Raw genomic sequence first — 55,393 nt, 5'->3', positions numbered from 1 at the left:
GCGCCCGGATTTCGCTGCATTCCCCGCCGGTCCCGGCGTGGCGGGCATCGGCGGTATCGCGGCGTTTTGCGCCTTGTTTGCCGGTGTCTGCGGCGGTAGATCGTAGGAACACCTGACGAAGGAGATTGCGCCATGCCGAAACTGGTCACGATCTATGGCGGTTCGGGATTCATCGGCCGCTATATCGCGCGGCGGATGGCGCGGGATGGCTGGCGCGTGCGCGTCGCGGTCCGGCGTCCGAACGAGGCGATTTTCGTGCGCCCCTACGGGACGGTCGGTCAGGTCGAGCCGGTGCTGTGCAACATTCGCGACGACGCATCGGTTGCCGCCGCGATGGAGCATGCCGACGCGGTCGTGAACTGCGTGGGCATCCTGAACGAAACCGGCAAGAACACGTTCGAGGCGATCCATATCGACGGCGCGGCGCGGATTGCGCGGCTCGCGGCGCAGGCGGGCATCGGGCGTCTGGTCCATGTTTCGGCCATCGGCGCGGATGAAAACGGCGAGAGCGCCTATCTCCGCTCCAAGGGCGCGGGCGAGCAGCAGGTTCTCGCCGCGTTTCCCGATGCGGTCATCCTGCGGCCCTCGCTGGTGTTCGGTCCCGAGGACATGTTCTTCAACCGGCTCGGATCGATGGCGCGCACATCGCCGATCCTGCCGATCATCGGCGCCGGGACGCGGTTCCAGCCGGTGTTCGCGGACGATGTGTCCAGGGCGGCGGCGGCAGCTCTTGAGGGTGTGGCGGCGCTGGGGATCTACGAGCTTGGCGGTCCCGAAATACACAGCATGCGCGAACTGGCGCAGATGGTGGTGCAGGAGATCAACCGCAATCGTCCCGTCGTGAACATCCCGTTCTGGATCGCCCGCATCATGGCGTTCGGGCTGGACATGGTGCAGGCGGTGAGCTTCGGGCTGATTGCGAACGGGGTGGTCACCCGCGATCAGCTGCGCGGCCTGGGGCGTGACAGCGTCGTTGCCGATGGCGCGCGCGGTTTTGCCGACCTGGGTATCACGCCGGTCACTGCCGGTTCCGTGCTGCCCGAGTATCTCTGGCGGTTTCGCCCGTCCGGACAATACGACGCGATCCGCGAATCCGCCCGCAATATCCGGGCGTGATCCGACCCCGGCAGAGCACCGGGACGACCCGCCCGTGCCGCGGCGGGACCGGTTGGCAGTCATCGCAAGAGAACGGTGTTCGGGGCGCAGGGATGACCGGACCCCTCCGGGCCCGCTATTGCCAGTAATGGCGTATGTCGGTAAGCGACATTCCCAGGCGTAAGGCAGAGAAAACAGACCTTGAGGGCGGTGGAATGAAGCAGTTTTTTTCCGGCAAGCGGATCGTGGTCACCGGCGGCGTCGGCTCGGTGGGCAGCGAGATCGTCAAGCAATTGCTGGAATTCGATGTCGATTGCATCCGCGTCGTCGACAACAACGAAAGCGCGCTGTTCGAGATGGAAATGGCGCATGGCGCGCATCCGCAGGTCCGGTTCTACCATTGCGACATCACCGACGAACGCGAGATGATGCGCACGTTTTCGACCATGGACCTGTGTTTCCACACCGCGGCGCTGAAACATGTGCCGTCCTGCGAACGCAGCCCGTTCTCGGCGGTGAACGTCAACATACAGGGTTGCGAGGTCGTTGGCCGCGCGGCACTGGCCAACGGGTTGCAGAAGGTGATCTTTACCTCGTCCGACAAGGCGGTGAACCCCACCAACGTGATGGGCACCTCCAAGCTGATGGGCGAGCGGCTGTTCACGGCGATGAATTTCCTGCGCAGCGCCGATGCGCATACCGCCTTTGCCTGCACCCGGTTCGGCAATGTGCTGGGTTCGCGCGGGTCGGTGGTGCCGCTTTTCGTGCGGCAGATCGAAAATGGCGGCCCGGTCACGGTGACCGATGCCCGCATGACCCGGTTCGTGATGACCATGCCCCAGGCGGCGCGGCTGGTGATCGAGAGCATGGTCGTCGCCCATGGCGGCGAGGTGTTCATCACCAAGATGCCGGTGCTGCGGATCACCGATCTGGCCGAGGTGATGATCGACCGGTTGGCCCCGCATTACGGCACCAGCCCCGAGATCGCGATCACCACGCCCCGCCCCGGCGAAAAGCTGTGGGAGGAACTGAGCACCGACGAGGAAAGCGGCCGCATCCTTGAGGGGTCGGAGTTTCTGGTGGTGCTGCCATCGGGTATGACCCCCGAGGAACGCGAGCGTTACACCTACGATACGCTCGACCTGCAAAAGAGCGATGCGGTCTATCATTCGGACCGCGAGGAAAAGATCGACGCGCCGGCGATCCGCGCGTTGCTGGCCGAGCCGGGCGTGCTGCCCGACGATCTCGGCCCCCGGTTCGAAAACTGACGACAACGGATATTGAGGCGCGACATGAAAGTTCTGATCCTCGGCGGTGACGGTTACATCGGCTGGCCGACTGCGATGAATCTGTCCGGGGCCGGGCACGAGGTCTGCGTGGCCGACAATTATCTGCGCCGCCGCCTGATGCGGGAAACCGACAACGAAGCGCTGTTCGAGGTGCCCAATCTCGACCGCCGCGCCGCCCTGTGGGAAGAAAAATCGGGCCGCAAGGTGACGGTGCGTGTCGGCGATCTGCAGGACTGGACCTTCATGTCGGGCCTGTTCGAGGACTTCCAGCCCGACACGATCATCCACTATGCCGAACAGCCCTCGGCGCCCTATTCGATGATCGACCGGCCCGCCGCCGACCTGACGCTGAAAAACAACCTGGGCGTGACCTTCAACGTCATCCAGGCAATGAACGCATATACGCCCGACGCGCATCTGGTGAAACTGGGCACGATGGGCGAATACGGCACGCCCAATATCGACATCGAGGAAGGCTGGATCGAGATCGAGCACAAGGGCCGCAAGGACAAGTTCCTGTTTCCGCGCGCGGCCGGGTCGCTCTATCACACCACCAAGGTGCTCGATACCGACCTGCTGTGGTTCTATGTGCGGGTCTGGGGGCTGCGGGTGACCGACCTGATGCAGGGGCCGGTCTACGGGTTGGCGACCGACGAAAACCAGGGCGACGACCGGCTGTATTCCTTCCTGAACTATGACGAGGTGTTCGGCACCGTGCTGAACCGGTTCATGGTTCAGGCGGTGGCGGGCTATCCGCTGACCGTCTATGGCAAAGGCGGACAGACCCGCGGCTATCTGCACCTCAAGGACGCGCTGAAATGCGTCAGGCTGGCGGTGGAGACCCCCGCCGACAAAGGCGAGCTGCGCGTGTTCAACCAGTTCGTCGAGACCTTCAGCGTCAACGATCTCGCCGCGCGGGTGCAGGCGTCAGGCAAGCGGCTGGGCCTGGATGTCAGCGTCAAGAGCCTGCCCAACCCCCGCAAGGAAGCCGAGGAACATTACTACAATCCGACGCATACCGGGCTGATCGATCTCGGGCTCGAGCCGACCCCGCTCAGCGATGACATCATGGACGACATGATGAACCTCATCCTGCGCTATCGCGACCAGATCGAACATGACCGGATCTTCCGGGGAGTCGCATGGAAGAAATAGGCGGTGCCGACCACCACCCGGTCAGCTTTGCGGTCCGGCTCGGGCAGGTGATCGGGAACCGGTGAGCGGCGCGTTCATTTCACCGCGCCGGATGCCATGCCCTTGATGATATAGCGTTCCAGAAGGATGCCGATCACGATCAGCGGCAGGATGGCGCTGGCCGAGAGCGCCGCCATCGACCACCAGTTGATGCCCTGGCTCCCGGTCTGGCTGGCCACCATCACCGGCAGCGTCTTGGCGTCGGTCGATGTCAGCAGCGCGGCAAAGAAATACTCGTTCCACGTCAGCACCAGCGACAGGATGAAGCTGGCCACCATGCCGGGCAGCGCGATCGGCAGCACGATGGTCAGGAAGGCGCCCCAGATCGACAGCCCGTCGACCAGCGCGGCTTCTTCCAGTTCCACCGGGATCGACTGGAACTGGTCGCGCATGATCCAGATGACGATGGGCAGCACCGTGAGCGTATAGAGCAGGATCAGCCCGATCCGCGTATCCAGCAGGTCGAGCTGCTTGTAGAGCACCAGAAACGGCAGCGCCAGCACCACCGGCGGCAGGATCAGCTGGCTGAGGAAAAAGAACGAGATATCCGGGTTGCGCATGAAGCCGAAACGATAGCGGAACCGGCTGAGCCCGTAGGCGGTCATGCTGCCCAGGAGGACCGCAAGCGTCGAGGCGCCCACCGCCGAGACGGTGGAATTCGCGAACCGTTTCAGGAACTCGGCGCGCACCGTGCTTTCCGCCCCGATCGTGTCCGGTGACAGGCCCAGCGATTTCCAGCCGCGCCATTGCGGGACGTAATCCACCCAGGGGATCATGTTGCCCTTCATCACGTCGGGGGCGATCTTGAAGCTGGTGGTGATGGTCCAGTAGATCGGGAACAGGCAGACCAGCGTCCAGAACAGCAGGATGCCGTAGATCACCACGCGCCGCGTAAGCCAGCCGGCCTTGTGGGACAGGTCGCTTGCACTGTCGTGGAATATCTGTGTCTCGGCCATGTCAGTATCTCGGGTTCATCCAGCGATCCACCAGCTTCATGAAAACCGTGATCGCGATCACGATCACCACCAGGTAGACCAGCGCCAGCAGCGTGCCATAGCCCACGTTCGACCGGTCGCGGTATTCGCGGAAGATGAAGCTGGTCACGCTGTCGGTGGCCCCGCCGGGGCCGCCCGATGTCACGTTGATGATGATGTCGGCCAGTTTCAGCTTGAAGATGATGCGGATCAGGATCGCGGTGATCGACACCGGCAGCATCAGCGGAAAGGTAACCTCCCAGAAATTGCGCCAGGCATTGGCGCCGTCGACGCGGGCCGCTTCCTGCACCTCGCGCGGGATCGCCTGCAGCCCGGCCAGGATCATGATCATCATGAAGGGGATATAGGTCCAGGCATCCATCACCATGATCGTGGCGCGGGCGATCTCGGGGTTGCCGAAGAAACTGGGATCATCCCAGCCCAGCGCGCGGGCCAGCCGCGCCAGCGGGCCGAACCGGACCTCGAGCATCGACTTGCCGACCATCCAGCTGACCGCCACCGGCGACAGCATCAGCGGCATCAGGAACGCCACGCGAAAGAACTTGCGCGCCCGGATCTGGCTGGCGAGGATCAGCGCGAGGCCGAAGGCGATGGCATATTCGACCAGGATCGCCAGCGTGTACCAGACCATATTCCGCAGCGCGTTCCAGTAGAACGGGTCGCCCCACATCTGGCGGATGTTGTCGAGCCCGTTGAACTGCCGCCCGTCGGGGCTGGACAGGTTCCAGTCCGACAGCGCGATGACGATGGCATAAAGCAGCGGAAAGATGACCATCGCCACCACGAACAGCACGCTGGGCAGGATGAACAGGGTGCGTTTGCCATGTTCCCCGTGCAGGACGACCTGCGCGATGCACAGGCAGGTGGCCCAGAGCAGATAGCCATACAGCCCCGGCCGCCAGGTTTCGATGCCCAGCGGGTTGAACCCGTATCCGGCCAGCGCCACGGCGGCAAAGCTGAGCGCCATGACCGCGGCCGACCCCCAGATCAGCAGCCGGCCCAGGGCAACCCGGCGCGGGGTGATATCGTCAAGCGTGACAACGTGGAGGAGATCGCCTTGCGTCGTCATTGGCGGATCGGCCTTCCGTCTCTTGCGGCAAGGATTCGCGGGCGGCCCCCTCCCCCCGATGGGGCCGCCCTGGCGGCGCTGCGCACAGCCTCAGGGGCAACGCACGCTGCGCCTGCCATCTCACATCCCAAGGGACGCTTTGTAGAGTGCGATCTGGCTGTCGCGGCCGATCTGGTCGGTGATCTTTTCCCAGGCGGCGGCGATGGCGTCGGCGGTTTCCTGCGCCGATCCGTATTGCCCGGCCAGGCCCTTCACCAGCTCGTCCTCGGCAATCGAATAATACTGGAATATGCCGGGGATGCGCGGTTCGATCGCCGCGTTCGGGTGGTTGTAGCTGTCCGCGTTCGAGCCGAGGTAATCCTCGACAAAGGCGCGGTCATAGCCCGCCACTTCCCATTCCTCGAACTGGAAATGCGAATTGCGGTAGGGCTGGAACCCGGACGGATAGGCCGAACACCACAGCGACAGGTCGCGCCCGCCCAGATGCGCCGCCGCCGACCAGGCGGCCTTGCGTTTCTTTTCGTCGCCCTGCACCAGCTTGGTCACATAGACGCCCCAGCCGATATAGGCGTTGTTGGGCGCCTCGTTGGCGGTCATGTCCCATTCGCCGGTCTGGCTGTTCCAGACCTTTTCGGACCCCGGAATGGTCGAGAACCCGATCACGTCCCCGACCACCGAGGTGTCCGAGGTGCGCGCGTTCGATCCCACGTCGCCCCACCAGGTCAGCCCGGCGCCGGTGCCGGCCAGGAATTGCTGGAACGCGGTCACGTTCGGGTCGGCATTGACCTGGTCGGTGGGATAGGCCCCGTCGACGGCGAGCAGGTCCATCACGTCCTGGATCGCCTGCACGAAGGCGGGGTTGTTCACCCGCGGCTTCATCGTGTCGGGGTCGAACAGCCAGGCCGGATCGTCGGGATGCTTGGCATAGGCGGTGGCGCGGTCCTCGAGGAAATAGAAGCCGAACCCGCCCCAGGTGTATTTCAGCGGGTCGAGGAACCCGTGCGCCGGCAGCCCGGTCAGCGGGTCGGTCTTGCCGGCGAGGAATTTCGAATGCGCGTTGACCTGTGCCCAGGTGGTCGGCGGCACCCAGTCGCCTTCGCCGCCGGCTTCCTTCCAGGCGGCGGCAAATTCCTCGTTCTCGTAGTAATCCTTGCGGTAGGCGTAGGTGTGGCAATCGCCGTCGATCGAGACGCGATAGGTCTTGCCGTCCCAGGTGCCGACCGGCGCCTTGAGGTAGTCGACGTAATCATCCATGTCGATCACGTCCTTGACCCAGTCGGGCATCTCGTCCAGCAGCCCGCGCCCGGCGGTGTCGCCTTCGAACGGGGCGCCCATCTGCAGGATGTCGAAATCCACCGTCCCGGTGGCGATGCTCTGCTGCAGGCGCGGGTTGTAATCGGCCTGCGCCAGGTCGATCCAGTTGATTTTCGCGCCGGTATAGGCCTCCCACGGTTTGAGAAAGCCGCGGAACAGGAAATTGTGCAGGTTCTGGTTGTTCAGCCCCATGAAGGTCAGCTCGACCCCTGCAAACTCGCCTTCGGCGACCACGTCCCGGGTCGGGCCGAGGCACAGTTCGCCGACCTTCTGCCAATCGGCATCGGTGGGCGAGCCCATGCCGACACCGGGGATCTTCAGGATTTCTTGGCGCAGCGCGGCGTTGTCGGCGGCCCAGGCCGGGCGCAGGCCGATACCGGTGCTGACCCCGCCCGCCGCGACGGCCAGCCCGCTGGCGGCGGCGCCTTTCAGGACGCTGCGGCGGCTCAGGCCACGGCGCAGCATATAGTCGTAGATCTCGGTTTTCATGGTCGGTCCTCCCTCTGTCGGCCGGCCGGCCGCAGGACCCGTGGCGCCGCTGCGCGTTTTTTATTCTGTTGCGAAACACGCGGCGCCAAGCCCTGCCGCGCCCCCTCCCCGGTTCGCGGATGACCTGACCTGCCGGGACTTTTCCAGCCGGAACACCATCTGTCAAGCCACTAACATGCTAGCATATCTGGACAATGGACAGGTGGCCGCCGCTCGTCTAAGTCTGGGTCGGGGCAGCGGAACGGGGAGGAATATGGCCGGCGTCACCATTCGCGATTTGCGCAAGAACTACGGCGCGCTCGAGGTCATCCACGGCGTTGACGTGGATATCGAGGATGGGGAATTCGTGGTTCTGGTCGGCCCGTCCGGGTGCGGAAAATCGACTCTGCTGCGGATGATCGCCGGGCTCGAGGCGGTCACCGGGGGCACCATCCGCATCGGTGAACGGGTGGTAAACAACCTGCCGCCCTCGGAACGCGACATTGCCATGGTGTTCCAGAATTACGCGCTCTACCCGCACAAGACGGTGGCGGCGAACATGGCGTTCTCGTTGCGGATGCGCCGGATGGGCAAGACCGAGATCGACACCCGCGTGCGCCATGCCGCCGAGATCCTTGGCCTGACCGAGTATCTGGGCCGTTATCCCCGCGCCCTGTCCGGCGGGCAGCGGCAGCGGGTGGCGATGGGCCGGGCCATCGTGCGCGATCCGCAGGTGTTCCTGTTCGACGAACCGCTGTCCAATCTCGACGCCAAGCTGCGGGTTCAGATGCGGGCCGAGATCCGCGAGCTGCACCAGCGGCTGCGCACCACCACCATCTATGTCACCCACGACCAGATCGAGGCGATGACCATGGCCGACAAGATCGTGGTCATGCAGGGCGGCAACATCGAACAGATCGGGGCGCCGCTGGACCTCTATGACCGCCCGGCCAATACCTTCGTGGCCGGGTTCATCGGGTCGCCGTCGATGAATTTCTTTGCCGCGCATGCGCGTGGGCAGGTGCTGGAGGTAAACGGGGCCAGCCTGCCCGCGCCCGGCGGCGTCTCGCTGGCCGATGGCCGGCCCCTGACCGTCGGTATCCGGCCCGAGCATCTTGAACTGCGGGATAGCGGCCTGACCTGCGAGGTCGCGGTGGTCGAGCCGACCGGATCGGAAACCCATGTGGTGGCGCGCCACGGCGACGGCGAGATCACGGCCGTGTTCCGGGAACGCCATGCCTTCGCGGCGGGTCAGACCATCACCCTGGGCACGGCGCCCGGAACCATACATCTGTTCGACGCGGAAACCGGGCAGCGCGTCGCGTAAAAACGGGGAGGATCATACATGCTCAAGGGGATCGACAACCGGCTGAACGCCGAGGTGCTGGGCGCCTTGCGTGCCATGGGCCACGGCGACGTGGTGATCTTGTCCGACACCAATTTTCCGTCCGATTCCATCGCGCGGCAGACCACGCTGGGCCGGCTGCTGCGCATGGACAACCTGACCTCGGCCGAGGCGGCCGCGGCGATCCTGTCGGTGCTGCCGCTGGATACTTTCGTCGATGACTTTGCCGGTCGCATGGAAATCGTCGATGCACCGGGCGAGATCCCGCCGGTGCAGGCCGAGGTTCAGGACGCGATCGACGCCGCCGAGGGCCGCCCGCGCCCGATGGTCGGCATCGAACGCTTTGCCTTTTACGATATGGCGAAACAGGCCTATGCGGTGATCCAGACCGGCGAACGCCGTTTCTATGGCTGTTTCATGTTCCGCAAGGGCGTGATCCCGCCGCAGGACTAGGACTAAGGGGGCCGCGCCATGCGTGATGACATCGTGATCCTCGGGGTGTTCGTGGCGGACACCTCCTATCGTGCCGACCGGGCGCCGCGGATGGGTGAAACCATCATGGGCAACAGCTTTGCGCTGGGGCCGGGTGGCAAGGGCTCGAACCAGGCGGTCGCGGCGGCGATGGCCGGCGGGCGGGTGCATTTCATCACCCGGCTCGGGCGCGATCCCTTTGCCGACATGGCGTTGGCGACATGGGACAGGGCCGGGGTGATCCCGGCGATCACCCAGCATGACGATGGCTATACCGGCGCGGCCTATATCTTTGTCGAGGAAGCCAGCGGCGACAACGCGATCATCGTCTGCCCCGGCGTGGCGCGCAGCATATCGCCCGCCGATATCGACGCCCGCGCCGATCTGATCGGCAAGGCCGCGGTGTTCATGACCCAGCTCGAACAGCCGCTGGATGCGGCGATGCGGGCGCTGGAGATTGCGCGGGCCGGCGGGGCGACCACCATCCTCAATCCCGCGCCCGCCGCCGCGCTGCCCGAGGGCATGCTGGCGCTGTGCGACTATGCCACGCCCAACGAATCCGAGGCCGAGGGGCTGACGGGCATCGCGGTGCGGACCGTTGCCGATGCCACCCGCGCCGCCGAGGCGCTGATCGCCGCCGGTGTCGGTAGCGCGATCATCACCCTTGGCGAAAACGGGGCGCTGTTCCACGATGGCCGCGCGGCGGTGCATGTGCCCGCCTTCGATGCCGGACCGGTGGCGGAAACCACGGGTGCGGGTGATGCGTTCAACGGCGGGTTCGCCGCGGCGCTGCAACGCGGCGCGGCACCGATCGACGCGGTGCGTTTCGGTTGCGCCACCGCGGCGATTTCGGTGACCCGCCCCGGCACCGCGCCCTCGATGCCCGCGCGGTCCGAGGTCGAGGCGCTGCTGGCGGGATAGGCCGCCGGACCCCGGTGTGCGGGCGATTTCGGATTTGCCGGCCCCTGCCGGTATGCGATAGGGCGTTCTGCATGCAGTCCTTTGTCATCCACATGAAAGGCAGCGATGCCCGGCGCCCCAATGCGGAACGCCTGTGCGCCGAACTGCCGGACGCGCAGCTGGTCGATGCGGTGAACGGGCGCGATCCCGACGCGATCGCGGACATGCGCACCGCGCCCGGAACCCTGCACGCGCCCCGCTATCCGTTCCCGCTGCGGCCCGCCGAAATCGGCGTGTTTCTCAGCCACCGGAAATGCTGGCAGCGGATCGTCGACGGCGGGGTTGATTTCGCCCTGATCGCCGAGGACGACCTGGCGGTGGACCCGGAGCGTTTCGCCCGCGCGCTGGAGTTGATCGGCGCCTATGCCACCCCCGGGATGTATGTGCGCCTGCCCGTCAAGCAGCGCGAAAAACCCGCCCGCGTGATCGCGGAAACCGGCGGGATGCGGTTCATCCTGCCCCGGGTCATCGGTCTGCAGACCGTCTGTCAGGTTGTCGGGCGCGAGGTGGCGCGGCGCCTGCTCGCAGCCACGGAGACCATCGACCGCCCGGTGGATACGCTGTTGCAGATGCACTGGGTGACCGGCCAGCCGGTGCATGCGATCCTGCCCAATGGCAACCGCGAAATCACCGGAGAGATCGGCGGGTCGACCATCCAGACCAGAACGCCAGCCGCCGGCAAATTCGCCCGCGAAGTCAAACGCGCCGCCTATCGCGCGCAGGTGGCGCTGCGGCCGCAGCGTGCCTGATCCGCGCATCGGCGTGAATGCGGATGACCCTGCCCGACGCCGGCCCGCAGGTCAGGGGAAGGGGGGCAAGCCGCCCCCCTTGCCGGTGGTGTCTACTGCGGCGCCTTGGTCCAGCGCAGATAGGGCAGCTGGGCGTCGAACTCGCCGAACATCGTCTTGGCGTCATCGTCGCTGACGCTGGGCGGGATGATCACGTCCTGGCCCTGCTGCCAGTCCGCCGGGGTGGCGACGCCCTTGGCCGCGGTCTGCAGCCCGTCCAGCGCGCGCAGCACTTCGGCAAAGTTGCGGCCCACGTTCATCGGATAGGTCATCGACAGCTTGAGCTGCTTGTCCGGCCCGATGATGAACACCGAGCGAACGGTGGCGCTGTCGGCGGGGGTGCGCCCGTCGGGCAGGTAGGCCTCGGCGGGCAGCATGTCGAAGGCCTTGGAGACTTCGAGCCCCTCATCGGCGATGATCGGGAACCCTGCCTTGGACCCGGCGACCTGTTCGATGTCGCCTTTCCAGCGGCGGTGATCCTCGACCCCGTCCACCGATACGCCGATCACCTTGGTGCCGCGCTTTTCCCATTCCTCGGCCAGCCGTGCCACGGCGCCGAATTCGGTGGTGCAGACCGGGGTGAAATCCTTGGGGTGCGAAAACAGGATCGCCCAGCTGTCACCGATCCAGTCATGGAAACTGACGGTGCCCTGATCGGTTTCGGCGGTGAAATCGGGAACGGTATCGTTGATTCTCAAACCCATGTTCGGTCTCCTTCGCAGACTGTGGTTTCGACTCGGATGGCATGACCTTAGACCCATGGGGAACCGCCTGCATCCCCTCTCTTGCTCCGGGTCGCAGGCAGTGACAGAGTAGCGCCGAATCCCCGACCGAATGGTCGGGAAACTGCTGTCATGGGAGCTTCAGCGATGATCGAGAAACGCGATTTCTACATAAACGGCGCCTGGGTCGCGCCGGCCGAGCCGAACGATTTCGAGGTGATCGATCCGTCGACCGAAGACCCCTGCGCCATCATCTCGCTGGGTGGCAAGGCCGATACCGATGCCGCGGTCGCGGCGGCCCGGGCCGCGCTGCCGGGCTGGATGGCCACACCGCCCGAAGAACGGTTCGCGCTGGTCGAAAAGCTGGTCGAGATCTACGCGGCCCGCGGCGAGGACCTGGCCCAGGCGATGTCGGCAGAAATGGGGGCGCCGATCGACATGTCGCGCAGCCAGCAGGTCGGCGCCGGCATCTGGCATCTCAAGAATTTCCTGAAGGCGGCCAAGGATTTCAAGTTCGACGAACCGCTGGGCGATCATGCCCCCGAGGACCGGATCATTCACGAGGCGGTGGGTGTCGCGGCGCTGATCACACCGTGGAACTGGCCGATGAACCAGATCACGCTCAAGGTGGGCGCGGCCGCGATCGCCGGGTGCACGATGGTGCTCAAGCCGTCGGAACAGAGCCCGCTGAACGCGATGATCTTTGCCGAGATGATGGACGAGGCCGGGTTCCCGCCGGGCGTGTTCAACCTCGTGAACGGCGACGGCGCCGGCGTCGGAAGCCAGCTGTCCGGTCATCCCGATGTCGACATGGTCAGCTTTACCGGGTCGACCCGCGCCGGGACCGCGATTTCCAAGAATGCGGCCGACACGCTGAAGAAGGTGCATCTGGAACTGGGCGGCAAGGGCGCCAACCTGATCTTTGCCGATGCCGACGAAAAGGCGGTCAAGCGCGGCGTGCTGCACATGATGAACAACACCGGCCAGTCCTGCAACGCGCCGTCGCGGATGATGGTGCAGGCCGAAATCTACGACCAGGCCGTGGAAACCGCCGCCGAGGTCGCCAATTCGGTGACCGTGGGCAATGCCCATGACGAGGGCCGCCATATCGGCCCGGTCGTCAACGAGGTTCAGTTCAACAAGATCCAGGGGCTGATCCAGCAGGGCATCGACGAGGGTGCGCGTCTGGTGGCGGGCGGTCCCGGGCGGCCGGACGGGCTGAACCGCGGGTTCTACGTCAAGCCGACCGTCTTTGCCGATGTCACCAACGACATGACCATCGCGCGCGAAGAGATCTTTGGTCCGGTGCTGTCTATCATGAAATTCGACACCGAGGAAGAAGCCGTCGCCGTGGCCAATGACACGCCTTACGGGCTGACCAACTATGTCCAGACCTCGGACAGCACCCGCGCCAACCGGCTGGCCCGCCAGCTGCGCTCCGGCATGGTCGAGATGAACGGCAAGTCGCGCAGCGCGGGCTCGCCCTTTGGCGGCATGAAACAGTCGGGCAATGGCCGCGAAGGCGGCAGCTGGGGCATCGAGGATTTCTGCGAGGTCAAATCCGTGAGCGGCTGGACCGCCGAATAGGCATCCCCGGAACGGAACAGGCAAAAGCCGCCCCTCGGGGCGGCTTTTCGTTTCTCAGGCCGGCATCACCACGAGCTGCGGTTCGCCGGTCGAGATGCGTTGCGGCGACGTGCCGTCGGGGCCGATATCGGCGCTGACCCGCTGGCGGTAGGCCGAGAAGCTGTCGAAGGTGACGACATCGACCGGCGCGTCGAATTGCAGCGTCACCCGCTGGCGGGTGCCATCGCCCCGCACCGACAGGCCGCGCAATTCGCCGGTAAAGGGCTGGCCCAGGTAGCGGCCCTTCACCCGGTCGCCGACCCTGAGCGTCAGCCGGTTTCCCGCCAGCGCATGCAGGGTGTTCCAGTCGCGCGCGCCATGCTGGCGGGCGATCTGCTCCAGCGCCGCGCCGTGGGACAGCTCGACCCCGCTGGCGCGCAGGCTGTCGCGCAGGCGCCGGGCCTGGGTTTTCAGTTCGGTGACCGTGGGAAGCATCCGGGTATCGGTCATGATTTGCCTCGCTTTCATATCGGGCACATCGGTGGACGGGGCTCGCATTGCCATCGCCGTGCCGTGAAAGGGGCAGGGATGCCGTCAAACCGGGTTTCACCAGAGCCCTTGCGGGGCCGCGAGCGGCAGGGAACCCGAACCTGACCCCGCAGATAGGTGCGGCCGGGCCCCGGGTCAACCCGTCTGGCCATGCCCGGCGATTGTGCCTAGACAGGAACGGCAACGACCGGAGCCCGCCCGTGATCACCGCCCGCCTGCATGGCCGCCTCGGCAACCAGATGTTCCAATATGCCGCCGCCGCTGGCCTGGCGGCGCGTCTGGATGTGCCGGTTGCCATCGACGGCCGTGGCGCCGAACGGCGCGGCGAAGGCGTGCTGACCCGCGTGTTCGACTTGCCGCTGGTCGATCCCGACCCCCTGCCGCCACTGCGCCAGGACGCGGTGTCGCGCTACCTGCTGTGGCGTTACTCGGGCGCCGCGCCGCGATTCCGCCGCGAACGCGGGCTGGGCTACAACCCGGCGGTCGAAAGCTGGGAGGATGGCTGCTACCTGCACGGCTACTGGCAGTCGGAACGCTATTTCGCCCATGCCGCCGACCGGATCCGGCGCGATTTTGCCTTTCCGGCCTTTTCGAATGCGCAGAATGCCGAGATGGCGGCGCGGATCGGCGAGAGCCTGTCGGTCTCGCTGCATGTGCGGCGCGGCGATTACCTGACGCTGGGGGCGCATGTCCTGTGCGACCAGGCCTATTACGATGCGGCGCTGGCGCGGGTGCTCGACGGTCTGGACGGCGAGCCCACCGTTTTCGTCTTTTCCGACGATCCCGGCTGGGCGCGGGACAACCTGCCGCTGCCCTGCCCCAGGGTGGTGGTGGATTTCAACGGGCCGGACACCGATTTCGAGGACATGCGCCTGATGAGCCTGTGCGATCACAACATCATCGGCAATTCGTCGTTTTCGTGGTGGGCGGCATGGCTGAACGCCAACGCAGCCAAACGCGTCACCGGTCCGGGCCGCTGGTTCGGCAACCCGAAACTGTCCAATCCCGACATCCTGCCCGACGGCTGGATGCGCATCGACGTCCAGGGCGGGCGCTAGAACGCCGCCGCGGCACGGAACCGCATCATCCTGCCCCCGTCGGGGTGCCGGATCCGCAATTCCTCGGAATGCAGCATCAGGCGCGGATGATCCCGCGCCGCGCCGGTGGCATAGAGCGGATCGCCCAGGATCGGGTGGCCCAGCGCCAGCATATGCACCCGCAGCTGGTGGCTGCGCCCGGTTTTCGGCATCAGCCGGACGCGGGTTTCATCCTCGCCGTATCGCTGCACCTTCCAGTCGGTCACCGCCGGCCGGCCGGTTTCGTGGCAGACCATCTGCCGGGGCCGGTTGGGCCAGTCCACGGTCAGGGGCAGATCGACGGTGCCGGTGCGCGGCTCGAGCCGCCCGGCAAGGCGGGCGAGATAGGTCTTGCGGGCCTGCCGTTTCTCGAATTGCAGCCCGAGGTGGCGCTGGGCGTGGGGCGTGAGCGCAAAGACGATCACGCCCGACGTGTCCCGGTCCAGCCGGTGCACCAGCAGCGCCTGCGGAAACACCGCCTGGACCCGCGCCAGCAGGCAGTCGGCGAGATGCGCGCCCCGCCCCGGCACGCTCAGCAGCCCGGCGGGCTTGTTCACCGCCAGGATCTCGGCATCGTCATGCAGGATCGCCAGCGGGTCGTCGGGCGGGTCATAGGTTTCGTCGCTCATGGCCGCTGCCTAGCCATCGCGCCGCCCGTGGGCAAGCTCCCGTCACGTCGCGCTGGACGGTCACCGCGCCATCGACCAATCTGCGCGCAACCCGAAGGAGGATCACGACATGCACCCAACCATCGAACGCATGCAGGACATCGTCGCCAAGGGCGACGAGACGCTGATTGCCGGCATCTTGGCCGAAAATGTCCGGTTCCTGCCGCCGACCTACTGGAAGACCTGGACCGGGCGCGAACCGGTGGCGGCGGTGCTGGGCCATGTCGGGCAGGTGTTTTCCGAATTCCGCTATCGTCGGGTGATGGGCGACGGCAATGACTGGGCGCTGGAGTTCCAGTGCAAGGTCGGTGATCTCGACGCCGTGGGCGTGGACCTGATCACGCTCGACGATGACGGGCTGATCGCGGTTTTCGAGGTGGTCATGCGCCCCTACAAGACGGTGGGCGCGCTGCGCGACGCGATGAACGCGCGGGTGATGACCGACGCGCGGTTCCTGAAGTTCCGCCACGCGCTGAGCTGACACCCGCCCGCGGCGGTGGCCGGTCAGCCCGGCACCCGCCGCAACTGTCGCAGCAGCGATATGGAATAGATCACCAGCGCGGCCCAGATCATCGGAAAGGCGATCAGCCGCGCGCCGCTGAATTCTTCTCCGAACAGGAACACCGCGACGAGAAAGATCAGGGTCGGCGCGATGTATTGCAGGATGCCGATGGTGGACAGGCGCAGCAGCTTGGCGCCGTTGGCATAGACGATCAGCGGCACCGCCGACACCACGCCGCAGCCCAGAAGCAGCCAGGTGTCCTGTGCGTTTCCAACCGCAAAATGGCTCCGGCCGGTGCCTGACAGCCACAGCATATAGGCCAGTGCCGGCAGCAGCAGGATCAGGACCTCGAGCAGGAACCCCTGGTTCGGGCCGATCGGCAGGGATTTCTTGAACAGGGCGTAGAAGCCCCAGCTCAGGGTCAGTCCGACCGCTGCCCAGGGCAGCGTGCCGGCCTCGATCGTCAGCACCACGACGGCGGCGGCGGCCAGCGCGATGGCGATCAACTGGGCCCGCGTCAGTTTTTCGCCCAGCAGGATCGCGCCCAGCGCCACGCTGAACAGCGGGTTGATGTAATATCCCAGCGCCGCGTCGAGCGCCCGATCGACCGAAATGGCCCAGACATAGATGCCCCAGTTAATAGTGATCAGCGTGGCGGTGACACAGGCCATGGCCAGCATGCGCGGGTTGCGCAGCGCGTCGGTCAGGTCGCGCGTGCGGCGCAGCAGGACGAGCAGCAGCGCCGCCACCGGCACCGACCACAGGATCCGGTGCGCGACCACTTCGGCCGGCGGGATGTGCGACACCCATTTCATGTAGATTGGCAGGAACCCCCACATCAGGTAGGCGCTCAGCGCGAACCCCAGCCCGGCGGGGGTGTCCCGGTTCTCCAGCGGCGCGGTCATGGGCGTTCCTCCTCTTCCCGTCCGCCTTATCCCGGCGCGTGTGCCAAGGGAAGCCGGACCCGCGCATACCCGTTCTGCGGCGCTACATCCGCACCCGTTCGGATTTCGGATCATACATGGGTCTGAGCGACGCGAAGGCTGCAACCCGCGTTCCCGCCACGTCGATTTCATAGCTCGAGGCCAGCACGCTTTCGGGGCTTTCCCCGGCGCAGGGGACATAGCCCATGCCCATCGCGGCACCCAGGTGGTGCCCATAGGCGCCCGAGCTGAGATAGCCGACGATCTCGCCATCGCGAAGGACCGGTTCGTTGTGATAGAGGAGCGGCTCGGGGTCACTCAGGCGGAACTGGAGCATCCGGGTCTGCAACCCCTCGTCACGCTTACGCAGCACCGCGTCGCGGCCGATGAAACCGGGCTTGCCGGTTTTGACCGCAAAGCCGAGCCCGGCCTCGAGCACATGGTCTTCGCAGGTGATGTCATGGCCGAAATGGCGAAACCCCTTCTCGATCCGGCAGCTATCCATCATGTGCATCCCGCAGAGCGTCAGCCCCATCCCGGCCCCGGCCTCGGCCAGGGTATCGAAAGCATGCAACGCCATGTCGGCGCTGACATAGATTTCCCAGCCCAGTTCGCCCACATAGGAAACCCGGTGCGCGCGGGCCAGCCCAAACCCCAGCTCAATGTCCTGCGCGGTGCCGAACGGGTTGGCCTCGTTCGAGAAATCGGCCGGCGACACGGCCTGCATCAGCCTGCGCGCATTCGGACCCATCACCGCCAGCACGCCCTCGGCGGCGGTCACATCGGTGATCACCAAGCGGCGGTCGCCGGCATGGCGGCGCAGCCAGGTCTGGTCGGCCAGCCGCGTTGCCGCCGGGGTCACCACCAGATAGACCGTCTCGGACAGGCGGGTCACGGTCACGTCGGCCTCGATCCCGCCGCGCTCGTTCAGGAACTGGGTGTAGACGATCCTGCCTGCTGGCACCGACATGTCCGCGCCGCTGACATGGTTCAGCAGATCCTCGGCATCGGGGCCCTCGACGCGCAGTTTGCCAAAGGACGACATGTCGTACATGCCGACATTTTCGCGCACGGCGCGGTGTTCGGCGGCGGTGTTGCCGAACCAGTTCTGACGGCCCCAGGCATACCGGTAGTCGCGATCCTGGCCGTCCGTCGCGAACCAGTTGGCGCGTTCCCATCCGGCGATTTCACCGAACACCGCGCCGCGATCCGCCAGCCGGTCGTGGAACGGCGTCCGCCGCACCCCGCGCGCGGTGGCCTTCTGGCGAAAGGGGTAGTGATCGGCATAGAGCAGACCCAGCGTTTCCGTCGCCCGCTCGATGAGATAGCGGCGGTTGCCCTGGAACGGCTGCATCCGGGAAATGTCCACGTCGCCCAGATCGAACGGTTTCGACCCGTCCTCCATCCATTGCGCCAGCGCCATCCCGGCGCCGCCCGCCGACTGGATGCCGATCGAGTTGAACCCGGCGGCGACCCAGACATTGTCCATCTCGGGCGCCAGCCCGAGATGATAGGCATCGTCCGGGGTAAAACTCTCGGGCCCGTTGAAAAAGGTATGAATCCCGGCCTCGGCCAGCATCGGCAGGCGGTTCACCGCCATTTCCAGGATCGGTTCGAAATGGTCGAAATCCTCGGGCAGCTGGTCGAACTCGAAATTCTCGGGAATGCCGGCCATGCCCCAGGGCTTGGCCACGGGCTCGAAGGCGCCCAGCATCATCTTGCCGGCATCCTCCTTGTAATAGGCGCATTCGTCCGGCACGCGCAGCACAGGCAGCGGTTCCAGCCCCGCGATCGGCTCGGACACGATGTAGAAATGTTCGCAGGCCTGCAGCGGGACGTTCACCCCGGCCATCCGGCCCACCTCGCGCCCCCACATGCCGGCACAGTTCACCACCGCCTCGCAGGCGATATGCCCAGGCCCGCCGGGCCCGTCATAATCGACCCCGGTCACGCGTCGGCCGCGCCGCGGAATGCCGGTCACCCTGACCTGCTCGGCCACCACCGCGCCACGCTGCCGCGCCCCCCGGGCCAGCGCCAGCGCGATATTCGCGGGATCGCCCTGCCCGTCGGTGGGCAGCCAGACCCCGGCCCTGACCCCCTCGATGTTCAGGTGTTCGTAACGCGCGGCAACCTCGGCGGGAGAAATCTCCTCGACCGGCACGCCGAATGCGCGCGCCATGGCCGCATTGCGGAACAGTTCCTCCTTGCGGTCCTCGGTCAGCGCGACCGAGATCGACCCCGTTTGCCGCAACCCGGTGGCAACCCCGGTTTCCGCCTCCAGCCCGGCATAGAGCTCGGCGGAATAGCGCGCCAGCTTGGTCATGTTCGACGAGGCGCGCAACTGCCCGATCAGCCCGGCGGCATGCCAGGTCGTGCCCGATGTCAGCTGCTTGCGTTCCAGCAGCACCACATCGGTCCAGCCCAGCCGGGTCAGGTGATAGGCGACGGAACAGCCGACGACACCGCCGCCGATGATCACCGCGCGGGCCCTGTCGGGAAGATTTGCCATCAATGAGCTCCAATCCAGCGAAGTCGCCCGTCAGGGCGGATGAGCGGTTGTCAGGTGATGTCGGCCCCGTCGCGGGGACAGGCGCCGGACCCGGGCATCAAGACCGCGGTCATGCCCGCATCCGCGCATTGTCGGGGTCCCAGAGCGGCCGGTTCTCCTGCACCACGGCCCTGCGGCGCTCGCCGTAGATTTCCACCTCGACCGCGGTGCCCGGAACCGCCAGGTCGGCGCGCAGCATCCCCAGCGCGATCGAGGCATTCACGCGATAACCCCAGTCGCCCGATGTGGTTTCCCCCACGATCTCGCCCCCGTGCCAGAGGGTGGACATATAAGGCGCATCCGCCGCGCCGGCATCCACGATCAGGGTGACGAACCGCTTCTTCACGCCGTGCTGTCTCTCGGCCAGCAACGCCGCCTTGCCGGGGAAATCCTGCGGCTTGTCGAACCGGATGAACCGCTCCAGCCCGCCTTCGAGCAACGAGTAATCGGTCGACAGGTCGCCTTTCCAGCTGCGGTATCCCTTTTCGATCCGCAGCGAATTCAGCGCATACATGCCGAACGGCGTGGCGCCGGCGGCCAGGACCGCGTCATGGATCGCGGGAATGTCGGCGTTTTCGGCATGCAGTTCCCACCCCAGTTCCCCGGCAAAGGAAACCCGAAGCAGTGCCACCCAGCTGCCGGCGATCCCGGTTTCCTGGAAACTCAGCCAGGGCAGGGTCAGGTCGGCGTCGCAGAGCCCCGACAGCAGGTCGCGCGATTTCGGGCCGGTCACGATCAGCGTCGACATCCGGTCGGTCCAGTCCTCGATCGTAAAGGCGCATTCGGCGGGCATGTGGCGTTCCAGCCATTCCCGGTCATGCCACTGCGCGGCTGCGGCGGTGACCAGGACCAGCCGATCCTCGGCCTCGCGCGTGACCGACATCTCGGTCACGATCCGGCCGCGGTCATCGGCGAAATAAGCCAGCCCGACACGGCCGATCTGCGGCAGCGCCCCGGTGATCAGCCCGCGCAGCCAGTCATCCGCCCCCGGCCCCTGGAGCTTGAACCGCGAAAACCCCGGCAGGTCGAGCATGCCGACGCCATCGCGCACCGCCTCGCATTCGGCGCGGATGCGCGGCGCCCAGGGGCCCGCCCGGCCCCAGGTCCGGGTGGCCTCGTCGGACAGGTCGTCGCCCGGCGCGGCGAACCAGTTGGCCCGTTCCCAGCCGTTATAGACCCCCATCACGCCACCCAGCGCCCTTGTCCTGTCATGCACGGGCGACAGTTTCCTGTCGCGCCCCGCCGGCCATTCGTGGCGGGGGAAATGCATCGCGTATTCGTGGCCGTAGACCTCCATCCCCTTGGCGATGCAGTAGTCGCGGTCGGTGTGGCCGGTATAGCGGCGCGGGTCGCAGGACCACATGTCCCACTCGGTCATGCCTTCGGTCACCCATTCCGCCAGCACCTTGCCGGCGCCGCCGGCCTGGGCGATGCCGAAGGTGAACACGCAGGCCTCGAACGCGTTGGGCACGCCGGGCATCGGCCCGATCAGCGGCAGCCCGTCCGGGGCGTAGGGAATCGGGCCGTTGATGACCTTGTTCACGCCCGCCCGCCCCAGCAGCGGCACGCGGGCCATTGCGTCCTCGATATACCATTCCAGCCGATCCAGGTCGTCGGGATAGAGCTGGAAGCTGAAATCCTCGGGCATCGGATCCTCGGGCCGGACCCAATGCGCCCGGCAGTCGCGTTCGTAGGGGCCGAGGTTCAACCCGTGTTTTTCCTGCCGCAGGTAATAGGAGCTGTCCACGTCGCGCAGCAGCGGCAGCTTGCCGCCATTTTCCCGCGACCATGCCGCGAGTTCGGGGATTTCGTCGGTCAGCATGTATTGGTGGCTCATCACCATCATCGGCACCCTGCGCCCGCCGAAGGGTCTGAACCATTCGCCGACGCGCTGGGCGTAATACCCGGCGGCGTTGACCACATATTCGCAGTGGATGTCGCCCTTGCGGGTTTCGACGATCCAGTCGCCGTTTTCGCGCCGGACCCCGATGGCGGGACAGAACCGTTCGATCCGGGCGCCCATGTCGCGCGCGCCCTTGGCCAGCGCCTGGGTCAGCTGCGCCGGGTCGATATCGCCGTCATTGGGATCGTAGAGCGCACCGGCGAGGCCGTGGGTTTCCAGAAATGGATAGCGGTCCCTGATCCCGTCCAGGCCGAGGATCTCGATATCCATGCCCTGATAGCGGCCCATGCCGCTGGCGCGTTCAAATTCCTGCATCCGCTCGCGCGAATGCGCCAGCCGGATCGAGCCGGTGACATGGTAGTTCATCGGATAGGCCACGGCAGCGCCGAGATCGCGGTAGAGCTCGGTCGAATAGCGCTGCATGTTCATCACCGACCACGAGGTCGAGAAGGTCGGCACGTTTCCGGCGGCGTGCCAGGTCGATCCCGCCGTCAGTTCGTTCTTTTCCAGCAGCACGCAATCGGTCCAGCCGGATCTGGTCAGATGATAGAGGCAGGACGCGCCCACCGCGCCGCCCCCGATGATGACCACGCGCGCCTGTGTCGGAAACCCGGCCATGTCCGTCCCTCCCTACTGAGCGCGTTGCGGCAAGCCGTCGGTGATGTCGTAATAGTCGCCCTTGTCGGCCACGAAGATATGGCGGGCCAATGCCAGCCCCGTCGGCGGGTCGATTGAGCCGAGCGCGACCGAAATCGTGTCCTCGTCATCATGTTTCCAGAACAGGAACGACCCGCAGGTGCCGCAGAAGCCGCGGCTGGCGGTGGTGCTGGCGCGATACCAGCGCAGGGTGTCCTGCGCGGTGAGCGTCAGCGCATCCTGCGCGACCACCGCCGAGGCCCAGACATGGCCCGATTGCCGGCGGCACTGGCTGCAATGGCAGGCGGTGGGCGGGTTCATCTCGCCGTCGATTTCAAACGAGATACCGCCGCACAGGCATGATCCCTTGCGCATGTTCAGTCTCCTATCCTGCTTGTGGGCCGCTCCTCCGCCCTGGCGGGCGACGTCGCTGCGGCCGGGTTGCAGATGTCCGTGGCGTGGTGGGGATGGGTCGGCCGGGGCATCGGATCAGTAGACCGGCGGGGCGATCACCCAGATCGCCACGGCCGGTTCGTCATAAGGGTTGGCCCAGCGGTGGGGTTCGCCGCGAATGCGGAAACTGTCGCCGGGCTGGATGGTGAAATCCCGGTCGCCGATCCGCAGGTCGAGCCTGCCCGAGACCAGGTAGCCGACCTCCTGCGTTTCGCGGATATTCGTCGTCTCGATCTCGCTATGCGGTTCGAACGTGGAGTGAACCATCTCGAAGTCGTCGGTCAGGTCGGGGGACAGCAGTTCCTCGACCAGTCCGGCGGTGCGGTTGCCGATCCTGCGCCGCGCGTTCCGGCGTACCACATGGCCGGATTCGTCCGGCGATGCGGCGGCGGTTCCGAACAGCAGCGACAGCGGCACGTCGAGCAGCGTCGATATCTGGCGCAGATCGGCGATGGAGGGGGCGGAGAGATCGCGTTCGACCTGGGACAGCCAGCCGACCGAGCGACCGAGCCGGTTGGCAAGCTCGGACAGGGTCAGGCCGCGCGACTTGCGCAGCGCGCGCAGATCGGCCCCCAGCGTGTTGCTTTGCACGGTGTCGTGGCGCATTGGCCGAATCTCGTGAAAAAATCCTTGGTTCTTTCATGGTGGGTCGGCATCATGAAATTCGCAAGCATTTTTTCACGAGCGGTGCCGGGGCTACCGCCAAGACTGCCGCCGGTCATCGCCCCGGGATGCCGTGACAGAAAGCGGGTTCAGGCCCGTTCGATGGCGATGGCCGTGCCTTCTCCGCCGCCGATGCAGATCGCGGCGACCCCGCGTTTCAGGCCGCGTTTTTCCAATGCGTTCAGCAGGGTGACCATGATCCGCGCGCCCGAGGCGCCGATCGGGTGACCCAGCGCGCAGGCGCCGCCATTGACGTTCACGATGTCACGCGAGAGCCCCATTTCCCGCATGAACACCATCGGCACCACGGCAAAGGCTTCGTTGACCTCCCACAGGTCCACATCATCCGTGGACCAGCCGATGGATTTCAGCAGTTTCCGCGCCGCGGGAACCGGCGCGGTGGTGAACAGGCCGGGGGCCTGGGCGTGGCTGGCATGGCCCAGGATGCGGGCGCGCACCGTGAGACCCTGCGCCGCGGCTGCATCGGCCGAGGCGAGCACCAGCGCCGCGGCGCCGTCCGAGATCGACGAGGCGTTGGCGGCGGTCACGGTGCCGTTCTTGCGGAAGGCCGGTTTCAGGGTCGGGATCTTGTCGGGCCGGGCCGATTTCGGCTGTTCGTCGGTGGATTCGGTCACCTCGCCCCGGCGGGTTTTCACGACGACCGGAGCGATTTCGCCGTCGAAGGCGCCGGTTTCCTGGGCTTCGAGCGCGTTGGACAGCGATTTCAGCGCGTATTCGTCCTGTGCCTCGCGGGTGAACTGGTAGGTTTCGGCGCAGTCCTCGGCAAATGTTCCCATCAGCCGGCCGGTGTCATAGGCATCCTCGAGCCCGTCGAGAAACATGTGATCGATGACCTGGCCATGCCCGATCCGGGCGCCGCCGCGCATCTTGGGCAGCAGGTAGGGCGCGTTGGTCATGCTTTCCATGCCCCCGGCGATCATGGTGTCGGCATGGCCCAGCGCGATCCGGTCAAACGCGAGCATCGCCGCCTTCATCCCCGATCCGCACATCTTGTTGAGCGTGGTCGCCGGCACCTCTTCGCCCAGGCCGGCGGCAAACCCGGCCTGGCGCGCCGGGGCCTGGCCCTGTCCGGCGGGCAGGACGCAGCCCATCAGAACCTCGTCCACGGTCGCCGCCCCGGCGCCCTCCAGCGCGGCCCTGATCGCGGTGCCGCCCAGATCGGCGGCGCTGATGCCGTCAAACATGCCCTGGAACCCGCCCATCGGGGTCCGCGCTGCCCCGGCGATCACAACGTCTTTCATTGCTCATCCTCCTGATCTCCGGGCCTGCATACCGAATGGTAAGGATTGCCGTCTAGCGTATCCCGGCCAGATCGGAGGAATATTCGATGAGCCTGACCAGCAAACGGGAAAACGGCGCGCAGATCGTGACCGTCGATGCCGACCGGATCGATGCCGCCGTCGCGATCCGGTTCAAGGAGGACATGCGCTGCGTCACCGCCGACGGCGATGACCGGGTGATTCTCGATCTTGCCGCGGTGGATTTCATCGATTCCAGCGGTCTGGGCGCGATCGTCGCCGCGATGAAACATCTGGGCGCCGACCGCCGGCTGGACCTGGCCGGGTTGCGGCCGAATGTCGACAAGGTGTTCCGGCTGACCCGCATGGATACCGTGTTCCGGCTGTTTCCCACCCTGGACGAGGCCGTGGCCTCATCCGCGGGCTGACGCGGGCGGTCCACCTGTTGTCGAGGCGTTTCAGGGTCGGGTTGCGTGCCGACCCCCTGGCGGTGCGGCAGGCCGTGCCGGCCATCGCCCGCTGGCTGGTCGGTCAGGGGGTTTCGATGGAATCGGCCGGCAATGTCGAAATCGTGCTCACCGAGGCGACGAACAACGTGATCGAACATGCCTGCGCGGCGTCCCCCGGCGCCGATCTGTCGATCACCTGCGCGATAACCGCGGGCTGCCTGTCGGTGCGTGTCCGCGACCCCGGGGTGGCGCTGCCGGGCCACATGCCGCCGGCAGTGCCGGTGGCCGATCTCGCCTGCCCGGTGCAGGATCTGCCCGAGGGCGGCTTTGGCTGGTTGCTGATCGCCGAGCTGGCCGAAACGGTCCGATACCGCCGCCGCGGCGGATACAACCTGCTGGATCTCTCCTTTCGGCTGCGGCGGGCCTAGGTCATTCTGCCCGCAAACCGCCGCAATTGGTTCAAACTCTCGCCGATATCCGGCGTCATACCGGGCGGGTAGCTGCAACGGCTTCCCTCGGCGCGGCGCGTCAACGCCCCCACCCTGATCGTCGCGCCGAGGTTCCCATCCCGCGGGAACCGATTGGCATTGCCGGGAACCCGGCCTAGTGTCGCGCGGAAAGGGGAGACATCATGCGCGATCTTCATCTGCCGGGGCGTTCCGCGGTTCTTGCAACCGAAGGAATGTGCGCCACGTCGCATCCGCTGGCAGCCCAGGTGGCCGTCGATACGCTGAAACGCGGCGGCAACGCGATGGACGCGGCAATCGCGGCGGCCGTGCTGCTGGGGGTCTGCGAACCGCAGATGACGGGTATCGGCGGCGATTGCTTTGTCCTCTACCGGTTGCCGGGCGAGGACCGGGTGCGCGCGCTGAACGGATCGGGCCGGGCGCCCGCCGGGGCGGATGCGGCGGCGCTGCGCGGCGCGGGCCAAAAAACCGTTCCCCTTCGTGGCCCCGAGGCGGTGACCATTCCGGGCGCGGTCGATGCCTTCTGCCACCTGTCGGACAGCGTCGGCAGGCTGGGTCTGGACGCGGTCCTGGCCCCGGCAATCCACTATGCGGAAACCGGCGTGCCGGTTGCCGCGCGGGTGGCGTTCGACTGGAGCAACGATGCGGATGCCCTGAAGGGCGTTGCGCGCGACCGTTACCTGGTCGACGGCGCCGCGCCGCGCATGGGCCAGATGTTCCGCGCCCCGGGACAGGCCGAGGTCCTGCGCCGGATCGCCCGGCACGGGCGCGATGCGTTCTATACCGGCGAGGTGGCCGAGGACATGATCGCCGCGCTGGCCGCGCAGGGCGGTGCGCACGCCCCCGGCGATTTCGCGGCTACCGCCTGTTCCCCCGCCGATCCCGTCAGCGGCGCCTACAAGGGCGACATATTGTTCGAACATCCGCCCAACGGGCAGGGGGCGACGGCGATCCTGCTGCTGAACATCCTGTCGCAGTTCGATCTCGCCGCGATAGACCCCCGGGGGGCGGAACGCGCGCATATCGAAGCCGAGGCGGCCAAGCTCGCCTATGACGCGCGCAACCGGTTCATCGCCGATCCCGACCACACCGCGCGGCTCGACCACATGCTTGCCCCCGAAACCGCGTCGCGGCTGGCCGCGCTGATCGACCCGCGCCGGGCCATGCCCGCCGCCGCGCCGCTGACCGAGGCGATCCACCGCGACACCGTCTACCTGACCGTGGTCGACCGTGACCGCATGGCGGTGTCGCTGATCTATTCGATCTTTCACGGTTTCGGGTCCGGCATCGCGTCCGAGAAATTTGGCATTCTGCTCCAGAACCGTGGCGCCGGGTTCACGCTGGAGCCGGGTCACCCGAACGAATACGGCCCCGGCAAACGGCCGATGCACACGATCATTCCCGGCCTGCTGCAACGCGCGGACGGGGTGGTGATGCCGTTCGGCGTGATGGGCGGTGGCTATCAGCCCACCGGCCATGCCCGGCTGGTGTCGAACCTGGTCGATTTCGGGCTCGATCCGCAGGGCGCGGCGGATGCGCCGCGCTGTTTCGCGGATGGTGGCGTGCTCAAGGTCGAGCGCGGCTATTCCGACGCGGTGCGCGCCGCGCTGGCCGACCGTGGCCACGAGGTGGTGATCCCGGAAACGCCGCTGGGTGGCGCGCAGGCGATTGCGATTCGTCCCGACGGGGTGCTCGAAGGCGCCAGCGACGCGCGCAAGGACGGCTGCGCGCTGGGCTACTGAACGCTTAGCGGGGCTCGACCACGCCGACCACGGGCCCCATCGCGAACCCGACATCGTTGCGACCGATCGCCGGTGCGTAGAGACGCGAGATATTGCCGTCGAAATAGAGCGCCTCGGGCAGGTTCAGCACATCGCGGAACAGGCTGCCGAATTCGTGAAACGTGACCGCATTGCGCGAGATGGCAAAAACGGCGCGCCGGCCATCCGCGCTGGTGCCGACGCCGTTGCGGATGTAGCGCGACGTGCTGTCAATCAGGAATCGCGGGTGCAGGTCCCCGCCGATCACCAGCATCGGTCCCGATTGGGTGGCATAGCGGCAGTCGGGCCGGGCTTCGGCAAAGCTCAGGGTTTCGATCACGTCGGCGCGGCCCGCGCGGATGCAGAACACGCCATTGGGCACCAGCCCGAAATTGCCCGGCCCGGCGCTGGTGACGATCCCGGCGATCTCGGCGCCGTTCTCGACATAAAGCCCGACCGGCCTGCGGTCATCGTGATACATGCCGGCATTCATGGCAAAGGCCAGCCTGCCGCCATCCGCCGCCAACTGGTTGTCGATCGCCCCGAACTGGCCCAGCAGGCCGCCATCGGGCCCGTTCAGGAACAGGCGCAGGTCCGCGGTCGCGGCATCGACCTCGCAGACGGTATAGCCGTTGCCCGCGTGGTCGACATCGCGGCAGTCGACGGCCTGCGCCGGGGCGGCGGCCCAGGTTGCCAGCACGGTCGCCATCACGATCGCCAGCGCGCGGATCATTTCTCGACGTCCCGGCGCACCTCGTCCTGCGACAGCATCCGGCGGGTGTCGTCCATCTGGTCAAAGGTTTCGTCCAGCTTGAACCGCAGCTCGGGCGCGAATTTCAGGGTCAGCTTCTTCGACACGATATGGCGCAGCTCGCCGCGGTTGCGGTGCAGCAGGTCCAGCACCGTGTCCTGCCCCTGGCCGCCCAGCGGCAGCACATAGGCGGTGGCCACGCGCAGGTCGGGCGAGGTGCGGACCTCGCCCACGGTGATCGACAGCCGGTTGAGGTCCGGGTCATGCACATCGCCGCGCGCGAGAACGTCCGACAGCGTGCGCCGGATCAGTTCGCCGACGCGCAGTTGCCGTTGCGACGGGCCGGGCCCGTCATGAAACCTGTTCTTTGCCATGGTCGTGATCTACGCCCATCGGCAGGCTTTGCCAAGCGGTGCGCGATTGGTTAGGGACAACGCAGCAGGACAGGGGAACCGCATGACACATCTTCCGGGTATCGTGGTCACCGGCGCGTCGGGCCGGATGGGGCAGATGCTGGTGCGCACCGTGGCGCAGAGTGGCCGCGCGCGCCTGGCCGCCGCCGTCGAACGGCCGGGGCATGACTGGGTCGGCGCCGATATCGGCGAGGCGATGGGCGGTGCGGCGCTGGGGGTCACGGTGACGGATGACCCGCTCGAAGCCTTTGCCCGTGCCCAGGCGGTGATCGACTTTACCGCGCCGCAGGCCTCGGTCGAGTTTGCCGCGCTGGCCGCGCAGGCCCGCGCCGTGCATGTCATCGGCACCACCGGCCTGAGCGACGACCAGATCGCGGCGCTGGAACCGGCGGCGCGCCATGCGGTGATCATCCGCGCCGGCAACATGAGCCTGGGCGTCAACCTGCTGGTCGGCCTGACCCGCAAGGTCGCGGCGGCGCTGGACGCCGATTTCGACATCGAGGTGATCGAAGCCCATCACAACCGCAAGGTGGATGCGCCGTCGGGCACCGCGCTGATGCTGGGCGAGGCCGCCGCCGAGGGGCGCGGCGTCACGCTGGCCGAGGCCGCCGACCGGGGGCGCGACGGGATCACCGGCGCGCGCGAACGCGGGCATATCGGGTTCTCGGCCATTCGCGGCGGTGACATCGTGGGCGAACATGACGTGCTGTTCGCGGCACCCGGCGAGCGGATCGTCCTGCGCCATGTCGCAACCGACCGCGCGATCTTTGCCCGCGGCGCGTTGCGGGCCGCGCTCTGGGGTCAGGATCGCGCGCCGGGGCAGTATGACATGGCCGATGTCCTGGGGCTCTAGCAGCCCCGGACCGGGTTCGTCACCGGATCAGGTCGAACGGATCAGCACCTTGTTGGACCGCAGCGCCTCGGCGATGCGGGTATATTGCGCGGTCTTGTCGGACGACCCGGCGGCACTGCGCAGCAGCAGGGTTTCGGCCTCGTCGAGGATCGCGGTGGCCTGTGCGTTGACATCCGCGGCGGCCGGGGCGGCAACCGGGGTCAGCGGGCGGCTGGTGCGGATGGTGGTGCTGCCGCTGGTGGTGCTGGCCTTGCCGCGCGGCAGGGCGCGGTCGCGATTGTCACGCGCCAGTTTCTGGAGCTTGCCCGAAGTGTCGGACAGGATGCTGCGCACTTCGGCATAGTCGTCGCCGGTGTTGCCTTCGAGGTCCATCTGGTCGGACACGGCATCCAGCCGCTCGGCCAGGCAGTCCACCACATAGGCCTTGTTCTCGAGCTTGCCGCAGAATGCGCGCGCCGCGGCGAGCCCGTTGACGACCAGCTGGGTGAAGTTGGGCGAACCGAACTGGGATGAGGGCACCACGACCGTGTAGAGCGCGCCGGGCGCCTGCGCCCAGACCGGCGCCGCCTGCAGGGCAAGCGCGGAAGAAGCCGCGAGGGCAATGAAGGTTCGTGTCATGCGCAACATCTGAAAATTCCCGTCGTCCTGAAACACCGAATGCACGTTCACGTTGCCGGATCGCGGCGCGAACGCTAGTCTGATCGGATACTATCACGAATCGTTGGTGTGGCTATGGGCAAAATAATTCAAGCAGTTGCTATGATCTCGGCGGTCGCGGCGTCCGGTTCCGCGGCGCTGGCACAGGTGCCCGCGGGGGCCGTTGCCGAGGCGCGGACGCGCGGCGTCTGCGGCGCCGGTACGGTCGTTTCGGCCGAATATATTCCGGGCAACCTGCTGCGAGCGACCTGCCGCCAGAATTCCTCGGGCGAAACCGCCGCGGATCAGGGCTTGCCCGATGAGCTGTGGGGCGGGCTGAGCACCGAGGCGCTGATCAGCGTTGCCATCACCGGCGTGGTTCTCGGCGTGGCGCTGGGCAGCGACGGCGAAGACGGAGCGGCCGGCACGACCACCGATGAAGGCAGCGTCAGTTTCGCTGAATAGGGCGCCCATGACAGGCCTGTGACCGGCCCGTGACCGCTCAGAAGTCGATCGCGATCCCTTTCTTTTCCCAGTCGCCATAGCGGGCCGGGTCGGGCCCGTCACGGCCGCCCAGTTCGGTTGGCGGCGGCGCGGCCCCAGCGGCCTCGGCCCGGCGGGCTTCGGCCTCGGCCAATGCCCGGCGGGCGGCGGGCGGCAGGTCCTTTTGATCCGGTTGATCCTGTGTGTCGGTCATTGCGGCTGTTCCTTTGTCCGTCCCGTGATATACGCCGCAGCCGGGCCGGGGCAAGGCGGAGCAAGGGCATATGTCGGATATGGGCGTCGATGCGCGGCGCGGGGCGGTGGCCCTGCTGGACAAGGTTCTCGGCGAAGGCCGGATGCTGTCGGATGTCACCGAGTCCCTTGACCGGCTGAGCGGACCCGACCGGGCGCGGGCGCAGCGGCTGGCCACCGACACGCTGCGCGGGTTGGAACGCGCCGACCGGCTGCTGAACAAACACCTGCGCAAGGCACCGCCGCTGCATGTGCGCAACGCGCTGCGGGTCGGGACGGTCGAGCTGTGCACCGGGGCGGCGGCGCATGGCGTGGTCAATGCGATGGTGCAGGTCGTCGGCCGCCATCGTCGCCATGGCCAGCTCAAGGGGCTGGTCAACGCGGTGCTGCGCAAGATTGCCGCCGAGGGGCCCGAGGCCTGGAACAAGTTGCGGGTGCCGCGCCTGCCGAAATGGCTGCGCGGCCCGCTGACCCAGGCCTGGGGGCCGCAGGCGGTTACCGCGATGGAGGCGGCGCATTTTGCCGGCGCGCCGCTGGACCTGACCGCGAAACCGGGCATCGACCTCACCCAGTCCCTGACCGGGGCCGAATCCCTGCCCACCGGGTCGCTGCGGCTGGCGCAGCCGGGGCAGATCTCGGCGCTGCCGGGCTATGAGGCGGGCGACTGGTGGGTGCAGGATGCCGCGGCGGCGCTGCCGGCACGCATTCTGGATGCGCAACCGGGCGAATCGGTGCTGGATCTCTGTGCCGCGCCGGGGGGCAAGACATTGCAGATGGCGGCGGCGGGCGCGGATGTGGTGGCCGTGGACATCTCGGACCGGCGGCTCGGACGGCTGCGCGAAAACCTGGCCCGAACCGGGCTGCGGGCGGATATCCGCACCGGTGACGCGCTGGAGATGACCGGCGTCTATGACGCGGTGCTGCTGGATGCGCCCTGTTCGGCCACCGGCACCATCCGCCGGCACCCGGATCTGCCACATGCGCGCGACGGGGCCGAGATCTGCGGGCTGATCGCGCTTCAGGCGCGGATGCTGGCCCATGCGCTGACGCTGCTGAAACCCGGCGGGCGGCTGGTCTATTGCACCTGTTCGCTGCTGCCCGACGAAGGCGAGGTGCAGGTCGAGGAGGCGCTGGCGGCGCATCCGGGCCTGGTCGCCGATCGCGCGGCGCTGTCGCGGCCCGGCATCGATCCGGCCTGGATCACCGAAGAGGGCGGGTTGCGGCTGCGCCCGGATTACTGGCCCGAACGCGGCGGCATGGATGGGTTCTACATCGCCTGCCTGCGCCGGGACGGCTGACCGATGCGCCCGCGCCGGCGCGGCAAAACAAGCCGTTCAATCCGGCGCGGCGATAGGGTATGCGGCGTCCCAGAGACCCAATCCGCAAAAGGACCATCCGCACCATGACCGACCAGACACCGATTCGCCGGGCGCTGCTCTCTGTTTCCGACAAGACCGGGCTCGCCGATCTGGGTCGTGCGCTGGCCGCGCGCGGGGTGGAGCTGCTCAGCACCGGCGGCACCGCGCGGGCGCTGCGCGATGCCGGGCTCGACGTGCGCGACGTGTCGGAGGTGACCGGGTTCCCCGAGATGATGGATGGCCGGGTCAAGACCCTGCATCCGATGGTGCATGGGGGGCTGCTGGCGCTGCGCGACGATGCCAGCCACGTCGCCGCCATGGAACAGCACGAGATCGGCCCGATCGACCTGCTGGTGGTCAACCTCTATCCGTTCGAGGCCACCGTCGCCGCCGGAGCCGGTTACGACGACTGCGTCGAGAACATCGACATCGGCGGGCCCGCGATGATCCGCGCGGCGGCCAAGAACCACGCCTTCGTCACGGTCGTGGTCGATGTCGAGGATTACGCGGCGGTTCTCGAGAACATGGACGCGCATGGCGGTGCCACGAGCCTTGAGTTCCGCCGCGGGCTGGCGCAATGCGCCTATGCGCGGACCGCGGCCTATGACGCGGCGGTGTCGACCTGGCTGGCCGGGGCCGCCGGGGTTGATACGCCGCGCCGCCGGGCCTTTGCCGGGACGCTGGCGCAGGGCTTGCGCTATGGCGAGAACCCGCATCAGCGCGCGGCCTTCTACACCGATGGCAGCGCCCGGCCGGGGATTGCCACGGCGGTTCAGCACCAGGGCAAGGACCTGAGCTACAACAACATCAACGACACCGACGCCGCGTTCGAACTGGTCAGCGAATTCGCGCCCGAAAACGGCCCGGCCTGCGCGATCATCAAACATGCCAATCCCTGTGGCGTGGCACGCGGCAAAACGCTGAGCGACGCCTATCAGCGGGCATTCGACTGCGACCGGACCAGCGCCTTTGGCGGCATCATCGCGCTGAACGGCACGCTGGATGCCAGAACCGCCGAGGCGATCACCGGCATCTTCACCGAGGTCGTCATCGCGCCCGACGCGGATCAGGCGGCCCGCGACATCTTTGCCGCCAAGAAGAACCTGCGCCTGCTGACGACCGGCGGGCTGGCCGATCCGCGCGCCGCCGCGCTGGCCTTCCGGCAGGTGTCGGGCGGTATCCTGGTCCAGGACAAGGACACCGGCCATGTCGATGCCGGGGATCTCCGGGTGGTGACGAAACGCGCGCCGTCCGATGCGGAACTGGCCGATCTGCTGTTTGCCTGGACGGTGGCCAAGCATGTGAAATCCAACGCCATCGTCTATGTGAAGGACGGCGCCACGGTGGGTGTCGGCGCCGGTCAGATGAGCCGCGTGGACAGCACCCGCATCGCCGCGCGCAAGGCGCAGGACATGGCCGGCGTGCTGGATCTCGCGGAAACGCCGACCCGGGGGTCGGTGGTCGCGTCGGATGCGTTCTTTCCCTTTGCCGACGGGCTGATCACCGCCGCCGAGGCCGGGGCGACGGCGCTGATCCAGCCCGGCGGGTCGATGCGCGACGACGAGGTGATCGCCGCCGCCGACGAGCTGGGGCTGGCGATGGTCTTTTCCGGCATGCGGCATTTCAGGCACTGAGACGATGCGCTGGGGATTGCTCATCTGGTCCGCGATCGCGGCGTTGCTGGTCGACCAGGTCAGCAAATACTGGGTGGTGCATGGGCTGGAACTGGCGCGCAAACGCGCCATAGATGTCTATCCGCCGCTGCTGAATTTCCGCTACGGCGAAAACCGGGGCATCAATTTCGGCCTGTTCGACAGCGAAACCGACGCCATGCGCTGGGTGCTGATCGTGTTTTCGCTGGCGGTGATCGCCGCGGTCCTGATGTGGCTGCGCCGGCAGCAGCCGCGCTGGCCGTTGCTGGTGTCGGGCGGGCTGCTGGCGGGCGGCGCGCTGGGCAACGTGGTCGACCGGTTGTGGTATGGCTATGTCCTGGATTTCCTGAACATGTCATGCTGCGGCTTCGACAACCCGTTCGTGTTCAACCTGGCGGATGTGTTCATTTTCGCCGGTGCCGCCGGCCTGCTGCTGTTCGAAGGCCGCAACGGGGTGAAAACGCCCCGTGACGGGCCGCGGGATATGCGCTAAACACGCCGGGAACAGGCAGGAGACGTTACATGCGGTTGCCTTTTTCGGCGATCCTTCTGGCAGGCTTGATGACCGTTGCCGCGTGCTCGGGCAAGAAGGGCATGCACGACCTGCGGTCCAATTCACCGGGTCCCGACGAATTCATGGTGCTGCCGGTCAAGCCGTTGACCGCGCCGCAGGATTACGCGGTGCTGCCCGCGCCGACGCCCGGCGGGGCCAATCTGACCGATCCGCACCCGCAGGCCGATGCGGTGGCGGCGCTGGGCGGCAACCCGGCCGCGCTGAACGCAACCGGTGTTCCGTCCGCCGACGGCGCGCTGGTGGCGCGGGCCAGCCGGCACGGTGTCCCGCAGAACATCCGCAGCACCACCGGCACCGAGGACGCCCAGTTCCGCAAGCAGCAGAAACGGCTGTCGTCGTTCCGCCTGTTCCCGGTCGACCGCTACCAGCAGGCCTATCGCCGCCAGAAGATCAACCCGTTCGAACAGACCGACCTGTTCCGCAGCTACGGCATCGCCACCCCGTCCTCGCCGCCGGTGCGCGAGTAACCGCGATCGGCCCGGGGTCGCGCCCGCCGGTGCCGCCGGTCACATAATCGCCATCGCTTCTTGATCTTGCGCCGGTGCGCCCTCAGGTTGACGCCGGTGAACGGAGGTTTCGCAATGTTTCGCAGGGTTCTCGTCCTTCTGACGATCATGGCGGCGATGCCGCTGTCAGCCGGGGAAAGCGCCGGGTTCGGCAAGGAGGCGGTGACCAGTTTCACGCTGGACAACGGATTGCAGGTGGTGGTGATCGAGGATCATCGCGCCCCGGTGGTGCAGCACATGGTCTGGTATCGCGCCGGCTCCGCCGACGAACCGCGCGGGTCGTCGGGGGTTGCGCATTTTCTCGAACATCTCCTGTTCAAGGCCACCGAGACGCTGGCGGCGGGCGAATTGTCGGCCACCGTGGCCGCCAATGGCGGACAGGACAACGCCTTCACCAGCTATGACCAGACCGCGTATCACCAGCGCGTCGCCGCCGACCGGCTGGGCCTGATGATGCAGATGGAAGCCGACCGGATGCGGAACCTGCACCTGACCGAACGCGACATCGAAACCGAACGCCAGGTGATCCTGGAGGAACGCAACCAGCGCACCGAGAACAACCCGCGGTCGCTGTTTTCGGAACAGAAACGCGCCGCGCAGTATCTCAACCACCGCTACGGCGTGCCGGTGATCGGCTGGAAACACGAGATGGAAACGCTCGACCTGGACGATGCGCTGGGGTTCTACCACCGCTATTACGCCCCCAACAACGCCATCGTGATCGTGTCGGGCGATGCCAATCCCGACGAGGTGCGCAGGCTGGCCGAGGAACATTATGGCCCGCTGGCCCCGACCCCCGATCTCGGCCCGCGCGCGCGGGCGCAGGAACCGCCGCAGACCGCCGCGCGGCGGCTGACCTATCGCGATCCACGGGTCGCGCAGCCCTATCTCAGCCGGTCTTACCTGGCCCCCGAACGCGACAGCGGCGCGCAGGAACAGGCCGCCGCGCTGACCCTGCTGTCCGAGCTGCTGGGCGGCGGCACCACGTCGTTCCTGTCCGAGACGCTGCAGTTCCGCGACAAGCTGGCGGTCTGGACCGGCGCCTATTACACCGGCACGTCGCTCGATGACACCACCTTCGACCTGATCGTGGTGCCCGCCGAAGGCGTCACGCTGGAGGCCGCCGAGGCCGCGCTGGACGCCGAACTGGCCGCGTTCATCGAAACCGGGGTTGATGCCGAGGCGCTCGACCGGATCAAGCTGCAACTGCGCGCGGCGCAGATCTATGCCCGCGACAACGTGGACGGCATCGCCAACCGCTATGGCCGGGCGCTGACCAGCGGGCTGACCATCGCGGATGTGCAGGCCTGGCCCGAGATCCTGCAGGCGGTGACCGGCGACGAGATCATCGCCGCCGCCCGCGCCATCCTGCGGCCCGAAACCTCGGTGACGGGCTGGCTGATGCAGGACAAGGAGGTGACGCAATGAAATCCGTGCTGACATTCGTCGCCGCGCTGCTGCTGGCCTGGCCCGCCGCCGCCGCGGTCGAGATCGAGGAAGTGACGACGCCCGGCGGGCTGACCGCGTGGCTGGTCGAGGATCATTCGATCCCGTTCACCGCGCTCGAAATCCGGTTTCGCGGCGGCACTTCGCTGGACCGACCGGGCAAACGCGGCGCGGTCTACCTGATGACCGGCCTGCTCGAGGAAGGCGCGGGCGACATGGATGCCCAGGCCTATGCGCGGGCGCAGGAATCGCTGGCGGCGTCCTTTGGCTATGACGCGGGCGACGATTCGGTGACGATCTCGGCGCGGTTCCTGACCGAGAACCGCGATGCGGCGATCGACCTGCTGCGCCAGACCATCCATGCGCCGCGCTTTGACCCCGACGCGGTGGACCGGGTGCGCGCGCAGGTGATCTCGGGCCTGCAGTCGGACGCCAAGAACCCCAATGCCATTGCCGGAAGGGAAATGAGCGCGGCGATCTACGGCGATCACCCCTATGCCAGCCCGGGCGAAGGCACGCCCGCCTCGGTGGCGGCGCTGACCCGCGACGACCTGCTGGCGGCGCATGCGGCGGTGTTCGCCCGTGACCGCATCTATATCGGCGCCGTGGGCGACATCACCGCCGACGAACTGGGGGTTCTGCTCGACGGGTTGCTGGGCGACCTGCCCGAAACCGGCGCGCCGATCCCCGGCGAGGCGGACCTGACCGTGACCGGCGGCACCACCGTGGTCGATTTCGACACGCCGCAATCCGTGGCGCTGTTCGTGCAGCCGGGTATCGAACGGGACGATCCCGATTTCTTCGCCGCCTACATCCTCAACCACATCCTGGGCGGGGGCGGGTTCGAATCGCGCCTGATGACCGAGGTGCGGGAAAAGCGCGGGCTGACCTATGGTGTCTATTCCTATCTCGCGCCCAAGGACCTGGCCGCGATCTATGTCGGCAGCGTGTCCTCGGCCAATGACCGCATCGCCGAGGCGATCGAGGTGATCCGCGCCGAATGGGCCCGCGCCGCCGCCGATGGCGTGACCGAAACGGAACTGCAGGAGGCCAAGACCTATCTGACCGGGGCTTATCCGCTGCGGTTCGACGGCAATGGCCGGATCGCCGGGATCATGGTGGGCATGCAGATGGAAGGCTTGCCGATCGACTATATCGCCACCCGCAACGACCAGGTGAACGCGGTGACGCTGGAAGACATCAACCGGGTGGCGGGCGCGTTGCTCGACCCCGACCACCTGCATTTCTTCGTGGTCGGCCGCCCCGAAGGGCTGGAGGGCGCCGCAGCGAACTAAGCCGCGGCCCTATTCTCCGTAGGGCACCCAGATGTTCTTGATCTCGGTCGCGGCCTGCAGGAACCGGCGGCTGTGATCCTGCCGCCAGTCGGTGGCCATGCCATTGTTGACCCAGGTCCGTTTCAGGTTCCCGGCCGAGGCGCGTTCGATGTCGCCCGACAGGTCCGAGGACGAGAAGCTCCACACCGCGTCCACGTTCATATGCGCGGCCAGCGGCGGGGCGATTTCGGCGTGATCGCCGGTCAGGATGTTGACCACGCCGCCGGGCACGTCCGAGGTGTCGAGCACCTGGTAGAAATCGGTCGCCGCCAGCGGGAACGGCCCGGACGCCGCCAGCACCACCCGGTTGCCCATCGCGATGGCCGGCGCCATCACCGACACCAGCCCCAGCAGCGGCGCCTCATCGGCGCAGAGCGCGCCGATCACGCCGACCGGTTCCTTCATCGCCAGCGCCACGCCGCGGATCGGCACGCCATGCACCTGCCCGTCATGTTTGTCGGCCCAGGCCGCGGCGGTGAACAGCCGCTGGATCGAGTCCTCGACCTCAGCCGCGCCACCGCGTTTGCCGGTCATCGCATCGATACGCGCGGCGAACTCGCCGGCCCGCGCCGACAGGTTTTCGCCGATGTAATAGAGGATCTGCGCGCGCAGGTGGCCGGTCGTCTTCGACCAGGCGCTGGCACCCGCCGCGGCCTCGACCGCGTTGCGCACATCCTTGCGGTTGGCCAGCCCGACATGGCCCAGCAGGCCCGGTTTCCCCCAGACCGGCCGGGAATAGCCGCCGTCGGGGCGGGCCTGTTTGCCGCCGACATACATCTTGGCGGTGCGGTCGATCGCGTCCGTGGGGGCGCCGTCGCCCGCCATCGGGGCGATCCGCGGCAGCGGTTTGGCCTTGGCCCTGGGCCGTGTATAGGCGGCCAGCCCTTCCCAGCCGCCTTCGCGTCCGAACCCGCTCTCGCGCACGCCGCCGAACCCGGCGGCGGCGTCAAACAGGTTGGTGGCGTTCACCCAGACCACGCCCGCGGCCAGTTTCGGGGCGATATCCAGCGCCAGGTTGATGTTTTCGGTCCACAGGGTCGCCGCCAACCCGTAGCGGGTGTTGTTGGCGATCTCGACCGCCTCGGCCGGGGTGCGGAAGGTGCAGGACACCAGGACCGGGCCAAAGATCTCTTCCTGCATCAGCGGATCGGCGGGGCTGAGACCGGCAATCAGCGTCGGCGGGTAATAGCAGCCGTTTTCCGGCAACACACCGGCGGCGCGGTGCATGGTCCCGGCGGTGTTGGCATCGACCATGCGGGTGATCGCCTGCACCTGGACCGGGTCCACCACCGCGCCCACGTCGATGCATTTGTCCAGCGGGTCGCCCAGCCGCAGCTTGTCCATCCGCGCGCGCAGCCGGTCATGGAACCGCCCGGCGATGCCCTCCTGCACCAGGAGCCGAGACCCCGCGCAGCAGACCTGTCCCTGGTTGAACCAGATCGCATCCACCAGCCCCTCGATGGCGCTGTCGATATCGGCGTCGTCGAACACGATATAGGGCGATTTCCCCCCCAGTTCGAGCGTCAGCGCCTTGCAGCTGCCCGCCGTCGCCTCGCGGATCCTGCGCCCCACCTCGGTCGAGCCGGTAAAGGCGATCTTGTCCACCTGCGCGGCCACGATCATCTCGCCCACCGCGCCGTCGCCGGTGACGATGTTCACCACGCCTTTCGGCAGTCCCGCCTGCTGGCAGATATCCGCGAACAGCAGCGCGGTCAGCGAGGTATATTCCGCCGGTTTCAGCACCACCGTGTTGCCCATCGCCAGCGCCGGCGCGATTTTCCACGCCAGCATCAGCAGCGGGAAATTCCACGGGATGATCTGCCCGCAGACGCCGATGGCGCGTGCATCGGGCAATTCGCTGTCCATCAGTTGCGCCATGCCGGCGTGGTAATAGAAATGACGCTGCGCCAGCGGCACGTCGATGTCGCGGCTTTCGCGCACGGGTTTGCCGTTGTCGAGGCTTTCCAGCACCGCGAACAGGCGGGCATGTTTCTGCAGCAGGCGGGCCTGCGCATAGAGATGCCGCGCCCGACCCTGCCCGCCCAGCGCCTCCCATTCCGGTTGCGCCCGGCGCGCCGCCGCGACGGCGGTGTCGATATCGCCCTGCGTCGCCTGGGTCAGCGTGGCCAGCACGTCGCCGGTGGCCGGGTTGCGGCTGTCGAACCCGTCACCCGGCGCGGTGAACGCGCCGTCGATGAAATGCCCGAACCGCCCGTCGCGCGCGGCGATCCAGTCCCGCGCCTCGGCGGTGCTTTCGGGTGCGGGGCCGTAATCCATGGTCTCGAAGATCTCTTTGACCGTCATCGTCTCACCTCGGGTTCCGCCGGGATCGTTCAGCCCAGCGCATGGCGGTAGCCGGCGGAATAGGCGCCGGTGACATGGTGTTCCAGTTGCCGTTCGATATCGCCCAGCAGCGAACTGGCGCCGAACCGGAACAGGTCGGGTCGCAGCCAGCGGTCGCCCAGTTCGTCTTTCATCAGCGCCAGGTACAGCACCGCGTCCTTGGCCTTGGAAATCCCGCCCGCGGGCTTGTAGCCGACGCGATGGCCGGTGCGGTCGAAATAGTCGCGGATGGCGCGGATCATCACCAGCGATACCGGCAGCGTGGCGTTCACGCTTTCCTTGCCGGTCGAGGTCTTGATGAAATCCGCTCCCGCCATCATGCAGACCAGCGACGCCCGCGCGACATTGCGCAGCGTTCCCAGCTCGCCGGTGGCCAGGATCGCCTTGACATGGGCCTCGCCGCAGGCATCGCGAAACGCGCGCATTTCATCGTATAGCGCCGTCCAGTTGCCGGTCAGCACATGCCGCCGCGAAATCACGATGTCGATTTCCCCGGCCCCGGCCTTCACGCTTTCGCCGATTTCGGCCAGCCGCAGCGGGAACGGCGACAGCCCGGCGGGAAAGCCGGTGCTGACGGCGGCCACCGGAATGCCGGTGCCACGCAGGGCGTCGACCGCCGTTTCGATCATGTCGTGATAGACGCAGACCGCGCCGGTGGTGATCGCGTCCATGCCCAACGCGTCCAGCAGATCGGCGCGCACCGGCTGGCGGGCCTTGGCGCATAGCCGCCGGACCCTGCCCTCGGTGTCGTCGCCCGACAGCGTGGTCAGGTCGATGCAGGTGATCGCCCGCAGCAGCCAGGCCGCCTGGAATGCCTTCTTGACCGACCGCCGCCCCGGCAGGGTCGCCGCGCGGCGCTCGATTGCCGAGGTATTGGCCTGCGCGCCGCGCACCCAGTCGAGATCGAGCGCCATGCCCGGATTGCGCGGCTCGGTCACCTGGGGCAGCTGTGCGCCCAGCGTCACGGCGTCGGTGGTGGTCTGCAATGCGATGCCTCCCGATGGTCGGATGCACGGTCGCACGCCCCCCGATCAAGGGCAAGCGCGCGGTGCAGCCTTTCGCCGCCCCAGCGCATCGCCGGGGTGGCATGCCCGCAACCGAAACCCGCGCATCCCCGCAACAGAGCGGTGGCAGAATCGTATGCGGCCATGCTAGGTATTGGGGTATGGCGTATGATGACCCCAATATAGGCAAGGACCGCCCGGTCATTCGGCAATTGGACGATGCCGCGATCAACCGGATCGCGGCGGGCGAAGTCGTGGAACGTCCCGCTTCGGCGGTCAAGGAACTGGTGGAAAACGCCATCGACGCGGGTGCGGCGCGCATCGCCATCGAGATCGCCGATGGCGGCAAGACGCTGATCCGCGTCACCGATGACGGCTGTGGCATCGCGCCCGGTGATCTGCCGCTGGCGCTGGCCCGCCACGCGACCTCCAAGATCGACGGCACGGACCTGCTCGACATCCACTCCTTCGGTTTCCGGGGCGAGGCGCTGCCGTCGCTCGGGGCGGTCGGGCGCCTGACGCTGACCAGCCGCGCCCCCGGCCATGACGCGGCCATGATCCGGGTCGCGGGCGGAACCATCGAGCCGGTGAAGCCGGCGGCGCTGCGCGCGGGCACGGTGGCCGAGCTGCGCGACCTGTTCTACGCCACCCCGGCGCGGCTGAAATTCATGCGCTCCGACCGGGCCGAAACCCAGGCGATCGCGGATGTGGTGAAACGGCTGGCCATGGCCGAACCGTCGGTCGGGTTCACCCTGCGCGACATGTCGGGCGGGGGCAGCCGCGAAACCTTTCGCGCCGATGCCGAACAGGGCGAGCTGTTCGACGCCCTGACCGCGCGTCTGGCCGGGGTCATGGGGCGCGACTTCACCGACAACGCGCTGCGGATCGACGCCACGCGCGACGGCCTGCGGCTCTATGGGCTGGCGGCGCTGCCCACCTATTCGCGCGGAGCCGCGGTGGCGCAGTTCCTCTTTGTCAACGGCCGGCCGGTCAGGGACCGGATGCTGACCGGCGCCCTGCGCGGGGCCTATGCCGATTTCCTGTCCCGCGACCGCCACCCGGTGGCAGCCCTGTTCATCGATTGCGCCCCGTCGCTGGTGGATGTGAACGTGCATCCGGCGAAATCCGAGGTCCGGTTCCGCGATCCCGGCACGGCTCGCGGGCTGATCGTCTCGGCGCTGCGCCATGCCCTGGCCGGGGCCGGGCACCGCGCCTCGACCACCGTGTCGGGCGCCGCGCTGGGCGCGATGCGCCCCGAACAGACCTCGCCTGCTGGCGCGCGCGTCTATCAGATGGACCGGCCTTCGGCCGCGGCACGGGCGACGGCCTGGACCGCGCAGGCGCCGGGCTTCGACGAGATGCGCAGCGCCTACAGCGGCCGGGTGGTCGAAACGCCCGCCGCCAGCGACGTCGCCCATCGGGCGGAGGAGCGGGCCGCCGAACAGCTGCCGCTGGGGGCCGCGCGCGGGCAGGTGCACGAAAACTACATCATTGCCCAGACCGCGGACGGCATGGTGATCGTCGACCAGCACGCGGCGCATGAACGGCTGGTCTACGAGAAACTCAAACGCCAGATGGCCGAAAACGGCGTTGCCGCGCAGGCGCTGCTGATCCCCGAGATCGTGGACTTGTCCGATGGCGACCGCGCGCTCCTGCTCGACGCCGCGCCCGATCTCGCCCGTTTCGGCCTGACCGTCGAACCCTTTGGCGGCGGGGCGGTGGCCGTGCGCGAAACCCCGGCCGTTCTCGGCGAGATCGATGCCGCCGCGCTGATCCGCGACATTCTCGACGACCTGACCGACCTGGGCACCGCAGCCACCGTGCAGGCGCGGATCGAGGCGATCCTCAGCCGTGTCGCCTGCCACGGTTCGATCCGCTCGGGCCGCCGGATGCGCGCCGAGGAAATGAACGCGCTGCTGCGCGAGATGGAGACCACGCCCCATTCGGGCCAGTGCAACCACGGTCGTCCGACCTATGTCGAACTGAAACTGGCCGATATCGAACGGCTGTTCGGGCGCACATGATCACCGTGGCCGGGCAGTCCTTTCCGCTGGACGATCCGCGCGTGATCGCCGCAGCTGCCGCGATCGGCGCGGTGCTGCTGGTGCTGCTGCTCCTGGTCCTCGCCCTGCGGGCCGCCAGCCGGTCGGCCCGGACTGTTGAACCGCTGGCGCGGCAGATGGCGGCGCTCGGCACCCATGTGCAGCAGCTGGGCCAGGGGCAGGCGCAGCTTCAGGGCGGGCTGCAACAGGTGTCCGACACCCAGGCCAATGCGCAGTTGCAGGTGATCCAGACGGTCGAATCGCGTCTCGCCACGGTCCAGCAGCAGATGTCGGACCGGCTGGCCGACAACGCGATGCGCCAGAACCGGGCGCTGACCGAGATGCAGGAGCGGATGAAAGACACGCTGCACGGGTCGTCCCGGCAGACCGCCACATCGCTCACCGCGCTGCAGGAGCGGCTGGCGGCCATCGACAAGGCCCAGGACAACATCACCAAGCTGTCGGGCGATGTGCTGAGCCTCCAGGATATCCTGTCCAACAAGCAGACACGCGGTGCCTTTGGCGAGATCCAGCTCAACGACATCGTGTCCAAGGCGCTGCCGCCCGATGCCTATACGCTGCAACACACCCTGCCCAACGGCAAACGCGCCGACTGCCTGATCCACCTGCCCAACCCGCCGGGGCCGATCGTGATCGACAGCAAGTTTCCGCTGGAGCCTTACGAGGCGCTGCGCCGGGCCGACGGGCCGGCACAGCTGCAGGATGCCGCGCGGCAGATGAAAACCGCGCTGCGCACCCATATCCGGGCAATTTCCGAGAAATACATCGTCGACGGCGAAACCGCCGACGGGGCGTTGATGTTCCTGCCCTCCGAAGCCGTCTATGCCGAACTGCACGCCAATTTCGCCGATATCGTGCGCGAGGGATTTTCGGCGCGGGTCTGGATCGTGTCGCCGACCACCTGCATGGCCACGCTGAACACCATGCGCGCGATCCTCAAGGACGCGCGGATGCGCGAACAGGCCGGGGCGATCCGCAAGGAACTGGGCCTGCTGCACAAGGACGTGGAACGGCTCGGCGACCGGGTCGGCAATCTCGACCGGCATTTCGGGCAGGCGGCCAAGGATATCTCCGAGATCAAGATCAGCGCCGACAAGGCCGGGCGCCGGGCGCAACGGCTCGACAGTTTCGATTTCGAGGAGATCGCCCCCGATCCGGCACCCGCCGAGATGGTCCCGCTGGAACGGCGCAGGTAACATCCCGCCGCCGCGGGAGTTGACCGGGGAGGTTTATTGAGAGAGATCAAGGATGGTTGCAGCCGTGGTAGTATCACCACGGCAGGCCGATGAAGAGGAGATTGCGCAATGCTGGAAATTTCTGCCCGCAAGGTGGCGCAGGTGGCGATGATGGCCCGCGAACTGCACCGTGCCGAAGGCGAACTGCGCGGCTTCATCGACCGCATGAGCGAGGACGAACAGGCCGAGCTGGTGGCGATCATGTGGATCGGGCGCGAAAGTTTCTTTGCCGATGACCTCGAAGAAGCCATTGCCACGGCCAAGGCCGAGGCCTCGATACCCTGCGCCGACTACCTGATCGGCACCCCGCATCTGTCGGATCACCTGGAAAACGGGCTGGATGCGCTGGGTATCTCGGCCGAGGACGTCGAAAACGACCTGATGTAGGCCCATCTGGCGCCGGCGGGAGCGAGGGGCCAGCCCCTCGCGCTCCCCGGAGTTTATCCGGCAAGATGAAGGGGCGCGGTCAGGGGTGGTGGTGTTCCGTGTCAGAGGCCTTGGACATGTGCCTCGAATGTCGCTCTGGCCCGGCCCCAGACCCCGCTATCCGGGTCGGTCAGGGACAGGAGTGTCGGCAGCAGCTGGCCGGCATAGTCCCGCGAGCTTTCGGCAGGCAGCATCGACGGCAGGTTGTCGATCGCCATCACGTCCAGCACCGGGGCGTCGGCCACGCGGAGCACCGGCGCCTCCCAGCTGGTCGCGCGGTCGTAGACCGGCACCGGGTTGTAATCGCTGTCGGGATCGCAGGCCACGTCGCCGATCACGCTGAGCCGGCGCGGGGCGCCGAGCGCCGCGCGCGGCACGAAGACCGGTGTTCCGGGGCGCGCGAAGATGCAGTTCAGGAACAGGTCGTGATCCAGGATGTCCGGGAACGGACCGCCATGGGCGGTTTCCGCCATGTCCCAGCGGGTGGTTTCGACGCCCATCGCAGTGCACAGATCCGCCGCGCCGGCGCCGACGCGGCCCAGCGCGCCGATCACGATGGCGCGGGGGCGCGGGGCATTGCCCGATACCAGTTCCGCGTCCAGTTCAGCGATCAGCGCATCCTTGTCGGGATAGACGCCGACCGGGCCGCAGATCTGTCCGCGCTGCTGCGCCGCCCAGGCCTTCAGCGTCACCGCCGCGCCGGCGTAGCCGGCCCAGTAGCCGAAGGCTGCGACCCGGCGGCCGGTTTCGTCGACCAGGTATTCCAGGTCGTAGAGCGTGCCGCCGCCGTCACGGAACCGTTCCAGCAGCACCCGGCCCGAATGCTGGCCCTTGAAGGCATGGCCGAACATGATGTGGCGATGGGGCAGCGGCGTGCCGTCCCCGGGCAGTTCCTTCAGCCCGAATATGATCGCGTCGAGCGGGGCCCGGGGCCAGGCGTTTTCGGACGCGATGTCGCAGCCTGCCTGCGCATAGCCGTCGATGGGGATCGCGCGGCTGTGGCTCTGCTCGACCGTGACCCTGATCCCGGCGGCGACCAGGCGCCCGGCCCCGTCGGGGGTCAGGCCCACGCGCTGTTCGTTTTCTCGCTGTTCGGCCCGGACCCAGAGATGCGTCATGGCGGTTCCTTACATATGGGTCTGGGCGAATTGCCGGTCTGGGTTGTCCAGATGCGGCACCGCGTTGAACAGGACCGGGCTGAGCCGGTCCCCGATCGGGTGGAGCCGGTGCATCGACGTGTTCATGATCGCCAGCGCCATCTGCGCCATCGCGCCGGTGTCGAGCCCCAGCGACTGCCGCATCACCATCGAGATCAGCCCGCCCGAGGTCACCACCAGCGCCGGGCCGGGTTCGGCCGCGATATCGGCCAGCGCCCCGCGGACGCGGGCGTCGAAATCGGCAAAGCTCTCGGGCGGGTCGGCGATGTCGCCGCGTTCCCAGGCCGCGAACACCGTCGGCAGGTGGGTCACGAACCCTTCGCGTTCGTCCGGCAGCGGCAGGCCGTGCTGTTGCTCCATCGCCTGGGCAAGGTTGAAATATTCCAGTTCGTTCAGCCGTTCGTCCTGCACGATCTGCGCCTTCAGCCCCATCGAGGCGGCGGTTTCCCGATGCCGGTTCAGGGTGCCGCACCAGATCCGCGTATGGGTGTCCGGCAGGGTGGCGAGATGTTCGCCCAGCCATTGCGACTGGCGGTGGCCGAGCGGGCTGAGACGGTCGTATTCGGTTTCGCTGCGGGCCTGCGTATTGGCCTGTCCGTGGCGAATGAGCGTGATCTGTGACATGTGGCGCCTGTTTTGGTTTCGCCCGGTTTAGGCCACTGTTGCGCGGCTGGAAAGGGCGGGAGCCTCCGGCGGGAGTTTTTCGGGCAAGATGAAGGGGCGGCGGTGGCGCAAAACGGGCCGCCGATGTCGAAAACGGTGGACTCGCCCCGGCGCCGCCATGATGTAAGGTGGGGGCAGCGATGGAGGCGGGCATGTCGGAGAAGGTGAGGTTCGTTCTGGACGGTCGGGACGTGGAGGCCGATCCGGGTCAGACCATCTGGGAAGTGGCCAATGGCCGCGGGCTGGTCATCCCTCACCTGTGCCACAAACCGGCGCCGGGCTATCGACCGGACGGCAATTGCCGCGCCTGCATGGTGGAGATCGAGGGCGAGCGCACGCTGGCCGCGTCCTGCATCCGCGAACCATCGGAGGGGATGGTGGTCAGCACCGCCTCGCTGCGGGCCGAGGCCGCCCGAAAGATGGTGGTCGAGCTGCTGTTGGCCGACCAGCCCGCCCGCGACGAGGCCCGTGACCGGTCGAGCCACCTGTGGGACATGGCCGGGTTGGCCGGTGTCGCGGAAAGCCGGTTTCCCCCGCTCGAGCCGGCGCGTGTGCCGTTGCTGGACGACAGCCATGTGGCGATGCGGGTCAATCTCGATGCCTGTATCCAGTGTGGCCTGTGCGTGCGGGCCTGCCGCGAGGTGCAGGTGAACGATGTGATCGGCATGGCCAGGCGCGGTCACGGGGCCTATCCGGTGTTCGACATCGCCGACCCGATGGGGGCCAGCACCTGTGTCGCCTGCGGTGAATGCGTGCAGGCCTGTCCGACCGGCGCGCTTATGCCGGCGACCGTGCTCGATGGCGACCAGCGGGGCGACAGCGCCGATTTCGACCGCGAGGTGCAGAGCGTCTGTCCGTTCTGCGGTGTCGGTTGCCAGATCAGCCTGAAGGTCAAGGACGGGCGGGTGAAATTTGTCGAGGGCGCGCCCGGCCCGGCCAACGAGAACCGGCTCTGCGTCAAGGGGCGGTTCGGTTTCGACTATATCCACCATCCGCACAGGCTGATGCGGCCGCTGATCCGGCGCGAGGATGCCCCGGCCAAGGGGCTGAACGTGGATCCGGGCAACTGGCAGGAAGTGTTCCGCGAGGCCGGCTGGGACGAGGCGCTGGACGCCGCGGCGGCGGGGCTGAAGGGGCGCGGGCGCGAAGTCGCCGGCTTTGGCAGCGCCAAATGCACCAACGAGGAAGCCTATCTGTTCCAGAAGTTCATCCGCCAGGGCTTTGGCCACAACAATGTCGACCACTGCACCCGGCTTTGCCATGCGTCCTCGGTGGCGGCGCTGCTGGAAAATGTCGGCTCGGGCGCGGTCACGGCCACCTTCAACGAGATCGAAAATGCCGATGTGGCGATCGTGATCGGCGCCAACCCGGTCGAGAACCACCCGGTCGCCGCCACCTATTTCAAGCAGTTCGCCAAGCGGGGCGGCAAGCTGATCGTGATGGACCCGCGCGGCGTGGGGCTGCGCCGGTTCGCGTCGCACATGCTGCAGTTCCGCCCCGGTGCGGATGTGTCGATGCTGAACGCGATCATGAACGTGATCGTCGAGGAAGGATTGTATGACCGCCAGTATATCGAGGCGTTCACCGAGAACTGGGAGGCCGAAAAGGCGCATCTGGCCCGGTTCAGCCCGGAAGACATGGCGCCGGTCTGCGGTATCGACGCCGCGGTGCTGCGTGACGTGGCCCGCACATTTGCCGGGGCGAAATCGGCGATGATCTTCTGGGGCATGGGCGTGTCCCAGCATGTTCACGGCACCGACAATTCGCGCTGCCTGATCAGCCTGGCGCTGATGTGCGGGCAGGTGGGCCGCCCCGGAACCGGCCTGCATCCGCTGCGGGGGCAGAACAACGTGCAGGGCGCCTCGGATGCGGGGCTGATCCCGATGTTCCTGCCGGATTACCAGAGCGTGACCGATGACGGGGTGCGGTCGGCCTTTACCGAGGTGTGGCAGTCCGACGATTTCAGCGCCGAGGCGGGTCTGACCGTGACCGAGATCATGGATGACGTGCACGCGGGCAACATCCGGGCCATGTATGTTCTGGGCGAGAACCCGGCTATGTCGGACCCCGACGTGGATCATGCCCGCGCTGCGCTGGCCCGGCTCGATCATCTGGTGGTGCAGGATATCTTTCTCACCGAGACGGCGAATTATGCGGACGTGATCCTGCCCGCATCGGCCTTTGCCGAGAAATCGGGCACCGTGACCAACACCAACCGCCAGGTGCAGATGGGCCGCCCCGCCGTGGCGCCGCCGGGCGAGGCGCGCGAGGACTGGCGTATCGTCGTCGACCTGGCGCGGCGCTGCGGGCTGAGTTGGAGCTATGACAGCCCCGCCGACGTGTTCGCCGAGATGAAGCTCAACATGCCGTCGCTGGACAATATCAGCTGGGACCGGCTGGAGCGGGAAAACGTCGTCACCTACCCGTCGCTTTCGCCCGAGGATCCCGGCCAGGCGATCGTGTTTGCCGACGGGTTCCCGCGCGATGGCGGCCGGGCGCGGTTCACCCCGGCCAGCATCGTCCCGCCGGACGAGGCCCCGGATGCGGATTATCCGATGATCCTGACCACCGGGCGCCAGCTGGAACACTGGCATACCGGGTCGATGACGCGCCGGTCGGCGGTGCTGGATGCGGTCGAACCCGAAGCGAATTGTTCGCTGCATCCCTCCACCCTGCGCAAGCTGGGCGTGGAACCGGGCGGGATGCTGCGCCTGACCACGCGCCGGGGCTCGGTCGAGGTCATGGCGCGGGCCGATCGGGCGGTGGCGCCCGACATGGTGTTCCTGCCCTTCGCCTATGTCGAGGCGGCGGCGAATATCCTGACCAACCCGGCGCTGGACCCCTATGGCAAGATCCCCGAGTTCAAGTTTTCCGCCGTGCGGGTCGAAGACGCCCGGCGCCCGGCGGCTGCCGAATAGGCCCGGACGTGGCCGGAACCGCGCGGCATCGGCGAAAACCCGCTTGTGCGGCGGGGTTTCCGGAGCCGCGCCGGGAAACCGGTTGGAATGCCGCGCGATGCCCCTAAGGTCGTGGTCGGGCCTGTCGGTTCGCGCTTAAGCGGAGTCGGGGACGACCCCGAACTCCGTGCGTGCAGCGATCCGGCGAACCTGCGAAACAAGGAGATACTCATGTCTATCAAGAGCTGTTGTGCCGCAATCGCGGTGATGTCCGCCCTGGCCGCCCCCGCCGCCTTTGCCGACGAAGTGTTGCCGGGTTCCGACGGGTTCACCAAATGGGGCCAGGAAGGCAACTGGACCGTCTTCGTGGACAAGGGCCGGAATTCGTGCCTGATCGAACGCGTGGACGAGAATGAAAACGTCATGCAGATGGGGCTGACCGAGGACCACACGTTCGGCTATGTCGGTGTTTTCACCAAGGCCGATATCGGGCTGAAGGACGGCAAGGAAAAGATCATGCTGTCGCTGGACGGCAACCTCTACGAGGGCGAGCTGGTCAAGACCAAGCACCTGTCGGACGGCTATACCGGCGGCTATGTCATCTCGAAGAATCTGGAGTTTCTGGGCGACCTGGAAAAGAAGCACGAGATGGTGGTGATGCCGAAGCATGAAAATGCGTTCACGGTCAGCCTCGACGGCACCCACAAGGCGATCGAGGCGGCCATCAAGTGCAACCAGGAACAGGCCGGCTGAACCGGTAACCGGGATGCCGGCCGCCCCGGTGGCCGGCATGTCCGGTCGGATGCGCCTTTGGACCTGAAACCAAGAACCGGACCCATGATCGACCCAGACCGTTTCCTGTCCGACCTGCACAAGCTGCGCCGTTTCGGCGCGGCGGGTGTCGGCAAGGGTGTCTGCAAGGGTGTCAGGCGCCCGGCCTATTCCGAGCCCGACATCGCCGCGCGGACCTGGCTGGCGGGCCGGATCGAACAGGCCGGCCTTACCCCGCATTTCGATCCGATGGGCAACCTGTTCGGCCTTGCCGAGGGGCCATCGCTGCTGATGGGGTCGCATTCCGACAGCCAGCCCGAAGGCGGCTGGCTGGACGGGGCGCTGGGTGTCATCGCCGCGCTCGAGGTCGCGCGGGCATCGCGCGAATCCGCCGGGCCGCCGATATCCGTGGTCAGTTTCCAGGACGAGGAGGGCCGGTTCGGGGTCACCACCGGCAGCGCGGTCTGGTCAGGGCATCTGTCGCTGGACGAGGCCGATGCGCTGACCGATCACGGCGGCAACCGGTTGCAGCAGATGCGGAGCGTGCTGGCCGAACGGTCGGACGGGTTCGTCGATCCCGCGCGCTTCACCGGTTTTGTCGAGTTGCATATCGAACAGGGTCCGGTGCTGGATCAGGCGCGCGAACAGATCGGGGTCGTCAGCGATATCGTCGGCATCCGCGACATGAACATCACCTTCTCGGGCCAGCAGAACCACGCCGGAACCACGCCGATGCACCTGCGCCGGGATGCGTTCCAGGGGCTCGCCGCCTTCAACGCGGCCCTGAATGACAGGCTGCGCAACGTGGTCACGCCGCGCACGGTATGGACCATCGGCCATGTGGCGCTGCATCCCAACGCGTCGTCCATCGTGCCCGGCCGGGTCACGTTCTCGATGCAATGGCGCGATGGCGATCCCGCCCGGCTGGCGCGGATGGAGACGATCATCCGCGACACCATTGCCGATATCGCGGGGCAATACGCGCTGGAAACCGGTTTCGGCCCGATGCTCGGGCTCGAACCGGTGGCGATGGATGCCACCCTGCGCGGGGCGCTCGAGGCGGCGGCCGAGGATGTCGCGCCGGGGCGCTGGCGGGTGATGCCGTCCGGTGCGTTGCACGATGCCACCAACGTCGCCCGGCTGTTGCCGGTGGCGATGCTGTTCGTGCCCTCGATCGGCGGTATCAGCCATGATTTCGCCGAGGATACCGACGAGACCGACCTGGTGGCGGGATTGCGGGTGTTGGCGGGTGCGGCGGAGCGTCTGGGCGGTCAGGCGCGGGCATAGCCCCGGCGCAGCGCCCGTTCGCGGTGCCGGTCGGCGGCCAGAGAGGCATCGCGCAGGTTGCCGAAGATATTCACCACGCTGCGGCCCGGACAACCGGCTTCGCCCCATTCGCGCAGGACCGACACCTCGGAAAACAGGTTCATCGCGATCTCGACGCGGTAGAAACGCGCACGGCGGCGTGCCTCGCGCCGGTAGAGCAGACAGATGGCCATGGGCCGACCCTAGCGGGGCGCGTGGCGCGGGACAACTATCCCCACCGCACATCGCCCAGAAAGATATAGCCCGCGCCATAGATCGTCTTGATCAGGCGCGGATTCTTGGGGTCTTCGCGCAGCTTGGTCCGCAGCCGTGATATGCGCACGTCCATCGCCCGGTCGAAACTGTCGCCCGCCGCGCCGCCCAGCGTTTCCTGCATCTGCGCCCGGCTGATCAGGCGTTTCGGGCTTTCCAGAAACAGGCGCAGCACCTCGCCTTCGGCCTGCGAGAAGGTGGTTTCCGCGCCGGTTTCGTCCTCGAGCACGAAACGGTCGAAATGGGCGGTCCAGCCGTTGAACCGGGCAACGTCGCCCGCCTGCGGCGTCGCGCGGCCGCTGCGCAGCCGGGCGCGGATGCGGGCGACGACCTCGGCGGGATCGAAGGGCTTGGTGATATAGTCGTCGGCGCCCAGTTCCAGCCCGGTGACCCGGTCCTGCACCTGCACGCGCCCCGAGATGATGATCACCGCCGCGCCCTGTTCCAGCGCCAGCCGGTGCACCAGCGCCAGCCCGTCCGTATCCGGCAGCGACAGATCGACGAGGCAGACATCGGGGGTGACCCGTTTCAGCGCGGCCTCGAATTCGCGCGCGCGGCTGAAGCTCTGGGTGCGGAACCCGGCATCTTCCAGCGCGTCGGTCAGCATCCGGCGAATCTCGGGTTCATCGTCCAGGATGGTCACGAGCGGTGCGGTCATGCGGCGGCCTCGGGGCGGATCAGGGCGGCCAGTCCGGCCGCGGAAAAGGGTTTGCGCAGGACCGGCACCCGCGCCAGCGCGGCGCGGTGCAGCGGGTCGCCGGGCGGCAGCGAGGTCATCAGGATGCAGGGCAACCCGCTGCCGTCGATCCGGTCCAGCAGGTCCAGGCCCGTCGCCGGCCCCTGCAGCCGGATATCCGACAGCACCAGCGAAATGTCCGGCACATCGGCCACCAGCGCCGCCGCCTCGTCCGCCGAGGCGGCCTCGATCACGGCGAAATCGAGCGCGACGAGCATGTCGCGGACCGAGGCGCGCAGCGGTTCGCTGTCCTCGACCAGCAACGCCAGCCCGCCCGCGGTTTCCGGCGCAGCGGGGCGATAGGGCAGGCGCAGGGTGACCGCCGCGCCTTCGGGCGTGTTGGTCAGTTGCAGGTCGCCGCCGGCCAGTTTCACCGTGTCATAGACCATCGGCAGGCCCAGCCCCGATCCCGAGCCGCCCTTGGTGGTAAAGAACGGGGTCAGCGCGTTTTCCAGCGCCTCGGGCGAAAAGCCGGGTCCGGTATCGGTCACCGCGATCTCGATCCAGGTGCTGCCCACGCAATGGGCGCTGACGGTGATCTGGCCCGATGCGGCGCAGGCGTCGCGGGCATTCAGGACGAGGTTCAGCAGCGCATCCTGCACCATGCCCGCATCCAGCATCACCCGCCCCGGCGGCAGGTGATCGAGCACGCTCAGCCCCACCATTTGCGGCAGGCTCGGCGTCGCCAGCAGTTTCAGGTCGTCCAGCAGCGCGTGCGGGTCGGTGGCGGTCGGGCGCAGCGGGCGTTTGCCGGTCATGTCGGCGATCCGGTTCAGCAGGCGTCCCCCGCGCTGTGCCGCGCCCCGGGTCGCGGCGATCAGCTCCTGGGCCGGGTCGCCCAGATCCATCCGCGCCAGCCGGCTTTGCAGGCCGAGGATGATGGTCAGCAGGTTGCCGAAATCATGCGCCAGCCCGCTGGTCATCTGGGCGGCCAGCGCACGGCGGCGGGATTGCTGCAACGCCACGCGGGCCTGTGTTTCCTCGGTGATGTCCATCGACAGGATATAGAGCCCGCCAGTGCCCGCATCCGGTGTCAGCGCAACCCGGATGCGCCGCGAATCGCGGTCCTCGGTGAACTCGAACACCGCCTCGCCGCCCTCGAACGCCGCGGCCAGGTGCGGTTCCACCCGTTGATAGGCCGTGGCCCCGAGAGCATCGCGGACATGTTTGCCGACGATGTCCGCCGGCCGGCCGGGAAACACCGACGCGAACCGGCGGTTGGAATAGGTATAATGGCCGGTCGCATCCACATGGGCGATATGCGCGGGCATCATTTCGGTGGTGAGCCGGGTGCGCGATTCGATCTCGGTGAGCTGGCGCTTGGCCTCCTCCAGCGTGGCATTGGTCGCGGCCAGTTCACGGTTGGCGGCGGCCAGTTGCTCGGCATGGGCCAGCAACTGGTCCGACAGTTCCTCGGACCGCGCCCGCAGCAGCGCCTCGGACTGTTTCGTGCGGGTGATGTCGGTATAGACGGTGACCCAGCCGCCCTCGGGCAGCGGCGCGCCCTCGACCGAGATCACCTGCCCGTTGGGGCGGACGCGCTCGAGGTAATGCGGCTCGAAGGTCAGCGCCTGTTCGACGCGGTCGCGGACCACAGCCTCGACATCCGCGACCGGGCCGTATTCGCCGGCCTCGGTGATATGGCGGATGGTTTCGGCGAAACCGGCGCCGGGCTGCACCAGCCGGTCGGGCAGGTTGAACATTTCCTGGAACCGGTGATTCGACACCGCCAGCAACAGGTCGCTGTCATAGATCGACAGCGCCTGGTCTATCAGGTTCAGACCCACCGTGGTCATGGCCTTGATGCGTTGGTCGGTCCGATCCACGCAACCTGTCCTTTCCGTTCCACATGGCTAGCACCGCCATCGCGCCGGGGCAATTCGCCTGATCCGGCGGGGCGGGCCGGGGCCGGGTATCGCCGGTTACAATTCGTTACATTTGGGAAAACATCACGAAAGGGTTACCCCACACCTTCGCGCAAGCTTTCGCAGAAACAGAGAATCGCAAAAGCGGTCGTGATCCGGTTGGGAGGCCGGAGGGGAGGACAACTTGGCGCAGACGCAGACCTGCAGCGGGGGCGGGCAATCCGTTCCCGCGCTTCTTGAACGCAACGCCGTGAAATTTGCCGACCGCCCGGCCTATCGGGAAAAGGAATTCGGCATCTGGCAGAGCTGGACCTGGGCCGATACCGCGGCCGAGATCGAGGCGCTGGCGCTGGGGCTGATCAACCTCGGCGTCAACGAAGGCGATTTCATTGCCGTCATCGGCCGCAACCGCCCCTATCTCTACTGGTCGATCGTCGCGGCGCAGTCGGTCGGCGCGATCCCGGTGCCGCTCTACCAGGACGCGGTGGCCGAAGAGATGGCCTATGTGCTGGGGCATTGCGGCGCCCGGTTCGTGATCGCGGGCGACCAGGAACAGGTGGACAAGGTGATCGAGGTGCAGGACCAGCTGCACCAGTTCGAACACCTGATCTATCTCGACGCGCGCGGGATGCGCAAATACGACCATTCGCACCTGCACCAGTACAGCCATGTGCAGGAACAGGGCCGCGCGGCCCGCGACGAATTCACCGCGGAACTCGACCGCCGCCGTGCCAGGCTGGACTATGACAGCACCTGCGTGATGCTCTATACCAGCGGCACCACCGGCAAGCCCAAGGGCGTGGTGCTGTCCAACCGCAACGTGATCGAGAGCGCCAGGTCGTCCTGCGCGTTCGACGGGCTGACCGAGAAAGAGGAGATCCTCGCCTACCTGCCGATGGCCTGGGTGGGCGATTTCATCTTTTCGATCGGGCAGGCCTATTGGGCCGGGTTCTGCGTGAACTGCCCCGAAAGCGCGGACACGATGCAGACCGACCTGCGCGAGATCGGCCCGACCTATTTCTTTGCGCCGCCGCGGGTGTTCGAAACCCAGCTGACCAACGTGATGATCCGGATGGAGGATGCGGGCGCGCTGAAGCAGCGCATGTTCCATCACTACATGGAGCACGCGCGCAAGGTCGGCCCGGCGATACTCGACGGCAAGCCGGTCAGCGCGGCGGACAGGCTGAAATACCGCATCGGCGACACGCTGGTCTATGGCCCGCTCAAGAACACGCTGGGCCTGTCCAATGTCCGCGTGGGCTATA

At 67.2% G+C, this 55,393-nt stretch carries 51 protein-coding genes (1 of these 51 running past the window's edge); 28 read left to right on the top strand and 23 right to left on the bottom strand.

The window, feature by feature from the left end; genetic code table 11:
* Positions 1-132: 132 nt before the first annotated feature.
* The 3 genes from C6Y53_RS08890 (at position 133) to C6Y53_RS08880 (ending at position 3,539) form a co-directional block, all read left to right on the top strand.
* A complete protein-coding gene (locus C6Y53_RS08890) occupies positions 133-1,116 on the top strand; it encodes a complex I NDUFA9 subunit family protein (protein WP_106472112.1) in 984 nt (327 codons plus the stop codon).
* A gap of 194 nt (positions 1,117-1,310) precedes the next feature.
* On the top strand, positions 1,311-2,363 hold the full coding sequence (locus C6Y53_RS08885) for an SDR family NAD(P)-dependent oxidoreductase (protein WP_211299499.1): 1,053 nt from the start codon (positions 1,311-1,313) through the stop codon (positions 2,361-2,363).
* Between the two features lie 24 nt (positions 2,364-2,387).
* Positions 2,388-3,539 (top strand): NAD-dependent epimerase/dehydratase family protein, encoded by a 1,152-nt coding sequence (locus C6Y53_RS08880; RefSeq protein ID WP_106472110.1) that lies wholly within the window; start codon positions 2,388-2,390, stop codon positions 3,537-3,539.
* A 74-nt stretch (positions 3,540-3,613) separates the two neighbouring features.
* On the opposite strand, the gene C6Y53_RS08875 is transcribed toward C6Y53_RS08880, so the two are convergent.
* The 3 genes from C6Y53_RS08875 to C6Y53_RS08865 form a co-directional block, all read right to left on the bottom strand.
* Positions 3,614-4,534, bottom strand: coding sequence for a carbohydrate ABC transporter permease (locus C6Y53_RS08875; RefSeq protein ID WP_106472109.1), 921 nt, complete (start codon positions 4,532-4,534; stop codon positions 3,614-3,616).
* A gap of 1 nt (position 4,535) precedes the next feature.
* The gene (locus C6Y53_RS08870) at positions 4,536-5,642 is read right to left on the bottom strand and encodes a carbohydrate ABC transporter permease (RefSeq protein ID WP_106472108.1); all 1,107 of its coding nucleotides are present in this window, start codon (positions 5,640-5,642) and stop codon (positions 4,536-4,538) included.
* Positions 5,643-5,762: 120 nt separating this feature from the next.
* Positions 5,763-7,445, bottom strand: coding sequence for a type 2 periplasmic-binding domain-containing protein (locus C6Y53_RS08865; protein ID WP_106472107.1), 1,683 nt, complete (start codon positions 7,443-7,445; stop codon positions 5,763-5,765).
* Between the two features lie 253 nt (positions 7,446-7,698).
* Here C6Y53_RS08865 and C6Y53_RS08860 point away from each other — a divergent pair, with 253 nt between their 5' ends.
* The 4 genes from C6Y53_RS08860 (at position 7,699) to C6Y53_RS08845 (ending at position 10,949) form a co-directional block, all read left to right on the top strand.
* The gene (locus C6Y53_RS08860; RefSeq protein ID WP_106472106.1) at positions 7,699-8,751 is read left to right on the top strand and encodes an ABC transporter ATP-binding protein; all 1,053 of its coding nucleotides are present in this window, start codon (positions 7,699-7,701) and stop codon (positions 8,749-8,751) included.
* A gap of 18 nt (positions 8,752-8,769) precedes the next feature.
* Positions 8,770-9,222 carry an RbsD/FucU family protein gene (locus C6Y53_RS08855; protein ID WP_106472105.1) on the top strand — a complete coding sequence of 151 codons (453 nt, stop codon included), beginning with the start codon at positions 8,770-8,772 and terminating at the stop codon, positions 9,220-9,222.
* 18 nt (positions 9,223-9,240) lie between these two features.
* On the top strand, positions 9,241-10,161 hold the full coding sequence (locus C6Y53_RS08850; protein ID WP_106472104.1) for a ribokinase: 921 nt from the start codon (positions 9,241-9,243) through the stop codon (positions 10,159-10,161).
* Positions 10,162-10,232: 71 nt separating this feature from the next.
* Positions 10,233-10,949 carry a glycosyltransferase family 25 protein gene (locus C6Y53_RS08845; protein ID WP_106472103.1) on the top strand — a complete coding sequence of 239 codons (717 nt, stop codon included), beginning with the start codon at positions 10,233-10,235 and terminating at the stop codon, positions 10,947-10,949.
* A 92-nt stretch (positions 10,950-11,041) separates the two neighbouring features.
* Here the strand turns inward: C6Y53_RS08845 and C6Y53_RS08840 are convergent, their stop codons facing one another.
* The gene (locus C6Y53_RS08840) at positions 11,042-11,692 is read right to left on the bottom strand and encodes a peroxiredoxin (RefSeq protein WP_106472102.1); all 651 of its coding nucleotides are present in this window, start codon (positions 11,690-11,692) and stop codon (positions 11,042-11,044) included.
* Between the two features lie 165 nt (positions 11,693-11,857).
* Between C6Y53_RS08840 and C6Y53_RS08835 the strand changes: the two genes are divergently transcribed.
* On the top strand, positions 11,858-13,297 hold the full coding sequence (locus C6Y53_RS08835) for an aldehyde dehydrogenase family protein (RefSeq protein WP_106472101.1): 1,440 nt from the start codon (positions 11,858-11,860) through the stop codon (positions 13,295-13,297).
* 54 nt (positions 13,298-13,351) lie between these two features.
* Here C6Y53_RS08835 and C6Y53_RS08830 read toward each other — a convergent pair whose 3' ends face one another.
* The gene (locus C6Y53_RS08830) at positions 13,352-13,786 is read right to left on the bottom strand and encodes a glyoxalase superfamily protein (RefSeq protein WP_106472100.1); all 435 of its coding nucleotides are present in this window, start codon (positions 13,784-13,786) and stop codon (positions 13,352-13,354) included.
* 239 nt (positions 13,787-14,025) lie between these two features.
* Here C6Y53_RS08830 and C6Y53_RS08825 point away from each other — a divergent pair, with 239 nt between their 5' ends.
* Positions 14,026-14,883 carry an alpha-1,2-fucosyltransferase gene (locus tag C6Y53_RS08825; protein WP_106472099.1) on the top strand — a complete coding sequence of 286 codons (858 nt, stop codon included), beginning with the start codon at positions 14,026-14,028 and terminating at the stop codon, positions 14,881-14,883.
* On the opposite strand, the gene C6Y53_RS08820 is transcribed toward C6Y53_RS08825, so the two are convergent.
* Positions 14,880-15,530 carry a pseudouridine synthase gene (locus tag C6Y53_RS08820; protein ID WP_106472098.1) on the bottom strand — a complete coding sequence of 217 codons (651 nt, stop codon included), beginning with the start codon at positions 15,528-15,530 and terminating at the stop codon, positions 14,880-14,882. The genes C6Y53_RS08825 and C6Y53_RS08820 overlap by 4 nt on opposite strands.
* 109 nt (positions 15,531-15,639) lie before the next feature.
* Between C6Y53_RS08820 and C6Y53_RS08815 the strand changes: the two genes are divergently transcribed.
* Entirely contained in the window at positions 15,640-16,050 is a 411-nt protein-coding gene (locus C6Y53_RS08815; protein ID WP_106472097.1) for a nuclear transport factor 2 family protein, read from the top strand.
* A gap of 23 nt (positions 16,051-16,073) precedes the next feature.
* On the opposite strand, the gene rarD is transcribed toward C6Y53_RS08815, so the two are convergent.
* The 6 genes from rarD to C6Y53_RS08785 form a co-directional block, all read right to left on the bottom strand.
* Positions 16,074-16,976, bottom strand: coding sequence for an EamA family transporter RarD (rarD, locus tag C6Y53_RS08810; RefSeq protein WP_106472096.1), 903 nt, complete (start codon positions 16,974-16,976; stop codon positions 16,074-16,076).
* 82 nt (positions 16,977-17,058) lie between these two features.
* Complete coding sequence (locus C6Y53_RS08805; protein WP_106472095.1) at positions 17,059-19,503, bottom strand: GcvT family protein; 2,445 nt, start codon at positions 19,501-19,503, stop codon at positions 17,059-17,061.
* A 109-nt stretch (positions 19,504-19,612) separates the two neighbouring features.
* Positions 19,613-22,063: a GcvT family protein gene (locus C6Y53_RS08800; RefSeq protein WP_106472094.1), complete on the bottom strand. Its 2,451-nt coding sequence runs from the start codon at positions 22,061-22,063 to the stop codon at positions 19,613-19,615.
* A 12-nt stretch (positions 22,064-22,075) separates the two neighbouring features.
* Positions 22,076-22,456, bottom strand: a complete 381-nt coding sequence (locus C6Y53_RS08795; protein WP_106472093.1) for a GFA family protein — start codon at positions 22,454-22,456, stop codon at positions 22,076-22,078.
* Between the two features lie 114 nt (positions 22,457-22,570).
* Complete coding sequence (locus tag C6Y53_RS08790) at positions 22,571-23,140, bottom strand: helix-turn-helix domain-containing protein (protein ID WP_106472092.1); 570 nt, start codon at positions 23,138-23,140, stop codon at positions 22,571-22,573.
* Positions 23,141-23,286: 146 nt separating this feature from the next.
* Positions 23,287-24,459 (bottom strand): acetyl-CoA C-acyltransferase, encoded by a 1,173-nt coding sequence (locus C6Y53_RS08785; RefSeq protein ID WP_106472091.1) that lies wholly within the window; start codon positions 24,457-24,459, stop codon positions 23,287-23,289.
* An 86-nt stretch (positions 24,460-24,545) separates the two neighbouring features.
* On the opposite strand from C6Y53_RS08785, the gene C6Y53_RS08780 reads away from it, so the two are divergent.
* The 3 genes from C6Y53_RS08780 to C6Y53_RS08770 all read left to right on the top strand — a co-directional run bounded on the left by C6Y53_RS08780 (position 24,546) and on the right by C6Y53_RS08770 (position 27,114).
* The gene (locus C6Y53_RS08780; protein ID WP_106472090.1) at positions 24,546-24,884 is read left to right on the top strand and encodes an STAS domain-containing protein; all 339 of its coding nucleotides are present in this window, start codon (positions 24,546-24,548) and stop codon (positions 24,882-24,884) included.
* 17 nt (positions 24,885-24,901) lie between these two features.
* Positions 24,902-25,333 (top strand): ATP-binding protein, encoded by a 432-nt coding sequence (locus C6Y53_RS08775; RefSeq protein ID WP_211299498.1) that lies wholly within the window; start codon positions 24,902-24,904, stop codon positions 25,331-25,333.
* A gap of 203 nt (positions 25,334-25,536) precedes the next feature.
* Complete coding sequence (locus C6Y53_RS08770) at positions 25,537-27,114, top strand: gamma-glutamyltransferase family protein (RefSeq protein ID WP_106472088.1); 1,578 nt, start codon at positions 25,537-25,539, stop codon at positions 27,112-27,114.
* 4 nt (positions 27,115-27,118) lie between these two features.
* Here C6Y53_RS08770 and C6Y53_RS08765 read toward each other — a convergent pair whose 3' ends face one another.
* Together C6Y53_RS08765 and rbfA are read right to left on the bottom strand one after the other, a co-directional pair.
* Positions 27,119-27,865: a phosphodiester glycosidase family protein gene (locus C6Y53_RS08765; protein ID WP_106472087.1), complete on the bottom strand. Its 747-nt coding sequence runs from the start codon at positions 27,863-27,865 to the stop codon at positions 27,119-27,121.
* On the bottom strand, positions 27,862-28,257 hold the full coding sequence (rbfA, locus tag C6Y53_RS08760; protein ID WP_106472086.1) for a 30S ribosome-binding factor RbfA: 396 nt from the start codon (positions 28,255-28,257) through the stop codon (positions 27,862-27,864). Before rbfA ends, C6Y53_RS08765 begins: the two co-directional genes overlap by 4 nt.
* 82 nt (positions 28,258-28,339) lie before the next feature.
* On the opposite strand from rbfA, the gene dapB reads away from it, so the two are divergent.
* Positions 28,340-29,149: a 4-hydroxy-tetrahydrodipicolinate reductase gene (gene dapB / locus C6Y53_RS08755; protein ID WP_106472085.1), complete on the top strand. Its 810-nt coding sequence runs from the start codon at positions 28,340-28,342 to the stop codon at positions 29,147-29,149.
* Between the two features lie 27 nt (positions 29,150-29,176).
* On the opposite strand, the gene C6Y53_RS08750 is transcribed toward dapB, so the two are convergent.
* A complete protein-coding gene (locus tag C6Y53_RS08750; RefSeq protein WP_106474022.1) occupies positions 29,177-29,767 on the bottom strand; it encodes a hypothetical protein in 591 nt (196 codons plus the stop codon).
* Positions 29,768-29,908: 141 nt separating this feature from the next.
* Here C6Y53_RS08750 and C6Y53_RS08745 point away from each other — a divergent pair, with 141 nt between their 5' ends.
* Positions 29,909-30,250: a hypothetical protein gene (locus C6Y53_RS08745; RefSeq protein ID WP_106472084.1), complete on the top strand. Its 342-nt coding sequence runs from the start codon at positions 29,909-29,911 to the stop codon at positions 30,248-30,250.
* Positions 30,251-30,287: 37 nt separating this feature from the next.
* Here C6Y53_RS08745 and C6Y53_RS08740 read toward each other — a convergent pair whose 3' ends face one another.
* The gene (locus tag C6Y53_RS08740) at positions 30,288-30,482 is read right to left on the bottom strand and encodes a DUF1674 domain-containing protein (RefSeq protein WP_106472083.1); all 195 of its coding nucleotides are present in this window, start codon (positions 30,480-30,482) and stop codon (positions 30,288-30,290) included.
* A 70-nt stretch (positions 30,483-30,552) separates the two neighbouring features.
* On the opposite strand from C6Y53_RS08740, the gene C6Y53_RS08735 reads away from it, so the two are divergent.
* The 6 genes from C6Y53_RS08735 (at position 30,553) to C6Y53_RS08710 (ending at position 37,351) form a co-directional block, all read left to right on the top strand.
* The gene (locus C6Y53_RS08735; protein WP_106472082.1) at positions 30,553-31,818 is read left to right on the top strand and encodes an RsmB/NOP family class I SAM-dependent RNA methyltransferase; all 1,266 of its coding nucleotides are present in this window, start codon (positions 30,553-30,555) and stop codon (positions 31,816-31,818) included.
* Between the two features lie 104 nt (positions 31,819-31,922).
* Complete coding sequence (gene purH / locus C6Y53_RS08730) at positions 31,923-33,512, top strand: bifunctional phosphoribosylaminoimidazolecarboxamide formyltransferase/IMP cyclohydrolase (RefSeq protein ID WP_106472081.1); 1,590 nt, start codon at positions 31,923-31,925, stop codon at positions 33,510-33,512.
* Positions 33,513-33,516: 4 nt separating this feature from the next.
* A complete protein-coding gene (gene lspA / locus C6Y53_RS08725) occupies positions 33,517-34,023 on the top strand; it encodes a signal peptidase II (protein WP_106472080.1) in 507 nt (168 codons plus the stop codon).
* Between the two features lie 29 nt (positions 34,024-34,052).
* The gene (locus C6Y53_RS08720) at positions 34,053-34,571 is read left to right on the top strand and encodes a DUF3035 domain-containing protein (protein WP_106472079.1); all 519 of its coding nucleotides are present in this window, start codon (positions 34,053-34,055) and stop codon (positions 34,569-34,571) included.
* A 147-nt stretch (positions 34,572-34,718) separates the two neighbouring features.
* Positions 34,719-36,038, top strand: a complete 1,320-nt coding sequence (locus C6Y53_RS08715) for a M16 family metallopeptidase (RefSeq protein WP_244615001.1) — start codon at positions 34,719-34,721, stop codon at positions 36,036-36,038.
* Positions 36,035-37,351: a M16 family metallopeptidase gene (locus C6Y53_RS08710; protein WP_106472077.1), complete on the top strand. Its 1,317-nt coding sequence runs from the start codon at positions 36,035-36,037 to the stop codon at positions 37,349-37,351. The genes C6Y53_RS08715 and C6Y53_RS08710 overlap by 4 nt, the downstream gene beginning before the upstream one ends.
* Before the next feature lie 9 nt (positions 37,352-37,360).
* Here the strand turns inward: C6Y53_RS08710 and C6Y53_RS08705 are convergent, their stop codons facing one another.
* Both C6Y53_RS08705 and deoC read right to left on the bottom strand, forming a co-directional pair.
* Positions 37,361-39,694 carry an aldehyde dehydrogenase family protein gene (locus tag C6Y53_RS08705; protein ID WP_106472076.1) on the bottom strand — a complete coding sequence of 778 codons (2,334 nt, stop codon included), beginning with the start codon at positions 39,692-39,694 and terminating at the stop codon, positions 37,361-37,363.
* A 29-nt stretch (positions 39,695-39,723) separates the two neighbouring features.
* Complete coding sequence (gene deoC, locus C6Y53_RS08700) at positions 39,724-40,719, bottom strand: deoxyribose-phosphate aldolase (RefSeq protein WP_244614979.1); 996 nt, start codon at positions 40,717-40,719, stop codon at positions 39,724-39,726.
* Positions 40,720-40,898: 179 nt separating this feature from the next.
* Here deoC and mutL point away from each other — a divergent pair, with 179 nt between their 5' ends.
* From mutL to C6Y53_RS08685, 3 genes are all read left to right on the top strand, one after another.
* Complete coding sequence (gene mutL / locus C6Y53_RS08695; RefSeq protein ID WP_106472075.1) at positions 40,899-42,761, top strand: DNA mismatch repair endonuclease MutL; 1,863 nt, start codon at positions 40,899-40,901, stop codon at positions 42,759-42,761.
* Positions 42,758-43,996: a DNA recombination protein RmuC gene (locus tag C6Y53_RS08690; RefSeq protein WP_106472074.1), complete on the top strand. Its 1,239-nt coding sequence runs from the start codon at positions 42,758-42,760 to the stop codon at positions 43,994-43,996. The genes mutL and C6Y53_RS08690 overlap by 4 nt, the downstream gene beginning before the upstream one ends.
* Positions 43,997-44,104: 108 nt before the next feature.
* Positions 44,105-44,422, top strand: coding sequence for a DUF3775 domain-containing protein (locus C6Y53_RS08685; RefSeq protein WP_106472073.1), 318 nt, complete (start codon positions 44,105-44,107; stop codon positions 44,420-44,422).
* 101 nt (positions 44,423-44,523) lie between these two features.
* Here the strand turns inward: C6Y53_RS08685 and C6Y53_RS08680 are convergent, their stop codons facing one another.
* Positions 44,524-45,579 carry a saccharopine dehydrogenase gene (locus tag C6Y53_RS08680; protein ID WP_106472072.1) on the bottom strand — a complete coding sequence of 352 codons (1,056 nt, stop codon included), beginning with the start codon at positions 45,577-45,579 and terminating at the stop codon, positions 44,524-44,526.
* A gap of 9 nt (positions 45,580-45,588) precedes the next feature.
* The gene (locus tag C6Y53_RS08675; protein WP_106472071.1) at positions 45,589-46,242 is read right to left on the bottom strand and encodes a histidine phosphatase family protein; all 654 of its coding nucleotides are present in this window, start codon (positions 46,240-46,242) and stop codon (positions 45,589-45,591) included.
* Between the two features lie 191 nt (positions 46,243-46,433).
* Between C6Y53_RS08675 and fdhF the strand changes: the two genes are divergently transcribed.
* From fdhF to C6Y53_RS08660, 3 genes are all read left to right on the top strand, one after another.
* Positions 46,434-49,199 carry a formate dehydrogenase subunit alpha gene (gene fdhF / locus C6Y53_RS08670; RefSeq protein WP_106474020.1) on the top strand — a complete coding sequence of 922 codons (2,766 nt, stop codon included), beginning with the start codon at positions 46,434-46,436 and terminating at the stop codon, positions 49,197-49,199.
* 210 nt (positions 49,200-49,409) lie between these two features.
* Positions 49,410-49,931: a hypothetical protein gene (locus C6Y53_RS08665; RefSeq protein WP_106472070.1), complete on the top strand. Its 522-nt coding sequence runs from the start codon at positions 49,410-49,412 to the stop codon at positions 49,929-49,931.
* 84 nt (positions 49,932-50,015) lie between these two features.
* The gene (locus C6Y53_RS08660) at positions 50,016-51,236 is read left to right on the top strand and encodes a Zn-dependent hydrolase (protein ID WP_106472069.1); all 1,221 of its coding nucleotides are present in this window, start codon (positions 50,016-50,018) and stop codon (positions 51,234-51,236) included.
* Here the strand turns inward: C6Y53_RS08660 and C6Y53_RS08655 are convergent.
* Genes C6Y53_RS08655 through C6Y53_RS08645 form a run of 3 tightly spaced genes read right to left on the bottom strand, consistent with a single transcriptional unit; the run spans position 51,221 to position 54,089 of the window.
* Complete coding sequence (locus C6Y53_RS08655) at positions 51,221-51,448, bottom strand: WGR domain-containing protein (protein ID WP_106472068.1); 228 nt, start codon at positions 51,446-51,448, stop codon at positions 51,221-51,223. The two genes, C6Y53_RS08660 and C6Y53_RS08655, sit on opposite strands and share 16 nt — an antisense overlap.
* 35 nt (positions 51,449-51,483) lie before the next feature.
* Positions 51,484-52,185, bottom strand: a complete 702-nt coding sequence (locus C6Y53_RS08650; RefSeq protein ID WP_106472067.1) for a response regulator transcription factor — start codon at positions 52,183-52,185, stop codon at positions 51,484-51,486.
* Positions 52,182-54,089, bottom strand: a complete 1,908-nt coding sequence (locus C6Y53_RS08645) for a hybrid sensor histidine kinase/response regulator (protein ID WP_106472066.1) — start codon at positions 54,087-54,089, stop codon at positions 52,182-52,184. The genes C6Y53_RS08650 and C6Y53_RS08645 overlap by 4 nt, the downstream gene beginning before the upstream one ends.
* A gap of 223 nt (positions 54,090-54,312) precedes the next feature.
* On the opposite strand from C6Y53_RS08645, the gene C6Y53_RS08640 reads away from it, so the two are divergent.
* Positions 54,313-55,393 carry the 5' portion of an AMP-binding protein gene (locus tag C6Y53_RS08640; protein ID WP_106472065.1) on the top strand. Its footprint extends 890 nt past the window's final position, so 1,081 of the gene's 1,971 nt are visible here — the first part of the coding sequence; its start codon is at positions 54,313-54,315; the stop codon falls past the right edge of the window.

Origin of the sequence: Pukyongiella litopenaei (assembly GCF_003008555.2) — a bacterium.
In the GTDB taxonomy this organism is placed as follows: domain Bacteria; phylum Pseudomonadota; class Alphaproteobacteria; order Rhodobacterales; family Rhodobacteraceae; genus Pukyongiella; species Pukyongiella litopenaei.
This window is presented reverse-complemented; position numbering and strand designations above follow the sequence as displayed.

Excerpts from the sequence above, each read along its gene's own strand:
- C6Y53_RS08890 (WP_106472112.1), top strand. The coding sequence starts at position 133 with ATGCCGAAACTGGTCACGATCTATGGCGGTTCGGGATTCATCGGCCGC.
- C6Y53_RS08885 (WP_211299499.1), top strand. The coding sequence starts at position 1,311 with ATGAAGCAGTTTTTTTCCGGCAAGCGGATCGTGGTCACCGGCGGCGTC.
- C6Y53_RS08880 (WP_106472110.1), top strand. The coding sequence starts at position 2,388 with ATGAAAGTTCTGATCCTCGGCGGTGACGGTTACATCGGCTGGCCGACT.
- C6Y53_RS08875 (WP_106472109.1), bottom strand. The coding sequence starts at position 4,534 with ATGGCCGAGACACAGATATTCCACGACAGTGCAAGCGACCTGTCCCAC.
- C6Y53_RS08870 (WP_106472108.1), bottom strand. The coding sequence starts at position 5,642 with ATGACGACGCAAGGCGATCTCCTCCACGTTGTCACGCTTGACGATATC.
- C6Y53_RS08865 (WP_106472107.1), bottom strand. The coding sequence starts at position 7,445 with ATGAAAACCGAGATCTACGACTATATGCTGCGCCGTGGCCTGAGCCGC.
- C6Y53_RS08860 (WP_106472106.1), top strand. The coding sequence starts at position 7,699 with ATGGCCGGCGTCACCATTCGCGATTTGCGCAAGAACTACGGCGCGCTC.
- C6Y53_RS08855 (WP_106472105.1), top strand. The coding sequence starts at position 8,770 with ATGCTCAAGGGGATCGACAACCGGCTGAACGCCGAGGTGCTGGGCGCC.
- C6Y53_RS08850 (WP_106472104.1), top strand. The coding sequence starts at position 9,241 with ATGCGTGATGACATCGTGATCCTCGGGGTGTTCGTGGCGGACACCTCC.
- C6Y53_RS08845 (WP_106472103.1), top strand. The coding sequence starts at position 10,233 with ATGCAGTCCTTTGTCATCCACATGAAAGGCAGCGATGCCCGGCGCCCC.
- C6Y53_RS08840 (WP_106472102.1), bottom strand. The coding sequence starts at position 11,692 with ATGGGTTTGAGAATCAACGATACCGTTCCCGATTTCACCGCCGAAACC.
- C6Y53_RS08835 (WP_106472101.1), top strand. The coding sequence starts at position 11,858 with ATGATCGAGAAACGCGATTTCTACATAAACGGCGCCTGGGTCGCGCCG.
- C6Y53_RS08830 (WP_106472100.1), bottom strand. The coding sequence starts at position 13,786 with ATGACCGATACCCGGATGCTTCCCACGGTCACCGAACTGAAAACCCAG.
- C6Y53_RS08820 (WP_106472098.1), bottom strand. The coding sequence starts at position 15,530 with ATGAGCGACGAAACCTATGACCCGCCCGACGACCCGCTGGCGATCCTG.
- C6Y53_RS08815 (WP_106472097.1), top strand. The coding sequence starts at position 15,640 with ATGCACCCAACCATCGAACGCATGCAGGACATCGTCGCCAAGGGCGAC.
- rarD (WP_106472096.1), bottom strand. The coding sequence starts at position 16,976 with ATGACCGCGCCGCTGGAGAACCGGGACACCCCCGCCGGGCTGGGGTTC.
- C6Y53_RS08805 (WP_106472095.1), bottom strand. The coding sequence starts at position 19,503 with ATGGCAAATCTTCCCGACAGGGCCCGCGCGGTGATCATCGGCGGCGGT.
- C6Y53_RS08800 (WP_106472094.1), bottom strand. The coding sequence starts at position 22,063 with ATGGCCGGGTTTCCGACACAGGCGCGCGTGGTCATCATCGGGGGCGGC.
- C6Y53_RS08795 (WP_106472093.1), bottom strand. The coding sequence starts at position 22,456 with ATGCGCAAGGGATCATGCCTGTGCGGCGGTATCTCGTTTGAAATCGAC.
- C6Y53_RS08790 (WP_106472092.1), bottom strand. The coding sequence starts at position 23,140 with ATGCGCCACGACACCGTGCAAAGCAACACGCTGGGGGCCGATCTGCGC.
- C6Y53_RS08785 (WP_106472091.1), bottom strand. The coding sequence starts at position 24,459 with ATGAAAGACGTTGTGATCGCCGGGGCAGCGCGGACCCCGATGGGCGGG.
- C6Y53_RS08780 (WP_106472090.1), top strand. The coding sequence starts at position 24,546 with ATGAGCCTGACCAGCAAACGGGAAAACGGCGCGCAGATCGTGACCGTC.
- C6Y53_RS08770 (WP_106472088.1), top strand. The coding sequence starts at position 25,537 with ATGCGCGATCTTCATCTGCCGGGGCGTTCCGCGGTTCTTGCAACCGAA.
- C6Y53_RS08765 (WP_106472087.1), bottom strand. The coding sequence starts at position 27,865 with ATGATCCGCGCGCTGGCGATCGTGATGGCGACCGTGCTGGCAACCTGG.
- rbfA (WP_106472086.1), bottom strand. The coding sequence starts at position 28,257 with ATGGCAAAGAACAGGTTTCATGACGGGCCCGGCCCGTCGCAACGGCAA.
- dapB (WP_106472085.1), top strand. The coding sequence starts at position 28,340 with ATGACACATCTTCCGGGTATCGTGGTCACCGGCGCGTCGGGCCGGATG.
- C6Y53_RS08750 (WP_106474022.1), bottom strand. The coding sequence starts at position 29,767 with ATGACACGAACCTTCATTGCCCTCGCGGCTTCTTCCGCGCTTGCCCTG.
- C6Y53_RS08745 (WP_106472084.1), top strand. The coding sequence starts at position 29,909 with ATGATCTCGGCGGTCGCGGCGTCCGGTTCCGCGGCGCTGGCACAGGTG.
- C6Y53_RS08740 (WP_106472083.1), bottom strand. The coding sequence starts at position 30,482 with ATGACCGACACACAGGATCAACCGGATCAAAAGGACCTGCCGCCCGCC.
- C6Y53_RS08735 (WP_106472082.1), top strand. The coding sequence starts at position 30,553 with ATGTCGGATATGGGCGTCGATGCGCGGCGCGGGGCGGTGGCCCTGCTG.
- purH (WP_106472081.1), top strand. The coding sequence starts at position 31,923 with ATGACCGACCAGACACCGATTCGCCGGGCGCTGCTCTCTGTTTCCGAC.
- lspA (WP_106472080.1), top strand. The coding sequence starts at position 33,517 with ATGCGCTGGGGATTGCTCATCTGGTCCGCGATCGCGGCGTTGCTGGTC.
- C6Y53_RS08720 (WP_106472079.1), top strand. The coding sequence starts at position 34,053 with ATGCGGTTGCCTTTTTCGGCGATCCTTCTGGCAGGCTTGATGACCGTT.
- C6Y53_RS08715 (WP_244615001.1), top strand. The coding sequence starts at position 34,719 with ATGGCGGCGATGCCGCTGTCAGCCGGGGAAAGCGCCGGGTTCGGCAAG.
- C6Y53_RS08710 (WP_106472077.1), top strand. The coding sequence starts at position 36,035 with ATGAAATCCGTGCTGACATTCGTCGCCGCGCTGCTGCTGGCCTGGCCC.
- C6Y53_RS08705 (WP_106472076.1), bottom strand. The coding sequence starts at position 39,694 with ATGACGGTCAAAGAGATCTTCGAGACCATGGATTACGGCCCCGCACCC.
- mutL (WP_106472075.1), top strand. The coding sequence starts at position 40,899 with ATGGCGTATGATGACCCCAATATAGGCAAGGACCGCCCGGTCATTCGG.
- C6Y53_RS08690 (WP_106472074.1), top strand. The coding sequence starts at position 42,758 with ATGATCACCGTGGCCGGGCAGTCCTTTCCGCTGGACGATCCGCGCGTG.
- C6Y53_RS08685 (WP_106472073.1), top strand. The coding sequence starts at position 44,105 with ATGCTGGAAATTTCTGCCCGCAAGGTGGCGCAGGTGGCGATGATGGCC.
- C6Y53_RS08680 (WP_106472072.1), bottom strand. The coding sequence starts at position 45,579 with ATGACGCATCTCTGGGTCCGGGCCGAACAGCGAGAAAACGAACAGCGC.
- C6Y53_RS08675 (WP_106472071.1), bottom strand. The coding sequence starts at position 46,242 with ATGTCACAGATCACGCTCATTCGCCACGGACAGGCCAATACGCAGGCC.
- fdhF (WP_106474020.1), top strand. The coding sequence starts at position 46,434 with ATGTCGGAGAAGGTGAGGTTCGTTCTGGACGGTCGGGACGTGGAGGCC.
- C6Y53_RS08665 (WP_106472070.1), top strand. The coding sequence starts at position 49,410 with ATGTCTATCAAGAGCTGTTGTGCCGCAATCGCGGTGATGTCCGCCCTG.
- C6Y53_RS08660 (WP_106472069.1), top strand. The coding sequence starts at position 50,016 with ATGATCGACCCAGACCGTTTCCTGTCCGACCTGCACAAGCTGCGCCGT.
- C6Y53_RS08655 (WP_106472068.1), bottom strand. The coding sequence starts at position 51,448 with ATGGCCATCTGTCTGCTCTACCGGCGCGAGGCACGCCGCCGTGCGCGT.
- C6Y53_RS08650 (WP_106472067.1), bottom strand. The coding sequence starts at position 52,185 with ATGACCGCACCGCTCGTGACCATCCTGGACGATGAACCCGAGATTCGC.